The sequence below is a fragment of the Tessaracoccus lubricantis genome, assembly GCF_039544535.1.
GTDB classification, from domain to species: domain Bacteria; phylum Actinomycetota; class Actinomycetes; order Propionibacteriales; family Propionibacteriaceae; genus Arachnia; species Arachnia lubricantis.
This window is the reverse complement of record NZ_BAABLV010000002.1, coordinates 1-57671: the sequence shown is the minus strand read 5'-3', so window position 1 is coordinate 57671 and position 57671 is coordinate 1. Positions and strand designations below refer to the sequence as shown.

The 57671-nt window shown below is 70.0% G+C and carries 45 protein-coding genes and 1 riboswitch (1 of these 46 running past the window's edge); of the genes, 18 read left to right on the top strand and 27 right to left on the bottom strand.

Going from position 1 to position 57671, the window contains the following annotated elements; genetic code table 11:
- The 6 genes in view from ABEA30_RS00535 to ABEA30_RS00510 are tightly spaced (at most 49 nt apart) and all read right to left on the bottom strand, a layout consistent with a single transcriptional unit that may run on beyond the window.
- Positions 1–1054 carry the 5' portion of an ABC transporter ATP-binding protein gene (locus tag ABEA30_RS00535; RefSeq protein WP_345577402.1) on the bottom strand. It extends 743 nt beyond the left edge of the window, so only the first 1054 of its 1797 coding nucleotides appear in the window; its start codon is at positions 1052–1054; its stop codon lies beyond the left edge, outside the window.
- 49 nt (positions 1055–1103) lie between these two features.
- The gene (locus tag ABEA30_RS00530) at positions 1104–2711 is read right to left on the bottom strand and encodes a glycoside hydrolase family 13 protein (RefSeq protein WP_345577399.1); all 1608 of its coding nucleotides are present in this window, start codon (positions 2709–2711) and stop codon (positions 1104–1106) included.
- Positions 2698–4917, bottom strand: coding sequence for a glycoside hydrolase family 31 protein (locus ABEA30_RS00525; protein WP_345577396.1), 2220 nt, complete (start codon positions 4915–4917; stop codon positions 2698–2700). Before ABEA30_RS00525 ends, ABEA30_RS00530 begins: the two co-directional genes overlap by 14 nt.
- A gap of 37 nt (positions 4918–4954) precedes the next feature.
- The gene (locus ABEA30_RS00520; RefSeq protein WP_345577393.1) at positions 4955–6280 is read right to left on the bottom strand and encodes an ABC transporter substrate-binding protein; all 1326 of its coding nucleotides are present in this window, start codon (positions 6278–6280) and stop codon (positions 4955–4957) included.
- A 21-nt stretch (positions 6281–6301) separates the two neighbouring features.
- On the bottom strand, positions 6302–7108 hold the full coding sequence (locus tag ABEA30_RS00515; RefSeq protein ID WP_345577390.1) for a carbohydrate ABC transporter permease: 807 nt from the start codon (positions 7106–7108) through the stop codon (positions 6302–6304).
- Positions 7101–7991: a carbohydrate ABC transporter permease gene (locus ABEA30_RS00510; protein ID WP_345577387.1), complete on the bottom strand. Its 891-nt coding sequence runs from the start codon at positions 7989–7991 to the stop codon at positions 7101–7103. The genes ABEA30_RS00515 and ABEA30_RS00510 overlap by 8 nt, the downstream gene beginning before the upstream one ends.
- A gap of 120 nt (positions 7992–8111) precedes the next feature.
- Here ABEA30_RS00510 and ABEA30_RS00505 point away from each other — a divergent pair, with 120 nt between their 5' ends.
- Positions 8112–9290 carry an ROK family transcriptional regulator gene (locus ABEA30_RS00505; RefSeq protein WP_345577384.1) on the top strand — a complete coding sequence of 393 codons (1179 nt, stop codon included), beginning with the start codon at positions 8112–8114 and terminating at the stop codon, positions 9288–9290.
- Positions 9291–9474: 184 nt separating this feature from the next.
- On the opposite strand, the gene ABEA30_RS00500 is transcribed toward ABEA30_RS00505, so the two are convergent.
- Positions 9475–10632 carry a Gfo/Idh/MocA family protein gene (locus tag ABEA30_RS00500; RefSeq protein ID WP_345577381.1) on the bottom strand — a complete coding sequence of 386 codons (1158 nt, stop codon included), beginning with the start codon at positions 10630–10632 and terminating at the stop codon, positions 9475–9477.
- Positions 10633–10725: 93 nt separating this feature from the next.
- Between ABEA30_RS00500 and ABEA30_RS00495 the strand changes: the two genes are divergently transcribed.
- The 3 genes from ABEA30_RS00495 to murJ are packed head-to-tail and all read left to right on the top strand — an operon-like array spanning position 10726 to position 17202.
- The gene (locus tag ABEA30_RS00495) at positions 10726–11667 is read left to right on the top strand and encodes a 1-phosphofructokinase family hexose kinase (protein ID WP_345577378.1); all 942 of its coding nucleotides are present in this window, start codon (positions 10726–10728) and stop codon (positions 11665–11667) included.
- Positions 11668–11674: 7 nt separating this feature from the next.
- Positions 11675–13588: a DUF6049 family protein gene (locus ABEA30_RS00490; RefSeq protein ID WP_345577375.1), complete on the top strand. Its 1914-nt coding sequence runs from the start codon at positions 11675–11677 to the stop codon at positions 13586–13588.
- Complete coding sequence (murJ, locus tag ABEA30_RS00485; RefSeq protein WP_345577372.1) at positions 13585–17202, top strand: murein biosynthesis integral membrane protein MurJ; 3618 nt, start codon at positions 13585–13587, stop codon at positions 17200–17202. The genes ABEA30_RS00490 and murJ overlap by 4 nt, the downstream gene beginning before the upstream one ends.
- Positions 17203–17282: 80 nt before the next feature.
- Here the strand turns inward: murJ and ABEA30_RS00480 are convergent, their stop codons facing one another.
- From ABEA30_RS00480 to ABEA30_RS00440, 9 genes are all read right to left on the bottom strand, one after another.
- Positions 17283–19427: an ATP-dependent DNA ligase gene (locus ABEA30_RS00480; protein ID WP_345577369.1), complete on the bottom strand. Its 2145-nt coding sequence runs from the start codon at positions 19425–19427 to the stop codon at positions 17283–17285.
- 340 nt (positions 19428–19767) lie between these two features.
- The gene (gene glpK / locus ABEA30_RS00475; protein ID WP_345577366.1) at positions 19768–21288 is read right to left on the bottom strand and encodes a glycerol kinase GlpK; all 1521 of its coding nucleotides are present in this window, start codon (positions 21286–21288) and stop codon (positions 19768–19770) included.
- A 55-nt stretch (positions 21289–21343) separates the two neighbouring features.
- A complete protein-coding gene (locus ABEA30_RS00470) occupies positions 21344–22099 on the bottom strand; it encodes an MIP/aquaporin family protein (protein WP_345577363.1) in 756 nt (251 codons plus the stop codon).
- Positions 22100–22286: 187 nt separating this feature from the next.
- Positions 22287–23045, bottom strand: a complete 759-nt coding sequence (locus ABEA30_RS00465; RefSeq protein WP_345577360.1) for a hypothetical protein — start codon at positions 23043–23045, stop codon at positions 22287–22289.
- Between the two features lies 1 nt (position 23046).
- The gene (locus tag ABEA30_RS00460) at positions 23047–23565 is read right to left on the bottom strand and encodes a hypothetical protein (RefSeq protein WP_345577357.1); all 519 of its coding nucleotides are present in this window, start codon (positions 23563–23565) and stop codon (positions 23047–23049) included.
- Positions 23566–24510 carry a hypothetical protein gene (locus ABEA30_RS00455; RefSeq protein ID WP_345577354.1) on the bottom strand — a complete coding sequence of 315 codons (945 nt, stop codon included), beginning with the start codon at positions 24508–24510 and terminating at the stop codon, positions 23566–23568. It abuts the gene before it with no gap.
- The gene (locus ABEA30_RS00450; RefSeq protein ID WP_345577351.1) at positions 24510–25745 is read right to left on the bottom strand and encodes a WXG100 family type VII secretion target; all 1236 of its coding nucleotides are present in this window, start codon (positions 25743–25745) and stop codon (positions 24510–24512) included. The genes ABEA30_RS00455 and ABEA30_RS00450 overlap by 1 nt, the downstream gene beginning before the upstream one ends.
- 56 nt (positions 25746–25801) lie before the next feature.
- The gene (locus ABEA30_RS00445; protein WP_345577349.1) at positions 25802–28414 is read right to left on the bottom strand and encodes a hypothetical protein; all 2613 of its coding nucleotides are present in this window, start codon (positions 28412–28414) and stop codon (positions 25802–25804) included.
- Complete coding sequence (locus ABEA30_RS00440) at positions 28411–31068, bottom strand: MMPL family transporter (protein WP_345577346.1); 2658 nt, start codon at positions 31066–31068, stop codon at positions 28411–28413. Before ABEA30_RS00440 ends, ABEA30_RS00445 begins: the two co-directional genes overlap by 4 nt.
- A 94-nt stretch (positions 31069–31162) precedes the next feature.
- On the opposite strand from ABEA30_RS00440, the gene ABEA30_RS00435 reads away from it, so the two are divergent.
- Together ABEA30_RS00435 and ABEA30_RS00430 are read left to right on the top strand one after the other, a co-directional pair.
- Positions 31163–31759: a TetR/AcrR family transcriptional regulator gene (locus ABEA30_RS00435; RefSeq protein ID WP_345577343.1), complete on the top strand. Its 597-nt coding sequence runs from the start codon at positions 31163–31165 to the stop codon at positions 31757–31759.
- Positions 31756–32364 (top strand): MBL fold metallo-hydrolase, encoded by a 609-nt coding sequence (locus ABEA30_RS00430; RefSeq protein ID WP_345577341.1) that lies wholly within the window; start codon positions 31756–31758, stop codon positions 32362–32364. Before ABEA30_RS00435 ends, ABEA30_RS00430 begins: the two co-directional genes overlap by 4 nt.
- Here ABEA30_RS00430 and ABEA30_RS00425 read toward each other — a convergent pair whose 3' ends face one another.
- The 4 genes from ABEA30_RS00425 to ABEA30_RS00410 form a co-directional block, all read right to left on the bottom strand.
- Positions 32365–33012 carry a response regulator transcription factor gene (locus ABEA30_RS00425; protein ID WP_345577338.1) on the bottom strand — a complete coding sequence of 216 codons (648 nt, stop codon included), beginning with the start codon at positions 33010–33012 and terminating at the stop codon, positions 32365–32367. It abuts the gene before it with no gap.
- Positions 33013–34218, bottom strand: a complete 1206-nt coding sequence (locus tag ABEA30_RS00420) for a sensor histidine kinase (protein ID WP_345577335.1) — start codon at positions 34216–34218, stop codon at positions 33013–33015.
- Between the two features lie 218 nt (positions 34219–34436).
- Positions 34437–35771, bottom strand: a complete 1335-nt coding sequence (locus ABEA30_RS00415; RefSeq protein WP_345577332.1) for an MFS transporter — start codon at positions 35769–35771, stop codon at positions 34437–34439.
- 1 nt (position 35772) lies between these two features.
- Complete coding sequence (locus ABEA30_RS00410; RefSeq protein ID WP_345577329.1) at positions 35773–36969, bottom strand: TerC family protein; 1197 nt, start codon at positions 36967–36969, stop codon at positions 35773–35775.
- A 189-nt stretch (positions 36970–37158) separates the two neighbouring features.
- On the opposite strand from ABEA30_RS00410, the gene ABEA30_RS00405 reads away from it, so the two are divergent.
- The gene (locus ABEA30_RS00405) at positions 37159–39072 is read left to right on the top strand and encodes a penicillin-binding transpeptidase domain-containing protein (protein WP_345577326.1); all 1914 of its coding nucleotides are present in this window, start codon (positions 37159–37161) and stop codon (positions 39070–39072) included.
- 22 nt (positions 39073–39094) lie between these two features.
- Here ABEA30_RS00405 and ABEA30_RS00400 read toward each other — a convergent pair whose 3' ends face one another.
- The 3 genes from ABEA30_RS00400 to ABEA30_RS00390 are packed head-to-tail and all read right to left on the bottom strand — an operon-like array spanning position 39095 to position 41162.
- Entirely contained in the window at positions 39095–40435 is a 1341-nt protein-coding gene (locus ABEA30_RS00400; RefSeq protein ID WP_345577323.1) for an ABC transporter substrate-binding protein, read from the bottom strand.
- 50 nt (positions 40436–40485) lie between these two features.
- Positions 40486–40851, bottom strand: coding sequence for a DMT family transporter (locus ABEA30_RS00395; RefSeq protein ID WP_345577320.1), 366 nt, complete (start codon positions 40849–40851; stop codon positions 40486–40488).
- A complete protein-coding gene (locus ABEA30_RS00390; protein ID WP_345577317.1) occupies positions 40848–41162 on the bottom strand; it encodes a DMT family transporter in 315 nt (104 codons plus the stop codon). The genes ABEA30_RS00395 and ABEA30_RS00390 overlap by 4 nt, the downstream gene beginning before the upstream one ends.
- A 33-nt stretch (positions 41163–41195) precedes the next feature.
- A riboswitch (guanidine-III (ykkC-III) riboswitch) is annotated at positions 41196–41254 on the bottom strand.
- Positions 41255–41342: 88 nt separating this feature from the next.
- Here ABEA30_RS00390 and ABEA30_RS00385 point away from each other — a divergent pair.
- The 5 genes from ABEA30_RS00385 (at position 41343) to ABEA30_RS00365 (ending at position 47797) form a co-directional block, all read left to right on the top strand.
- Complete coding sequence (locus ABEA30_RS00385) at positions 41343–42383, top strand: LLM class flavin-dependent oxidoreductase (RefSeq protein WP_345577314.1); 1041 nt, start codon at positions 41343–41345, stop codon at positions 42381–42383.
- Positions 42384–42452: 69 nt separating this feature from the next.
- Positions 42453–44126 carry a DUF885 domain-containing protein gene (locus ABEA30_RS00380; RefSeq protein WP_345577311.1) on the top strand — a complete coding sequence of 558 codons (1674 nt, stop codon included), beginning with the start codon at positions 42453–42455 and terminating at the stop codon, positions 44124–44126.
- A gap of 44 nt (positions 44127–44170) precedes the next feature.
- Positions 44171–45127 carry a TIGR03885 family FMN-dependent LLM class oxidoreductase gene (locus ABEA30_RS00375; protein WP_345577308.1) on the top strand — a complete coding sequence of 319 codons (957 nt, stop codon included), beginning with the start codon at positions 44171–44173 and terminating at the stop codon, positions 45125–45127.
- Between the two features lie 13 nt (positions 45128–45140).
- Complete coding sequence (locus tag ABEA30_RS00370) at positions 45141–46799, top strand: alpha-amylase family protein (protein WP_345577305.1); 1659 nt, start codon at positions 45141–45143, stop codon at positions 46797–46799.
- A 233-nt stretch (positions 46800–47032) separates the two neighbouring features.
- Entirely contained in the window at positions 47033–47797 is a 765-nt protein-coding gene (locus ABEA30_RS00365) for an extensin family protein (RefSeq protein WP_345577303.1), read from the top strand.
- A gap of 76 nt (positions 47798–47873) precedes the next feature.
- Here the strand turns inward: ABEA30_RS00365 and ABEA30_RS00360 are convergent, their stop codons facing one another.
- The 3 genes from ABEA30_RS00360 to ABEA30_RS00350 all read right to left on the bottom strand — a co-directional run bounded on the left by ABEA30_RS00360 (position 47874) and on the right by ABEA30_RS00350 (position 50318).
- Positions 47874–48359 (bottom strand): flavodoxin domain-containing protein, encoded by a 486-nt coding sequence (locus ABEA30_RS00360; RefSeq protein WP_345577302.1) that lies wholly within the window; start codon positions 48357–48359, stop codon positions 47874–47876.
- A gap of 66 nt (positions 48360–48425) precedes the next feature.
- Positions 48426–49028, bottom strand: coding sequence for a DsbA family protein (locus tag ABEA30_RS00355; RefSeq protein WP_345577299.1), 603 nt, complete (start codon positions 49026–49028; stop codon positions 48426–48428).
- Positions 49029–49058: 30 nt separating this feature from the next.
- Positions 49059–50318, bottom strand: a complete 1260-nt coding sequence (locus ABEA30_RS00350) for a dicarboxylate/amino acid:cation symporter (RefSeq protein WP_345577297.1) — start codon at positions 50316–50318, stop codon at positions 49059–49061.
- Positions 50319–50513: 195 nt separating this feature from the next.
- Between ABEA30_RS00350 and ABEA30_RS00345 the strand changes: the two genes are divergently transcribed.
- From ABEA30_RS00345 to ABEA30_RS00325, 5 genes are all read left to right on the top strand, one after another.
- Complete coding sequence (locus ABEA30_RS00345; protein WP_345577294.1) at positions 50514–51266, top strand: DUF883 C-terminal domain-containing protein; 753 nt, start codon at positions 50514–50516, stop codon at positions 51264–51266.
- Positions 51263–51784: a phage holin family protein gene (locus ABEA30_RS00340; protein WP_345577291.1), complete on the top strand. Its 522-nt coding sequence runs from the start codon at positions 51263–51265 to the stop codon at positions 51782–51784. The genes ABEA30_RS00345 and ABEA30_RS00340 overlap by 4 nt, the downstream gene beginning before the upstream one ends.
- Entirely contained in the window at positions 51781–52422 is a 642-nt protein-coding gene (locus ABEA30_RS00335) for a DUF3618 domain-containing protein (protein WP_345577288.1), read from the top strand. The genes ABEA30_RS00340 and ABEA30_RS00335 overlap by 4 nt, the downstream gene beginning before the upstream one ends.
- Before the next feature lie 86 nt (positions 52423–52508).
- Positions 52509–53450, top strand: coding sequence for a Sir2 family NAD-dependent protein deacetylase (locus ABEA30_RS00330; RefSeq protein WP_345577285.1), 942 nt, complete (start codon positions 52509–52511; stop codon positions 53448–53450).
- 45 nt (positions 53451–53495) lie between these two features.
- Positions 53496–54524 (top strand): DUF808 domain-containing protein, encoded by a 1029-nt coding sequence (locus ABEA30_RS00325; protein ID WP_345577282.1) that lies wholly within the window; start codon positions 53496–53498, stop codon positions 54522–54524.
- A gap of 29 nt (positions 54525–54553) precedes the next feature.
- Here the strand turns inward: ABEA30_RS00325 and ABEA30_RS00320 are convergent, their stop codons facing one another.
- On the bottom strand, positions 54554–56044 hold the full coding sequence (locus ABEA30_RS00320) for an FAD-dependent oxidoreductase (RefSeq protein WP_345577279.1): 1491 nt from the start codon (positions 56042–56044) through the stop codon (positions 54554–54556).
- Positions 56045–56232: 188 nt separating this feature from the next.
- Here ABEA30_RS00320 and ABEA30_RS00315 point away from each other — a divergent pair, with 188 nt between their 5' ends.
- Positions 56233–57159, top strand: coding sequence for a C40 family peptidase (locus tag ABEA30_RS00315; RefSeq protein WP_345577276.1), 927 nt, complete (start codon positions 56233–56235; stop codon positions 57157–57159).
- Positions 57160–57671 lie beyond the last annotated feature (512 nt).

Sequence of the window (57671 nt, the reverse complement as noted above, 5' to 3'; positions counted from 1 at the left end):
AGTCGACGTCGTCGAAGGCGATCACCGGGTCCTCGTCGGTCCAGTGCACCTCGGCGGTGGGCTCGGCCTCGAGCGCGTGGTTGGGCTCGTCGATCTCGGCCATCACGTTGAAGTACTCCTGGCTTCCGACGACGGCGCGCTGCGTCTGGTCCACCCAGTAGCTCATCGAGGTGACGGGCTGTCGGGCCATGGCGGTGAGCTGGATGAGCAGCACCATGGCGCCGACCGTGTAGTCGCCGCGGGCGGCCTGCACGAAGATGATGGCGTAGACGCCGAAGAAGACCAGGTCGAGGGCCCCGCGGCGCCAGAAGTCCATGCGGTGCCAGAACGCCGACTGCTGCCTGGTCAGGCCGAGGGTGGCGTCGTAGTGCGCGTTGAAGCCGGTCAGTTCGCGCTTCTCCGCCACGAACGACTTCACCACGCGCATCTGCCCGATGACCTCGGCGAACCGGCCGCCGGCGATGTCGTAGTGGTCGTTCTTCTGCTTCTCCCACACCTGCCACCGCTTCGACGTCAGCGCGGTCAGCCACACGAACGTCGGGTAGATCACGATCAGCAGCACCGACAGCCAGGGCGAGTAGAACGCCGTGATGACCAGGACGGCCAGCAGCGTGATGACGGTGGGGAAGAAGCTGTTGGCGAAGGTCTGGAGGAAGTCGGTGATCGACGTGATCGAGCGGTTCAGGCGGCTGACGATCTTGCCGGTGAGTTCGTTGTCGTAGTAGCGCTGCGGGAGGCGGAGCAACTTGTGGAAGTAGCGCCCCGAGAGGATGGCGCGCAGCCGCACCGACATCTGGTCGCCGAAGTAGCCGGCGATGTTGGTCAGCAGCGAGTTGGCCAGCGCGATGACCAGCAGCACGACGGCGTACCAGATGAGGTCCGTCCAGTCACCGCCGCGCCCGGCGGCGATGCTGACGACGGTGTCCGTCGCCCGGCCGATGACGAACGGCGTCAGCAGCGCCGTCGCCGACACCAACAGGGCACCGAGCACGATGCTGACGTAGAGGGGCCAGAGTTCCTTGGCGGTGGCCATGATCCGGATGATGCTGCGCACGGCTGAACTCTACGCTCCCGCTCCCGCTCGCCCGGCGGGCCTGTGCCCTTCAACCGCCGAGCGTGAAGCCCGACTCCCAAGGCGCGAGCGTCCTCCGCTGCCCCGACTCGAGCCGCACCGTCGTCGGCCGGGATGAGAGATTGGCCCACACCTCGACCCGTTCGGTCCCGGCCTCGCGGACGAAGCAGTAGGGGGCGGGGTCCTCCTGCGGAACCTGGCGATGGGTCCCGTGGGAGATGGCCCGCGAGGTGTGGCGCAACGCGATCAGGCCGCGGTAGTGCTCGAACACCGACCCGGGGTCGCCGTACTGGGCCGCAGCGTTGATCTCGACATGGTTGGGGTTGGCGGGCAGCCAAGGCGCCCCCGTGGTGAATCCTGCATGCCGGCCGGAGTCCCATTGCATCGGCGTGCGGGCATTGTCCCGACCCATGGCCCGCAGCCCCTGGAGGACGCCAACAGGGTCGCGGTGCCCGTTGGCGTCCCAGTAGTTGAGGCTCTCGACGTCCCGGAAGTCGTCGGGCCGCGCCCAGACGGAGTTGGTCATGCCCAACTCGTCGCCCTGGTAGATGAAGGGTGTGCCCCGCTGCAGCAACAGCACCGTGGCCAGCGCCTTCGCCGAGGCGACCCTGTGTTCTGCCGAGTCGTCGCCGAACCGGGAGACCATCCGCGGTTGATCGTGGTTGCCGAGATAGCTGCTGTTCCAGCCGACGTCGGCCAGGCCACGCTGCCACCTCTCGAGGCAGTCCACCAGTTCGCCGGGCGCGAGCGGACCAGCCAGGAACTTGTCGCCTTGGTGGCCCAGCGAGACGTGCTCGAACTGGAACACCAGGTCGACCTCGGCGCGCGCCGGGTCCGTGAACAGTGCGGCGTGTTCGATGGTCACCCCGGGCATTTCACCGATGAAGAGGACCTCTCCCGTGTGGCCTTCGAGGACGCGGGCACGCAGTTCTGCCAGGTACTGATGGATCCGGGGGCCGGACGTGTAGAACGCCGACCCGTCACCCAGGCCGTCGCCGTCGTCCAGCGCCTTCGGAAGGGCGGGATCCTTGGAGACCAGGTTGATGACGTCCATGCGGAAGCCGTCCACGCCCCGGTCCAGCCACCACCGCATCATCTCGGCGACGGCCCGCCGCACGTCGGGGTTTTCCCAGTTGAGGTCGGGCTGTGCTGGCGCGAACAGGTGCAGGTAGTACTCGCCGGTCGCCTCGTCGCGGGTCCACGTTGGCCCCGAGAAGAAGGAGCGCCAGTTGGTGGGTTCCTCCCGCCACCAGTACCAATCGCGCTTGGGGTTGTCCTTCGCCGACCTCGACTCCTGGAACCACGGGTGCTGGTCACTGGTGTGGTTCACGACGATGTCGATGACCAGCTTCATGCCCCGGGAATGCAGCTCCGCGACGAGCCGGTCGAACGTCGCCAGGTCCCCGAAGACCGGGTCGATGCCCTGGTAGTCGGAGATGTCGTAGCCGTTGTCGACTTGGGGCGAGGGGTACACCGGCGACAGCCACACCACGTCCACGCCCAGCCGCGCGAGGTGATCGAGTCGGGAGATGAGGCCGGCGAGGTCGCCGATGCCGTCGCCGTCCGAGTCGGCGAAGGAGCGGGGATAGACCTGGTAGACGACCGAGGACTTCCACCACTCACCATCATCGGCCGACATCGAACACCTCGGCGAGCTCGCCCCATGCCTCCGCGCGGGCGAAGACCGGCACCTCGCCCCATGCGTACCGCCGGGTGACGACGGCGCCACCAGGATGTTCGGTGCCGGACCAGACGTCGACCCACCTCCCTGCAGGTAGGTACGTGGCCCATTCCTGCGCGCTCTGCGTGATCGGGTGGACGAGCAGGTGGTCGCCCAGGAGGAACTGGCCGGGGTGGGCCCAGATCGTCGGGTCCCCGGCGAAGTCGAAGAAGAGCCCCCGCATCAACGGCCGGTCAGTCTCGACGGCTGCGCGTGCCTGCCCCTCGAGATAGGGCACCAGGGCCTCTCGCAGGTGCGCGAACCGAAGCGCGAGGCCCACCAGTTCAGGGGCGTCACGCTGGTCCGCGACGTTCCAGGGCGTGCGGTCCCGCAAGGGCGGCTGATGGTGGTTGAACTCGGAGTGGTACTGCATGATGGGGCAGAAGGTGGCTGCACCTAGAGCGCGGGCGTAGAGCTCGGCCTCCGGCACCGGCCCCGAGAAGCCCGCCAGGTCCCACCCCCAGTACACGATCCCGCAGGCCGACGCGGTGATCCCCGCTCGCATGGAAGCCTGGAAGGCCTCCCAGGTGGAATCCTCGTCGCCCGCCCAGTACACCCCGTGGGGTTGCGAGCCGGCGAAGCCGGCGCGGGAGAACGTCACGGGGGCCTTCCCCTCAGACCGCAGCAGGTCGCCGAACGCCTTGGCGTAGTGCACGGGGAACGCGTTGTTGCCCTCATCCCCCCTGCGCCCGTCGCCGTGCTGCAGCTCCCGGCCCCACGCATGCTCGCCACCGTCGGTCTTGAAGCCGTCGATGTCGAGATCGCGCACCAGCCATCGGCGCTGCTCGGTCCACCAGGCCCGGCCCTGGGGCGTGCTCAGGTCGGGCATCAACGCCCGGGGGAACCACCAGCCGCGGTTGCGGTAGGGGGCGCCGTCCGCTTCGCGTACCACGTGGCCGGAGTCGACGAGTGCCTGGGCCTGGGCGGCGGCCTCGGGCCCCACCCCCTCGTCCTTCTGCAGCGGGATCTGCCAGAGCAACACCTTGATGCCACGTCGATGCAGTTCCTGCACCATCCCTGCGGGATCCGGCCAGGCACCGTCGGGCGGGTAGGTGAAGTCCGCTGCCGAGCGTGGCGATCCGTCACCCGGCTGGTACGTGGCGTCACGGAAGACGCAGAACCCCTCCTCGTCGGACCATGCCTCGATGACCACGGCCCCGACGGGGATGTCCTCGGCCCGGTGCCGGTCCATCTGCGCCATGACCAGCGCCTGTGTGTTCCATTCGTTCCCGGACGCCCAGAGGCGCAGCACCCATGGGGGCAACTCCTGCGCCCGGCCCACCTCGTCGAGGAATGCCGTCAACACCGACACCGGGGTGCCGCGCCACAGACCCACGTCGACGGTGGGTCGCTGCCCGGGCCGAACCCAGCCCAGGTCCACCTCGACGAGGAGCACGTCGGGCAGCGTCACCCCGACGTCGAACCAGGTGCGCCGGGTCGTGCGCACGTGGAATCCCCATGCGCCGCCGTCCTCGTCGATCACGTGCGCGAACGGCATCGGGAGGTAGGTGCGGCCGTGCCGACTCTGGGCCTTGTACTGCTCGAACACCACGGCATCCAGCTGCCTGCCGCGTTGGTCCACGGCGTCGAAGCGTTCCCCGAACCCGACGACGTGCTCGCGGGGGCCCAGCGGAAGGCCGAAGCGAGCGCGATGCACGCCCGCGCGGGAAACGAGCCATTCGACGCGGGTGGGGGCCACACCCGGGACGCGGAGGTCGCCGAGGTCGTCCGCCGTCCAGGTGGCGGGCGACAGGTCGAACCACGGCGTGGGCTCGCCGTCGGAGGGCACGAAGCGGTAGCGCCCATCACGCGCGGCGACCCGGTCCCACCCAGTCACCCAGCCGTTGTCGGCAGCCATGGCGGCCTCCTGGGCGGCGGCGAGGTGTCCCTCGCCGCCCGCCAGGGACGCCGCGTCGGAGTCTGCGCCGTCGACCCTGCCCATCGGTGTGCGCACGGTCTCACCGTCGGTGAACTCGACTTCCAGGTCCACCGCCCGGCAGCCGCGGGAGGCCGTGACGCCGAAGCGCAGCGGTTCTCCGACGACGGGCGTGGGTGGCATCAGTTGGTCGAGCGAGTGGGCATAGGGGTGGCCCACCCCGGCGGGGTGGTGGTGCACCGTGGTCATGGGTCGCCTTTCGGGCAGTGGTTGGGCGGGGATGTCGTCAGCCGAGGAGCGCGTTGACGCGGGATTCCGCGTCGGTGAGCGCGGCCTCGACCGTCTTGCTGCCGTCGGCAGCGGCCGAGAGTTCCTCACCCACGATGTCCTGCATCTCCTGCTGCGCCTCGATGACGGGCGGGAGCACCGTCTTGTCGAGGGAGTCGAGCACGGCCTGCCGGTTGGCGGGCTTGCCCTTCGTGAGGTAGTCACTCAGCAGCGCTTCGTCGGCCACGGGCGGCAGTTCCCAGGCGGTGTCGAGGCGCTGCTGCACCATCGCCTCGGAGGAGGTGAGGAAGGTGATCCACTTCTGGGCGGCCTCGGCGTTGGCGGAGTTCGCGTTGACGACGGCGGCGTTGGTGAACATCGCCGACGCGTTGGTGGTGTCGCCCGGTTCCACCGCGATGTCCCAGGAGAAGGGCGCATCCGCCATGCCGTCGAACATCCAGATGCCGGTGTGCCACATGGCGAGCTTCCCGGTCTTGAACAGGTTGGAGTCGTAGTCAGGCGTGCCGACGCCATCGGCCGCCGTCGGCATCGTGGTGCCCATCTTCTCGGTGAGCCACTGTGCCGCCTTGATGCCCTCAGGGGAATTGAAGGTGGCCTGCGTGCCGTCCTCGGAGAGGAAGGTGCCGCCTGCCTGGGCAAGCGCCTTGTAGAACTCGTGGAAGGACACCGGCTGGTAGTCGCCCCAGACGCCGGCCTCCTTGTCGGTGAGCTTCTCCGCCGCCGCCTTCTCATCGGCCCACGTCCATTCGCTCGTCGGGGGTTCGACCCCGGCTGCCTCGAACAGGTCGGCGTTGTAGAACAACACCACGTTCGAGAACGACTCAGGCAGCCCGTACTGCGAGCCTTCGTGCTGGAATGCCTCCAGCAGCGACGGCTTGTACAGGGAGGCGTCCACGCCGTCGAGCGGGGCCAGGGCGCCGGCCTCGCGGTAGGTGACGAAGTTCTCGTAGTTGAGCTCGAACGCGTCGCCGGCGGTGCCGGCGGCCACGGCGGTCTGCAGCTTCGTGAAGTAGTCGGCGTAGGGGACCGTCTCGAGCGTGAGCGCGATGTCCGGGTTCTCGGCCGTGAACGCATCTGCAATGGCCTGGAGATCGGCCTCATGGCCCCCGTTGGCCGAGAAGTTCATGTAGTGGACGCTCACCTGTTCGGCCGCGGGCTCGGTGGCGCCGGCCGACTCTGACGGATCAGCGGAGCCAGAGGCCGGGGACGACTCCTGGGCGGCGGGCGGGTTCGGGTTGGTGGCTGAGCCCTGCGTGCAGGCACCCAGCGCGAGGGCGGTGATCAGCAGGCCCGGGAGGGCCAGCGTTCGGGCTAGTGACGTCATTGTTCTTTCCCTTTCGTGAGGTCACTTGATACCGGTGTGGGCCACGCCGGCGATGATGTGCTTCTGGGCGAGCAGATAGACCAGCGCTATCGGCCCTATGGAGACGACCGAGCCGGCCATCATGACGTCCCAGCGGGTGGTGAACTGGCCCTGCAGGGTGGCCAGCCCCAGCGGGAGCGTCTGCAGTTCTGGGGAGCGGATGACGATGAGGGGCCACAGGAAGCTGTTCCACGTGGCCATGAACGCCAGCACCCCGACAGTGGCGAGGGCGGGCTTGATCAGCGGCAGGATCACCGAGGCGAAGATCCGCAGGTGGCCGGCGCCGTCGATCCTGGCCGCCTCGTCCAGCTCCTTCGGGACTGAGCGGATGGCCTGGCGGAACATGAAGACGCCGAACGCCGAGGCGACCGTGGGCGCGATGAGCGCGAACAGCGTGTCATGGAGCTGCCAGTCGCGGAACTGGATGAACAGCGGCACCACAAGGACCTGGAGGGGGATCATCATGGTGGCCAGGTAGAGGGCGAAGACCACTGGCTTGGCCGGGAACTCCAACCGCGCGAACGCATAGCCGGCCATGGATCCGGTGACCAGCTGGAGTGCCGTCGAGGCGAGTGTCACGATGACCGAATTCATGATGATCCGGGCCATGGGCAGCGACGTGAACAGTTGCCGGTACGCATCGAGGGTGGGGTCGGCCACGAGGAGGCTGGGTCCTTCCGCGAGGGACCCGTTCGGCGTGATCGACGTGACCACCGTCCAGAGGAACGGGAACATCATGGCGACGGCTCCGATTCCCACCGCGCCCACCAACAACGCTCGCCTAGTCATAATGCACCCACCTCCGCTGACCGATCATCTGCACCACCGTGACGGCGAGTATGAGGAGGAACAGCAGCCACGACAGCGCCGCACCCTCTCCTGCTCGCCCGTACCGGAAGGTGAGGTCGTAGACCTGCCCCACCAGCACCTGCGAAGATCCCTGCGGCCCGCCGCGCGTCATGACGTAGACCTGGTCGAAGACCTGGAAACCGTTGATGAAGGAGATGACCAACACGAAGAACGTCGACGGCGTCAGCAACGGCAGTGTGACGTGCCGTAGGCGCCGCCAGGCACCGGCACCGTCGATGGTCGCCGCCTCGTACATGTCGCGCGGGATGGCCTGCAGCCCGGCCAGCAGGATGACCATGACGAAGCCGAGGTCCTTCCATGCCGACGCCAGGATCACGGAGGCCAGCGCCCACTGGGGATCCGTCCACCAGCCCGGTTGGGGCAGCCCCAGCGCACCCAGCGCGGCATTGACCACGCCGTTGCTCGGGTTGAGCAGCCACTTCCACACCAGGGCGACCACCACCCAACTCGTCACGACCGGCAGGAAGTAGACGGCTCGGAAGAAGGTGCGCGCGGGCAACTTGGCGTTGAGCGCCAGGGCGAGCGCGAGCCCGCCGACGTACACCAGCGGCAGGTAGCCCAGCACGTAGCCGAGCGTGTTGCCCAGGATCCGGTAGGTCGAGGGGTTGGCCAACGCCCGCTGGTAGTTCTCCAACGCGACGAAGGTGGGCTCCGAGATGAGGTTCCAGTCCTGGAGGGAGATCCAGATCGACGACAACATGGGCCACAGCGTGAACAGGATCAGGGGGACCGTGGACGGGGCCAGGAAGAACACGGCCCATCCGAGGTCACGTCGACCCCGTCGCGATGCGGCATTCACCATCGAACCCTTTCCTTCACACCTTTGTTAAGTGAGAAAGTAATATGCTTCGGGGACCACGTCAAGGGCTGTGGCCGAATTGTGATACACCAGTAAATTAAGCACCGAAGGAAGGAGGGTGGCATGGCTCGGCGAAACACACCGGCGGACCTGTCGGCCGCCATCATCGGCCTGATCGGTACCCGCGGCCCCCAGTCCAGGGCGGATCTGGCGCGGGCTCTCGACGTCTCCGCCGCTGCAGTGACCAACCTCACCCGCCAACTGCTGGCGGATGGGGTGCTCACCAGCGTGGGCACCTCGTCGTCGGGGGGTGGCCGACCGGCCACCCTGCTGGACATCCGCCAGGGACGTCGCCGGGCGCTGGGCGTCAAGGTCACCCCCAACCACCTCTTCATGGCTGAGGTCGACCTCACCGGGGACCCCGCCCAAGCCGTGAGCGTGGATCTCGACACCCGCGCCCCGGATGCGCTGGACGTCATCGCGGAAACGATCGCCGACTACGCGGCGCCCAACTCCGACCTGCTCCTGGGCGTCGGGATGGCGGTCCCGGGCACGGTCGACGGCGGGGTGGTGACATCGCCGGGTATGGGCTGGCAGCGGGTGGATGTCGCTCGCCTCGTGCGACAGCGGGTGGGCCTGCCGGTCGTGATCGACAACAACGTCAACGCCCTCGCCATCGCGGGCCAGCTCTACGGCCGCCCCGGGCTGGGGCCGGATTCGCTGCTGATCACGATCGGCTTCGGCATCGGCGCGGCCATCGTGAGCCGCGGCCAGTTGTTCCGCGGCGCGTTCGGGGGTGCGGGCGAGTTCGGCCACATCTGGGTCGATCCGCACGGGGAGCCGTGCGCCTGCGGGTTGAGCGGGTGCCTGGAGACGCTGGTGTCAGATGATGCGCTTGCGCGGCGCGCGCAGGAGACGGGCGCGATCCCCGACGGGGGCTCCAAGGATGACCTCAACGAGGCAGCGCGCGCGGGCGAACAACGGGCTCTCGAGGTCTTCGCGACCGCAGGGTTCCACCTCGGCGCTGCGGTCTCCTCCCTCGTGCACGTCCTCGACCCGGGCGAGGTCCACGTCTCCGGGGAGGGTGTGGATGTCTGGGAGTTCTGGGAGCCCAGCTTCATGAAGGCGCTGCGCGCCCACCTGCCGGCGCACCGACGCGACCTGCGCGTCACCGTCGACGATTGGGCCGAGGACGCCTGGGCGCACGGCGCCGCATCACTGGTGTTCGCCTCACCGTTCAGCAGTAGCCGCAACAACACGGTGGACGAAGTCCGCGACCTGCTCCGCACTCCGCAGCAGTAGGCCTGCGGCCGCCGCGTCCGTCGGATGGCGCGCTTCAGGCGGCTTCAGCCCAGGGCACCGCACATATCCCTACCAAAAGTGGGGGTCGATGTGGATAATCCACATCTGCCCCCACCTTTGGTAGGGAAAAGTTGGCGGGCCCGGTCCGCGCCGGCCGAGACCCCGCCCTTCTGACCCCCGAGCCTCAGTTGCGGCCCCGGGTGGGGTGGAAGCTGACCACTCCCTCGTCGGCGGCCACCGACCGCGTCTTCTGGAAGTACCGAGGCGCCGACTCCAGTACCCCCGCGGTCGTGTAGTACTGGCTTTCGGCAGGGATGGGCAGCTCCACCAGGCGCTGCTCGATCGCCGACTGGTAGATGGCGGTGATCACCTCGAGCCCCAGCCGCCCGTCCTCGCCGGTGACCGCAGGTGCCCTGCCCTCGTCGATCGCGTCCAGCACGTCCAGGATCTGCGCCGCGTGGCCGGTGTGGGGCAGCGGGTCGCGACCGCGCGCGAGCGCCTCGAGCAGCTCCACCCGGCCGGGGTCGCCGTCGGGGTCCGGGAAACCGCCCGGACCGGCGGTTTCCGCCGCCACCGCCCACGGTTGGGCGACCGAGGCGTCACGGCCCTGCACCACGATCTCCTGCCGCTGGCCGTGATGCACCACCGAGCTGGTCAGCTGGGCGATGGCGCGCTCGTAGCGCAGGAGCGCCACCGACAGGTCCTCGACCTCGGAGTTGTCGTGCCATGCGTTGGTCATCATCGCCATGACCGCCGTCGGCGCGCCCATCAGCCACAGCAGCAGGTCCACGTGGTGCACCGCGTGGTTCAACGTCGGGCCACCGCCCTCGGACGCCCACGTGCCGCGCCAGTTGAGGTCGTAGTAGGGCAGGCCGCGCCACCACGCCGACTCCACCCGCACGCTGGCCACGGGCCCGATGAGGCCGGAGTCGACGGCGTGCTTGAGCAGGTCCATGTCGTCGCGGAAGCGGTTCTGCGCCACCACGGACAGCACCGCGCCGCTGCGCCGCTGGGCCTCGAGCATGGCGTCGCACTCAAGAAGCGACGGCGCCATCGGCTTCTCCAGCAACACGGCCTTGCCCGCATCGAGCAGGTCCACCGCCATCTGCGCGTGCGTCGACGGCGGGGTGCAGATGCTGACGAGGTCGACGTCATGCCCCAGCAGGTCCTCGTAGGAGGAGAAGACCTCCGCGTCCAGCCCCAACGAGTCGCGCACCGCCTCGGCCTTCGACACGTTGCGGTTGCACAGCGCCACCACGCGGCAGCGGTCCGGGAAGCGCAGGTATCCCTCCAGGTGCGCGCCCGAGATGCCTCCCGTGCCCACCACGGCGACGTTGATCATGGCCGGCCTCCTCTCCCCGCCCAACCTAACCCGGCGCGGCACCGGCCTGCCGGAGTTGCCGCGTGTTGTCGCCGCGCTGGGTAGGTTGGGCACATGCGGACGCTGCGCACCGTCACCCTCAACACCGGGTACGACGACTACTACACCGTCGGCGACCCCGTCTGGGGCGGCGTCGCCCCCATGCACGCCTTCCGGAGCGTCTGCTCGGGCAAGGGCATCAGTTGCGCCCGGGCCGCGGTCGCCCTTGGGGTGCCGACGGTGGCGTACGGCCTCGTCGGCGGCGACGACTGGTACGACTTCGGCTCCCGGCTCAAACACGAACGCATCCCCCACCGCCTCGTCGCGGTGCCCGGCGGGACCCGGCACAACCTCACGCTGGTCGACGCCACCGGCGAGAAGGTGGCCGCGCACTTCATGGCGCAGGGCTTCACGCTCACCGGGCCCGACGACGTCCGGCCGTTGGTCGACGCCGTCCTCGCCGACGTGCAACCCGGCGACCTCGTCACCCTCAACGGGTCCACCCCCACCCGCCTGCCCGCCACGACGTGGGCCGGCCTCGCGCGGGCAGTGCTCGACCGCGGCGCCGAGGTGGTCGTCGACGCGCAGAAGGACGCGCTCGTCGCGGCGCTGGACGTGCCGGGCGTGCTCGCGTTCAAGCCCAACGACGAGGAGATCCTCGCCATCCCGGAGGTGGCGGCGGCTGACGAGGCCGACAGGGTCGCCGTCGCGCTCGACGTGCTGCGCCGCGCGGGGGTGCGGTTGCCGATGGTGTCGCTGGGCGAGCACGGGGTGGCCTACGCCGACCCCGACGGCTCGCCCCGCCGTGCCTCCCTACCCGTCGAGCGCCCGGTCCAATCGGTCATGGCAGGCGACTCCTTCGTGGCCGGCCTCGCCTGGGGCCGCTTCGCCTCGGACGAGCCTGCGGACTGGCTGCGGCACGCCCTGGCGGCCGCAGCGGCACACGTCGCGGGCTTCGCCGGCCAGGACCTGCGCTCCCACGCCGAATTCAATCTCACCACCGCCCGACTACCATGAGACGGTGATGGTCGGTCGGTTGCTGCGTGCCCTGCTGGCAGCGATGCTGTTGGCGCTGGGCCTCGTCGGCACCCCGTCGACGGCGGAAGCGGTCACCGACTACCTCGATGTCGAGATCACCTCGATCTCCACCCCCACGCTCGACCTGGGCAACCCGGAGCAGGTCGTCGAGATCCAGGGCCGGCTCACCAACGTGTCCACCACGCCCATCCGCTACGTCAACGTGCACTTCTGGCGCGCCCCCGTCGCGATCCTCAGCCCGGAGGAGTTGACGGCCACCTCCGCCAACCTCCCGGTCGGCAACCGACTGTTCGAGGAGGCCGCCGGCAACCTCGACATCCTCACCCGTGAGACGCCCTTCGGGCCCGGCGAGCGCGCCACCTTCACCGTCCGCGCGACCGTCGCCGAACTCACCGCCGAGGGCCCGTCGCAGGTGCCGCTCCCCCGCGACGACGCCGTCTACCTCCTCGGCGTCCAGGTCCGGGGCATCCCCGACGACGGGCAGAACATGGTGGTCGGGCGCGCGCAGGTCGCCACTCCGGCCACGCAGCAGCCGGTGGCCTCCAGCGCGCTCACGGTGCTGGCCGCCGCCCCGTCGTGGCTGCCGGACGGCACGTTCCTCGACGACTCGCTCACCGGCGAGCTCAGCGGTCGCCTCGAGACCCTCCTCGCCTCCGCCGAGCGACCCGGGGTGACCACCGCCGTCGACCCCGCCCTCTACCTGGCGGTGCACTGGCTCAGCGACGACCACACCGTCGCGGGGGAGGCGCGCCGGGCAAACGGCGTCGCGCTGCGGTGGATCGAACGTGTCGACGCCCTGGCCGAGGAGGGCCGGCTGTGGCGGCTCCCCTTCGGCAACCCCGACCTGGTCAGGGCGGACGTCACCGGCCAACTGCAGCGCGTGCTCGCCTGGGCGCGCGAGGCCGCACCGGACGAGCTGCTCGACCTGCCGTCGGTGGCCATCCTCGACGAGGGCGCCAGCACGGATCTGGTCGGCCGGCTCGGCGAGTTCGACACCGTCGTCATCCGCAACGCCAGCGGCGCCAGCGTCGGCCCGCCCCGGGTGCTGACCGCAGCTCCGCAGGGCGCCATCACCGCGCTGCCCGCCGGCGTCCAGTTGGCGCGCAAGATCGCCGACGAACTGCTCGCCGCCCGTCCGCCGCTCTACGTCATCGACACCCCGGAGGCGGCCGCCGTCGACAACGAGCTTGCGCCCTACCGCGAGCACGTGCCCGCCACGACCACGCCGGCGGAGCCGCTGCGGTGGGCAGACGCCCAACGCCCCGCCGCCTACGACGAACTCCTCGCGGCCCTCGAGCACGAGACCTCCAACGCGGACCTGCTCGCAGACCTCACGCCCTCGGCCGGCTCCCCCTATGACCAGGCGACGCTGGGCGCGCTGGCCTTCGCCAAGGACTTCCCGACGGAGGCCGCGGCCGTCGAGTACCTCAACGCCGCCTCCCCCGCCGACGTCGACCTGAACCTGATCACCCTGCGCGCAGCCTCCAACTACGTGATGGGCGCCCGCGTCAACGAGTTCCCCGCCACCATCAGCAACGAGCTCGACGTCCCCGTCGTCGTGGGCGTCCAGTTCGACTCCGACGCGCCGCAGCGCATCCGCGTGCCGGCCATCGAGGCGATCGAGATCCCCGCGAAGGGCACCGCCACCATCACCATCACGCCCGAGGCGGCCGCCAACGGTGTCGCCCTGGTGCGGCCCCGGCTCGTCACCGCAGAGGGCCACGAGCTGTCCTCGGGGCAGCCGATCGAGATCACGGCCACCGATCTCGGGCGCGTCGGCTGGATCATCATCGTCGTTTCGGGTGCAGTGGTGCTGGGAGGCACCGCGTGGCGCATCGCCGCCGTCCGGCGGGAACGCGCGAAGGCGGAGGACGGCCTCCCGCCGAGGGAGAGCGAGTGAGTCAGGTCAGCAGCACCAGGAGGTTGGTCTCCGCGAGCGCGGTGATGGCGTCGGGGACCCTCATCTCACGCATCCTGGGCGTCGTCCGGGTGGCGCTGCTCGCCTTCATCCTCGGCACCGCCACCCGCCAGGCCGACATGTACGCGCTGGCCGACATGGTGCCCAACTCCCTCTACATCCTGTTCGCCGGCGGCGCGCTCAACACCGTGCTGGTGCCGCAGATCGTGCGGGCGCTCAAGAACGACCCCGACGGCGGCGAGGCCTACACCAACCGCATCATGACGGCGTTCATGCTGATCATCACCGGCGTGGCGGTGCTCGTGACCGTCGGTGCCCCCGTCGTCGCCCGCATCTACACCTCCGAGGCCTGGCGCGACCCGGCGCTCGAGCAGCAGTACCGCGCGCTCATCGCGCTGATGTTCCTCACGCTGCCGCAGATCTTCTTCTACGGCGCCTTCTTCCTCCTGGGCCAGATCCTCAACGCGCGCGACAAGTTCGGCCCCATGATGTGGGCCCCCATCGCCAACAACGTGGTGGCCATCGTCGTGCTGAGCACTTACCTCTTCGTGTGGGGCAACCAGCAGGACCACGGGCTGGCATTCACCACGCCCCAGGTCCTCCTGCTGGGCATCGGCTCGACGGCGGGGATCGCCGTGCAGACCCTCGTGCTGTTGCCCTACGTCAAGAAGGTGGGCTTCAAGCTCCGCCCGCGCTTCGACCTCAAGGGCACCGGACTCGGGCACACCTTCTCGCTCACGAAGTGGACCATCGGCTTCGTCGCGGTCAACCAGCTGGCGCTCGTGGTGGTGCAGCGGCTGGCCAGTTCGGCGACCGCCACCGGTGAGGGCGCGGGCGTCGTGGCCTACGCCAACGCGCACCTGCTGTGGATCCTCCCCCACTCCCTGATCACCGTGTCGCTGGCGACGGCGATGCTGCCCAGCGCCTCCCGCCTGGCCGCGTCGGGGGACACCCACGGCGTCAGCCAGGAGTTCATGAAGACGGTTCGCCTGGCGCTGATCGTCATCGTGCCGGCCGCCGTCGTGTTCGTCGCGCTGGCGCAGCCCACCGTCGGCATCCTGTTCGGGCAGGGCGCGGGCCGGGCGACGGCAGACCTGGTGGCCTGGGCGCTGATCGCGTTCGCGTTCGGCCTCATTCCGTTCACCATCCAGTTCGTCACGTTGCGCACGTTCTACGCGCTCGAGGACACCCGCACCCCGTTCCTCGTCCAGGTGCTGATCGCCGGGCTCAACATCGCCGGCGCGCTGGCGCTCGTGGGCGCCGTCAACGCGTGGTTCACGGACCCCTCCGACTGGGTCGCGGCCGCGCTGGCCCTGGCCTACTCGATCGCCTACCTCGTGGGCGTCCTGGTGTCGTGGCGGTTGCTGAAGCGCCGGGTCCCCGGTCTCGACGGGCGCGCGGTCCTGCTCCACATCGTGCGGCTGCTGCTGGCCTCGGCAGTCGGTGCGGTGCCGGCGTTCCTGCTGTCCGGCTGGTTGACAGGGCTGATCGAGTCGCAGCTGCTGGGCAACATCGCCGCGCTGGCCGTCGGGGGCCTGCTGATCCTCGGCAGCTACCTCGGCATCTGCCGGCTCCTGCGCGTGCGGGAGCTGACCAACCTGTCCGATCTGGTGCGCAGCCGCTTCGGGCGCCGCGGCGAGGTAGCCGCCGTCGACGGGGCGCCCGAGGCCGACACCACCGTCACCGAGACGTCCATCTCCGGCCGGCTCGACCTGGACTCCGGGCCGCCCACGATCATCCGCAACCGCCCCCCGATCGTGCAGCGCACGTTCGACCCCCACCCCGCCTGGCCAGCCGACAACGCCGTCGCGGCCCGCGCAGACGATGAGGACCTGGCCATGGACGAACCCGTCACCCCCACCGCAGCCGACGGCGAGGCCACCGGGCCGCTGGACCTCGAGGGGCTGTTCCGCGACGAGGCCAAGGGCCGGATCGCCACCGTGGGCACCCTGCTGAACACCCGCTACGAGCTGGTGGAGCAGCTGGCCGAGCGGCACGGCGCCGAGACGTGGCGGGCGCACGACCAGGTGCTCTCGCGCGACGTCATAGTCCACGTCCTCGCGCCGGGCGACCCGCGCCGCAGCGAACTGCTGCGCGCCGCCCGCAAGGGCGCCGCCGCCACCGATTCCCGGTTCCTTCGGGTGCTGGACGCCGACGAGACCGCGGACCGCGAACAGGGCATCGGCGCCTACGTTGTCGCCGAGTACGCCTTCGGGCGCTCGCTCACCGACCTGCTCTCGAAGGGTCCGCTGAGCGCGATCGAGGCCGCGTTCGTCACGCGTGAGCTGGCCGACGCGCTCACCGGAGTGCACGCGCAGGGCCTGTTCCACGAGCAGATCAACCCCGACAACGTGATCATCACCACCGCCGGCGCCGTCCGGCTGGTGGGCTTCGGCATCGAGGCCACCCTTGCCCGCGACGAGGGCGAGGACACCGCATGGGCGGCGCGGGAGCGCGCGGACGTCACCGGCCTGGGCAAGATCCTCTACGCCAGCCTCGTCGGGCACTGGCCAGGCGGCGTCGCCTGGGGGCTCCCCGCGGCCCCGATCATCGCCGGCGAGACGGCTCCCGCGCACATGGTGTCCGCAGGGATCTCCCCGGCGCTGGACCGCATCTGTTCGGCCACGCTCACCGAGCGCGGCGACGTCAGCGTGCCGCGCATCGTCAGCACCGCTCAGTTGGTCAACGCGCTCGACGAGGTGCTGGGCTCCGTCGACGCCTCGCTCGACCTGGAGCATCGGGTGCGCAGCTGGCACGGCCCCGACCAGGCCCCTGTGCGGCAGGCACTGTTCCGGGAGACCGAGGTGATCAGCCGCTCCCCTGAGACGATGGCCGCCCCGCCGACCGTCACGCTGCCGGCCGCCGACGAGGACTCGCTGTTCGGCTTCGGCGCCGATCCGGGGCCTGCGTCGGATGACACCTCGTGGGAGGACGAGCGGCCGGCCCGCAGCAACCGGAAGTGGTGGATCCTGCTGGCGCTCGCCGTCGTGGGCCTCATCATTGCGCTGATCTTCAGCATGACCGGCGGTCGCGACGCGCGGCAGTCGGCTGACCCCACCACCGGCTCCGAGACCAGCGGCATCCCCGTCAGCCCAGGCGAGACCACCCCGGGCAGCGGGGAGAGCACGGCCGGGAGTGGGCCCATCACCGTCGCGAGCGTCACCGACTTCGACCCGGAGGCCGACGGCGGCAACGCCGAGGAGGTGCCCGAGCGCACGGCCAACGTCATCGACGGCGACCCGGCCACCACATGGCAGACGATGCGCTACCTGCGCAACCCGAAGCTCGGCGGCCTGAAGCCGGGCGTGGGCCTGGTGCTTGACCTGGGTGAGGCCCGCACGGTGAGCAGCGTCACCTTGACGCTGGTGGGGGGCGCCACCTCCGTCGAGGTGCGGGTGCCGAAGGGCGAAGCCGCGTCGATGGACACCGAGGCCGATTGGGCCGTCGTCGGGGCGAACCCGGCGGCCACCGGCACGGCCACCGTCGCCCTGGCCGAGCCCGTCGAAACGCAGTGGGTGCTGGTGTACTTCACGCAGCTGCCCGAGGTCGACGGCGGATACCGCGCCGAGGTCGCCGAGGTCACGGTCACCGGTTGAGCCCACGCCTTCGCAGCCCCGTCGGCTGCAGGTCCCCGGCGGAGTCCGACAGGCGTAGCGCCAGAGTCTGCTCCAGTTCCTCAGTCCCCGCCGGAGAGCACCTTGTCGAGGTCGTAGCTGAGCGGCTCCTCGAGCTGGTCGTAGGTGCACGACTCCGGCTCCCGGTCGTCGCGCCACCGCACGAACTGCGCGGTGTGCCGGAACCGGTCCCCCTCCATGTGGTCGTACTTCACCTCCACCACCCGCTCCGGGCGCAGCGGCACGAACGACAGGTCCTTCTTCGCGTTCCACCGCGAATGCTGCGCCGACGTCGGCGTGCGCTGCGCCGCGGCGATCTCCGCCCACGGGTGCGCATCGGAGTCGTCGACGAGGGGCTGGAGCTCCTCGAACAGCTCACGCCGCCGCTCCATCGGGAACGACCCGATCACGCCCACCGAGTTGAGCACCCCGTCATCGGTGTACAGGCCCAGCAGCAACGAACCGATCGCCTCCGTCTCGCCCTTGTAGAGACGGTAGCCGGCCACGACACAGTCGGCCGTGCGCTCATGCTTGAGCTTGTACAAGACGCGCTTGTCCTCCTGGTAGACCTCGTCCAGCGGCTTGGCGATCACCCCGTCGAGGCCTGCGCCCTCGAACTGCTCGAACCACCCCATCGCGGTCGGCTCGTCCGTGGTGGCCTGGGTCAGGAAGATCGGCGGCTTGGCCTTCTTCAGCGCCTTCTCCAACGCCTTCCTCCGCTCCTTGAACGGGCGCTCCGTGTAGTTGTCCATGCCGAGGGCCAGCACGTCGAACGCGACGAAGCTGGCGGGCATGAGCTTCGACAACTTCTCGATCCGCGAGGCCGCGGGGTGGATGCGCTGCTGCAGGGCGTCGAAGTTGAGGCGGTCCCCCGTCTCGGGGTCGATCATGATGATCTCGCCGTCGATGACGGAGTGGTCCGGGAAGTTCTCGATGATGGCCTCGACGAGCTCCGGGAAGTAGCGCGTCATGGGCCGCTCGTTGCGGCTGCCGATCTCCACGGCGTCGCCCGAGCGCCAGATGATCGAGCGGAAGCCGTCCCACTTGGGCTCGAACAGATAGTCGCCCTTCGGTAGCTTCTTCACCGGCTTGGCGAGCATGGGCCCGAACGGCGGCACGACGGCGGTGCCCCACTCGGCGTCACGCTCGGCCTTGGGCGCGAGGTAGTCGTCGTCGTCCTTGTCGGCCCTGCGCTTCGACGGCGGCACCCGAGGCGGCTCGCCCGGCATCTTGGGGTAGTCGGGTGGGAAGTTCAGCTCGCCCAGCCCCCGCTCGAGGTCCTTCTCCCACAGCTCGAGGGCGCCGTCGACGACGCCGGCCTCGTCGTCGATGTCCGCCCATGCGCAGCCTCGGCCCTGCACGACGGCGGGCGCGGTGTGGACGGTGAACTGGCGCGGCTCAACGTCGTCGAGGTCCTCCCACCGCACCGGCATCGACACCGGGGCCCCGGGGAGCGGGCGCGGGGAGTAGGCGGCGGCGATGGTGCGGTCGCGGTTGGCTTGGTTGAAGTCGACGAAGACGCGCTGGCCGCGCTCCTCCTTCCACCAACTGGTGGTGACCAGGTCCGGCATCCGGCGCTCGAGCTCGCGGGCGATGCCGATCACGCCGTGGCGCACGTGCTGGAACTCGTGCGTGGGCTTGATGCGGGCGAAGACGTGCACGCCGCGGTTGCCGGAGGTCTTGGCGTAGGCCTTGAGGCCCACCTCGGCCATCACCTCGCGGAGCACGTGGGCGGCCTTGACGGCATCCTTGAAGTCGGTGCCGGGCTGGGGGTCGAGGTCGATGCGCAGCTCGTCGGGGTTGTCGACGTCGTCCTCACGCACCGGCCAGGGGTGAAACGTGACGGTGCCCATCTGCGCGGCCCAGGCGAGGTCGGCCGGCTCGTCGAAGACCAGCTGCTCGTGCCGTCGGCCGGAGGGATAGGTGCACATGACGGTGCGGAGGAAGTCGGGCGCACCGCGCGGCGGCCGCTTGGAGAAGAACTCCTCGCCCTCGATGCCCTCAGGGAACCGCTGCAACGTCATGGGGCGGTGCCCGTTGAGGTGCAGGAACGCGTCGGAGACGCTGAGGAGGTAATCGGCCAGGCCGCGCTTGGTCACCGGGCCCGCGCCGTCGTCGGGCCACAGCACCTTGGATGCCGAGGAGAGTTTGACCTCCCGCTGGCCGAAGGGTCCATCGATCTTCAGGATCTCGGGCTGCTCTGCCATGGGGCAAGGCTACTTGCCCGGAGGGCAGAGTGAAGTTGTGCAGCGATGCTGGTGCACAACTTCACTCTGCCCATCCACGGGTCCGACGGCGGCCCGGGCATTGTTGAGTTGTGCAGCGATGCTGGTGCACAACTTCACTCTGCCCAACCAAGGGTTCGACGGCGGCCCGGGCATTGTTGAGTTGTGCAGCGATGCTGGTGCACAACTTCACTCTGCCCGGGCCGGCGCGATGCCGCACGGACGGCGACTGCAACGGGAAACCCCCAAGCGGGTCCACTCGGCTGAGTGATCGCGCTTGGGGGTTTCGACACGCTCGCAGAGCTCGCGGCTCAACCAGCGACTACTCCTTCACGTCGTCGTCGACCCACTCGAACGTGCGGCTGACGGCCTTCTTCCACAGGCGGTACTTGCGGTCGACCTCGTCCTGGTCCATGGACGGCGTCCAGCGCTTGTCCTCGGCCCAGTTGTCGATGACGTCCTGCTCGCCCTGCCAGTAGCCGACGGCGATGCCGGCCGCGTAGGCCGCGCCCAGCGCCGTGGTCTCCGCGACGACGGGGCGCACCACGTCGACGCCGAGCATGTCGGCCTGGAACTGCATGAGGGTCTCGTTGGCGGTCATGCCGCCGTCGACCTTCAGCTCGGCGAGCTTCACGCCGGAGTCGGCTTCCATGGCGTCCAGCACCTCACGCGTCTGGTAGGCCGTGGCCTCCAGGACGGCGCGGGCGATGTGGCCCTTGTTGACGTACCGGGTGAGGCCGACGAGCGCTCCGCGGGCGTCGGACTTCCAGTACGGCGCGAACAGGCCGGAGAACGCCGGGACGAAGTAGGCGCCGCCGTTGTCCTCGACCGTCTTGGCCAGTTCCTCGATCTCGGGAGCCGACTTGAACATGCCCAGGTTGTCGCGCAGCCACTGGACCAGCGAACCGGTCACGGCGATCGAACCCTCGAGCGCGTAGACGGCTTCCTTGTCGCCGATCTTGTAGCACACGGTGGTCAGCAGCCCGTTCTTCGACGGGACGATCTCGGTGCCGGTGTTGATCAGCATGAAGTTGCCGGTGCCGTAGGTGTTCTTTGCCATGCCGACCTCGAAGCACGCCTGCCCGAAGGTGGCGGCCTGCTGGTCGCCCAGGATGCCGGCGATCGGCACTCCCGCGAGCATGCCCTGCTCGCGGCCCTCGCCGTAGACCTCGGCCGAGCTGCGGATCTCCGGCAGCATCGACATGGGGATGGTCATGTCGGCTGCGATCTCGGGGTCCCAGTCGAGGGTCTTGAGGTCCATGAGCATGGTGCGCGAAGCGTTGGTGACGTCGGTGACGTGCACGCCGCCGTTGACGCCGCCGGTCATGTTCCAGAGCACCCAGCTGTCGATGGTGCCCATGATCAGGTCACCGGCCTCCGCCTTCTCGCGGGCGCCGTCGACGTTGTCCAGGATCCACTTGACCTTCGGGCCACAGAAGTACGTGGCCAGCGGCAGACCGACGCGGTCCTTGTACTTGTCCTGGCCCTCGCTGCCGCCGAGCTCATCGACGATCTTGGCGGTGCGGGTGTCCTGCCAGACGATGGCGTTGCACGCCGGCTCGCCGGTGTTCTTGTCCCACACGACGGTGGTCTCGCGCTGGTTGGTGATGCCGACGGCGGCGATGTCGTTCTGGTTCAGTTCAGCCTGGCTGAGGGCATCGGCGACGACGGCGCGGACGTTGCGCCAGATCTCCTGCGGGTCGTGCTCGACCCAGCCGGCGCGGGGGAAGATCTGCTCGTGTTCCTTCTGGCCCACCGACACGATGGTGCCCTTGTGGTCGAAGATGATGGCGCGCGAGCTGGTCGTGCCCTGATCGATGGCAAGTACGTACTTGTCAGTCATTGTGTCTTCACTCTTTCTCGTCAGTGAGGCGTTGAGTTTCGGTTAACGGTTCGAACTACGGGAGCAGGACCAGGGCCAGGAGGCCGGCCAGGACGCCGCCGATCAGCGGGCCGACGACCGGCACCCAGGCGTAGCCCCAGTCGGAGTCGCGCTTGCCGGGGATGGGCAGGATGGCGTGCATGATGCGGGGCCCGAGGTCACGGGTCGGGTTGATGGCGTAGCCGGTGGGGCCGCCGAGGCTGATGCCGATGGCGACGACCAACAGGGCCACGCCGAGGGCGCCGAGCCAGCCGAGGTTCGCCGGACCCTCGCCACCGGCGTGCTCGGTGAACTTACCTGCCGCGATGACGACGAAGACGAGGACGAAGGTGCCGACGACCTCAGTGAGGACGTTCCAGAACGGGCTGCGGATCTCCGGCGCCGTCGAGAACGTGGCCAGCTTCAGGCTGGGATCGGTGTCGGTGTCGAAGTGCTTCTTGTACGTCAGCCACATGAGGCCGGCGCCAGCCATGGCACCGAGCAGCTGGCCCGCGAAGTACACGAGGACGAGGCCGACGGAGACCGGCTCGCCGCCCATCTCGTCGACGCCGTTGGCCAGGAGGCCGACGGTGACGGCCGGGTTGATGTGGCCGCCCGAGGCGTAGGAAGCCAGGACGCCGGCGAAGACCGCGAGACCCCACCCCCAGTTGATGAAGAGGAAGCCCTGGCCATTGCCCTTGGTCTTGGCGAGGAGGGCGTTTGCCACCACGCCGCCACCGAGGAGGAGCAGCAGCATTGAGCCGACGAACTCAGAGAGGAAGATGGTTCCCATGATTTCTCCATTCCTGACAGCAGTGTCAGTTGTGCGTCACGGTGGACGCGTTTGCAGCACTAGCCAAGGGCATGTTGAACGTCATTGCAACAGCTATGCACAACCGTGCACGGGGCTTAGACGTGGGTGCACGTAACTGCGTCACGAAATTCGTGTCGCTGTCGGATGGTGGAAGTCAAAGCCGCTGTCAGGGCCGGGAACTGGGTGGTTTGAGGAGGGTCAGCAAGGCAAGCCTCAGCAACTCCCGCTCCTCTGTCAATTCGTCCACCGCGGCCTCCCCTGGCGCCGCCGCGTCGCGCAGCGCGTGCGCCCGGTCCGCTGCGCGCATGATGTGCGTGCAGATGGCGCCCACCTGGGCTTCGTCAAGCCATTTCGGGTCGAACGTCACCCGCTCGGCGACGCCGTCCGGGTTGAGGGTCACGGTGACGCCCTTGGACCTGCCCGAGACAGGCTCCCCCCGCGTGACGTCCCCGTGCGCCTCCAGCGCAGCCGCGTCACGCGCGTCGAACTCGTCGGCCAGGGCCGCGAACTGGACGAGCGACCGGCGGCTCAACCGCGGCAGGCCCCTCAGCCGCTCCAGCACCTCGGCGGAAGCCTCCGGTTCATACGGAGCCTCGACGGCGCCCTGTGGCGCGGCGGGCAGCCTCAGCGTCGACAGCATCAGCGCCTCCCTGAACCGCGCCTCGAGCGCAGCCGCATCGGGCACCTTGTGGAACCAGACCGGGCTCAGCCGCACCTTGGCCAGGCGGCCGTCCTCCACCCAGACGCGCACCACCCGTTCGTGGTCGGAGAACCCGCCGTCTGCGTCGTCCTCCGGGCCTTCGGCCTCGGGTTCGCCGGGGTACCCGGGCGCGGCCAGCGGGTCGTCAGCGGCGCCCTCGTCGTCCTCCGGCGCGCCCGCAGCAGGGGGAGCCAGCGGGTCGAAGTCGTCGTCGAACACGCCCATGTCAGGGCAGCTCCGCCGCGAGGTCCTCAGACCACTGCGCCAACTCATCCATCGTCAGCGTGTCGAACATGTCAATGGTCACGAACAGCCTTCCGCTGGCAGTGTTCACCGCGCAGTTGTCGTGGCCGTCGACGTCCTCGTAGCACCACACGCCCGGGCTCACCTCCTGGTGCCCCTCCGCGACGCCCAGCCGATCCTGCCGCGCGGGTTCTGCGTACAGGCGGGCATCGACGGCGATGCGCTCCGGGTTCGCGTCGTCTGCCACGTCGTAGACCGGGGCTCCGAGGACCCAGGCCAACTCGAACCTGCCGACCTTGGCCGGGTACTGGTCCTCGGTCAGCTTCTCCATCTCCACCGGCTCCACGGTCTCACCCGGAGTCCCGGCAGAAGGCGAAATCGGGGCCGACGAGTCCACACCCCCCGTCGGCGCAGGAGGGTCATCAGGCGAGCATCCGGCCAGCGTCACGAGCGAGGCCGCGCCGATGCCGATCACCAGCCGCAACCACCAAGGCTTCACCATCTAGCGCTCCACTCCGTCCTGCTCCTGTCCAGCTCCCTGCGGGCCCACCGGATCATCCACGAGCGATTCTGCCTCGTCCGGGTCTGGAACCGAATCCGTGGGTGCAGGCGGAACCGAGGCCTGGGCGCCGCCGGAGGGCCACGTGCCGGGCTGCAGCAACTGCGGCGAGGAGAGGCATTGGGCGACCTGCCCGCCCAACTCTGCGCTGCTGTCGCGGACGGGCCTGCCGACCTGGGCATTCCTCAGGTTCCTGCGTAGGTCGTCGAGGAGCTGCAGTGCGTTGGCCACGCGCCGGTAGTGGTACCCCTTGGCGCCCGGCTGCAGGCGCCGGATGGCCTGGGTCGTGGCCTGGATCTCGCGATACATGACGAGGAACAGCGCCCTGTTGAACAGCGCGATGTGACTGATCGCCTTCGCCATGCTGGACGCCATGCCGCCCAGCTCCTGCGTGGCGCCGTCCTGGACGATGCTGCGGGCGGTGTAGCTGTGGCTGGCCGTGCTCACCCAACCCGAGATCTGCCGCAGCCCGGAGATCCGGTTTCGGACCGCCTCCACCCGGCCAGCCTCCTCGAGCCACTGGGCGGCGTTGGCCTCGAGCTCGTCGGGCACGTGCCCGGCGGACTCGCGCACCGCTCGCATGTTCTCGCGCACCTCGCGCACGGCCCTTCGGAGGCTCGCGACCAGCTCTGCGCAGCGGGCCTCGAACTCCCGCTTGTCGCGCAGGTAGTCGAAGCCGTGCTCCACCACCTGCAGGAACTCGTCCCACCAACTGGTGGAGTCCCGCTCGTCGGCCGCGATGGCCCATTCCGCGGCCGCTTCGAGGGAGTCGACGGCGCCTTGGAGCCGGTCTGCGGAGACGCCCTTGGCGTCGCTCAGGGCGAAGCCGGGCGCCGCGCCGCCGGGCGCGACGAACATGCCGTCGATGGAGTGGAGCGCCGCGAGCATCAGATCATCCCCTTCGCCTGCTGGGCGTTGGCCTGTTCGGTGCTGCGATAGTCACGCGCGGAGGCCCGCAGCATCGACGAGATCGTGCTGTACTCGCCGCCGGCACCGGAGGACCAGTTCGTCGTCGAGCCGGAGAGGTCGTTGATCCCCAGGTCCGGCACCAGACCGAAGTCCGTGGGCACCGGAGTGGCCGTGACCGCGTTCATCTCCTCGGACATCTGCTCCCACTCCTGTGCGGCGGCCTCGAGCTCAGCCGGATCCACGCGGTAGTCGCCGGCACCGCCTCCGCCGCCACCACTGGGGTAGGCCCCACCGCTGGGGTACGAGCCACCCCTGGGGTTCGACCCGCCACCGGCATACGACCCGCCCCCCGCGTAGGAGCCACCACCGGGGTAGGCACCGCCGGACGGGTAGGTGGGGGCCGGGTACGGTCCCTGCTCCTGTGTACCGGGTGGCGGCTCGTACGAGGGCGGCTGGTACGAGGGCGGCTGGTAGGTGGGCGGCTCGTACGAGGGCGGCTGTGCACCGGGCGAGGGCGCCTGGTAGCCCGGATCACCGGGGCGAGGCACGTAGCCGGGATCACCGGGGCGAGGCACGTAGCCGGGATCACCGGGGCGCGGCACGTAGCCGGGATCACCGGGGCGCGGCACGTAGCCGGGATCACCGGGCCGAGGCACGTAGCCGGGATCACCGGGACGCAGCACGTAGCCGGGGTCACCGGGGCCCGGCCGGTACCCGGGGGAGTTCGGATCCAGGCCCTGTCGCGACGGGTCAGCGCCCGGGCCGGCCCCGCCGTCGGGACCCAGCCCCGCAGCGACGGGGCCGAAGCCTGCACCACCGGCCCCTCCCGCGCCCGCACCGAAGCCGGGGGCACCTGCGCCGCCGGCGCCGAAGCCACCGCCGAGGGGTGTGCCCGAGCCGGGTACGCCTGCACCCGCCGCGCCGGACGCGCGGAGCATGCCGCCTCCCATGACACCGGACGCGTCGCCGGGCAGCACGCCACCGGGCGCTGCCGCCCGGCCCCCTGCGCCACCGGGGGCTCCCATCATGGGTGGCATCATCGAGGGGCCACCGGCCCCCTTCCTGCCCTTGGACCCCACTGCGTGGGGGTTGATGGCGGCCTCGCCGAGGTCGGAGTCGTCGATCTCGTCGTCGGAATCTGCGCGCAGACCCGCGATGCGGCCCTCGGCCGCCCGCTTCATCAACTGTTCCCACGCCTTGTCAGCGTCACCCATCGCCATCTCCTCAGGGCATAGACCGTGGCCCAGTTAACCAGCCCGTTGGGTCATTCTCAGCCCGCGTGCGCCTCGCGGAACTGGGCGGCGGTGAGCCTGCGCTTGGCCGAGATCGCCGTCACGCTGAACAGCAACGCGATGACCGCCAGCAGCAGCGCGACGGACGCCAGGCCCACCTCGCCGGTGCCGTCAGCCATGTGCGTGCGCACCAGTTCGAGGCCGTTCTGCAGCGGCGACACCGCTCCTATCGGGGACAGCCAGCCCAGCGTCGACGACAGGCCGAGCCCGACGGTCACCACCAGCAGCAGCGCCGAGACGGCGCGGCCCACGTTGCCCAGCCACCCCGCCAGGGCATGGTTGGCCAGGGCGAAGGACCCGCCGAGCAGCATCATGAGCAGCACCAGCAGCGCGCTGGCACCCAGGCCGAGGCCCAGCACCGCAGCACCCACCACGCCGAGCACCAGCCCGACGCCCACGACGACTGCCGCGGGCAGCCACAGCGTGCGGGCCCACAGCAGGACGCTGGCTGCGCGCGAGGTCACCACGTCGCGCGGCACCGGGCGCCACACGATGAACGCGCCCAGCGCGCCGAGCCACAGTGCCGCCACGATGAGGAGCGAGGTGGAGGCCACCTTGGCCGGGCTGGTCAGCTCGTCGGCCTGGGCGACCGGCGAGGCGACCACCGTCGAGAGCTGCTGCCGGTCCTCCTCGGAATAGGTGGGCAGCTCCTCGGCGCCCTTGCTGAGCTCGGACTCGAAGGTGGAGATGCCCTCGGAGAGGTCCCCGGCCCCGGAGGCCAACTGGCCCAGGCCGTCGCTCAGGGCGTCGGCACCCTCCGCTGCGGAGCGCACCCCTTGCGTGTACTGCCCGACGCCCGAGACATACGTCTCCGTGCCGTCCTGCAGCTGCCCCGCGCCGCTGTCGAGCTGGCTGACGCCGTCGGCGAGGCCGGAGGCGCCGTCGGCGAGGCCGCGGGCACCCGTCTGGAGCTGCGTGAGTCCGGCGGGCAGCTGGGCGAGCCCGTCCGCCAGGCCGCGCGCCCCGGTGGCCAGCTGCGACACGCCGCCCGGCAGCTGGGCCACCTGCGTCTTGAGCTGCTGGAGGCCACCATTGAGTTGCGTGGCGCCGTCGGCGATCAGGGGCGCGTTGTCGACGATGGGCTGGGCCTCGGTGACGATGGTGTCGGCACCGTCCCGCACCGCCGTGAGGGCACCGCTCAGGGTGGCCATCTGCGATGCGGTCTCCGCCGGTAGCTCCGCCACGAGGGTGTCGACGCCGTCGGCCAGCTGGCTGGCACCGGCCGCGAGCGCCTCCGCGGCGCTGAGGAGCGACTGGCCGGTCTGCGGGTCCTGCGTCGAGAGCGCGGCCGAGCCCGCGCCGGTGCCCGCCTGGAACCCGCCCTGGAGGCCGGCCCCGACGCCGGCGGCGAAGGTCTGCCGCAGCATCTCGCACGTGGCCGGGTCCTCGACCGGGCAGACGAACGACTGCGTGATCTGGTCTGCGATGGCGGCGACCTCCGCCGGCATCGGCGCCGCGCCGGACGCCAACGCCTGCAGCCCCTGGTTCGCCAGGGTCAGGCCGCCGCTGAGGCCGGCCGCACCGTCGGCGGTGGCCAGCGCGCCGTCGGCCAGCTCCTCCAGCTGGGTGGTGTCGACCTCCTGGCCCTCGATGCCGGCGATGATCTGGCTTAGCCCGTCGCTCAACTGGCCCACACCGCCGACGACGGCCGCTGAGCCGTCGGCGAACTGCGGCAGGCCGGCGAGCAGCTGCCCACCCTGGTCGGCGAGCTGCGTCACGCCGTCGACCAGGGCAGGGGTCTGGCCGGAGAACTGCTCAACGCCTGCCGCCAGCTGCTCAGCGCCGTCGACCAGGCGGGGCGCCTGCCCGGCGAACTGGTCCACGCCGTCAGCCAGCTGGTCCGCCCCGGACGCGAGCTGGCCTGCGCCACCGTCGAGCTGCTGGACGCCCACGCGCAGGTCGCCGACGCCCTCGGCCAACTGGGTCCCGCCGTCGACGAGCTGCCCGCCGCCGTCGACGAGCTGCGTCATGCCGTCGTTGAGCTGCCCGGCACCGTCGGCGGACTGCTGCGCGCCGTCGGCCAGTTGCGACGAGCCGTCCTCGAGCCGCCCGACGCCGTCCAGGATGATGCCGAACTGCTCGCCAACGGTGTTGAAGCCGACGTAGATCCCGTCGAGGTATCCCTCGGTGAGCTGCGCGTTGATGGTGTCGGTGGCGATCCGGGCGATCTGCTCGGCCACCTGCGCGTCGGTGATCGGCGCGTTCTCGCTGACCGTCACGTGGATGCCGGCCTGCTCGGCCCTCGCCGCGTCGTTGCCCGACCACGACGTGGCCATCCGGGAGAAGTCCTCGGGGATGGTCACGACGGCGGCGAAGCGGCCGGAGCGCAGCCCGTCGGCGGCGCTGGGCCCGTCCGCGAGCGTCCAGGTGACGTTGTCGCCCTCACGCTCGACGATGGCACCGGCCAGCTGGCGGCCCATCGGGATGTACTGGTCACCGACGGTGACGGCCTGATCGAGGTTCACGACCGCGGCCTCGATGCGTTCCTCCCCGCCACGGCCGATGAGTCCGATGAGGAGGCCGACCGCGAGGATCGGCACCAGGGCAAGCGCCACGATCTGCGCTGTGGTGGGTCGCGTCTGTTGTCTCATGCGCGTGTCTCCTCGTGCATGGTCGCGGGGGCGCTGAGCACGCCGTCGATGGGGAAGTCCGAGAGGTAGTCCGCGCTGGCGGCGGCCAGGATGACGGCGCCACGGGGACGGGTGCGCTCGATGAGCCCGACGAGGGCCTCGCGCTCGGGGGCGGTGCCGACGAGGTCGGCGGAGTCGACGACCACGACGGTGGCCGCGCGGGTGCGGTTGAGGGCGGCGGCGACGCCGTCGACGTGCGCCAGGTCAAGGTACGTGACGCGGCGGCGGGCCCGGGAGGCGCCCTCGGGGAGGAGCGCGCCGGCCACGCGGGCGCGCCCGCCGGTGGTCTCCAAGCGGCCACTCAGTGCCAGCGCCGCGCCGGTGCGGGCGCCGACGGGACCGACGAGGCCCACCACGTCACCGGGCATGAGCACCAGCGTCAGGGGCTCCACGATGCCCTCCACGGTCAGGCCGTCGGAATGCAACACCGAGTCGTCGCCCGGCCAGTGCTTGAGCGCCATCTCCTTGGACAGCACCTCACCCTCGACGTCGAACGTCGGCAGCAGGCGGTCCAGCCACGTGGGCAGCCACCAGGCGCGGTCGCCGAGCAGGGTGAGCACGGCGGGCACTAGCGTCATGCGCACGAGGAACGCGTCGACGGCCACGCCGACGGCGAGCGCGAACGCGATCGACTTGATCGGCCCCAGCCCCTCGGGCACGAAGAACGCGAACACGGCGATCATGATGAACGCGGCGGCGGCCACCACGGGCCCGGAGGCGACGAAGCCGCTGCGCACGGCGTCGACGGCGTTCCTGCCGTGCACGTACTCCTCGCGGATGCGGCTGACGAGGAACACCTCATAGTCCATGGCCAGGCCGAACAGGATGCCCATGAGGAGGATCGGCAGGAACGAGATCACCGGCATGCCGCGCTCGAGGTTGACCACCTCCTTGAGCCAGCCGTGGTTGAACACCAGTGTGGTGGCGCCGAACGCCGTGCCCACGCTGAGGAGGTAGCCCACCGTCGCCTTGATCGGCACCCACACCGAGCGGAACACGGCCGCGAGCAGTACCAGCGACAGGCCCACCACCAGCAGGCCGAACGGCAACAGGGCGCCCGTGAGGCGGTCGCTGACGTCGATCTGGACGGCGGTCATGCCCGTGACGTTGGTGTTGACGTCGTACTCGGCGAGCCACTCGTCGTGGCGGTCCATGAGTGCGCGCGTCAGGTCCGCCGTCTCCGGATCATCCGGGCCGGTGGTGGGGACCACCTGGATGAGGCCGGTGTCGGCGTTGGGGTTGGGGGTCGACAGCGGCACCGAGGCGACGCCGTCCATGGCCTCGATGTCGGCCTTGAGGTCTGCCATGACGCCCAGCGGGTCGGTGGAGCCGATGATGTCGGCCGTCACCACGAGGGGCCCGTTGACGCCCTCGCCGAAGTGTTCGGCCATGAGGTCGTAGGCGATGCGGGCCGGCTGCTCCGGCCGCTGCTGGCCGGCGTTCGGCAGCGACACCTGCAGGCCCACCGTCGGCGCAGCCAGCGCGCCCAGCGCGACCACGACGGTGACGATGGTGGCCAACGGGTGCCTGGTGGTCACGCCCACCCACCAGGCGAACAGCCCGGGGCCCTTGCGCGCCTTCCTCTTGCGGGGCTTGGGCCGCATGCGCTCGCCCATGAAGCCCATCAGCGCGGGGAGCAGCGTCAACGCCACCACGACGGCGAGCGCCACGCCGGCGGCGGCGAAGATGCCCATCACGGTCAGGAAGGGGATGTTCGCCACGCCCAGGCCGAGCAGCGCGATGAACACCGTGAGGCCCGCGAAGACCACTGCCGAGCCGGAGGTGCCGACGGCGCGGCCGGCCGACTCCTCGGGCTCGAGGCCGTCGCGCAGCTGGTCGCGGTGTCGCGACAGGATGAACAGGGCGTAGTCGATGCCGACGGCGAGGCCGAGCATCACGGATAGCAGCGGGGTGGTCGAGTTGATCTCGAACACCGACGTGAGGAGGAACATGACGGCGGTGGTGATGCCCACGCCGACGAGGGCCGTGATGAGCGGCAGGCCGGCCGCCACCAGCGATCCGAGCAGGATCGTCAGGACGATCAGCGCCACCACCAGGCCGATGGCCTCGATGAGGCTCAGCGCGGGAAGTTCGATGTTGTAGGCCTCGCCACCCATCGAGACCTGGCTGCCGGCGGGCAACTCCTGCTCGAGCTGGTCCGCGACGGCGGTGATGGGCGCCAGGTCCGCCTCGGAGGGTGTGACGCCCTCGAACGCGAGGCTCAACTGGATCAGGGCGGCGCGCCCGTCGTCGGAGATGAGCCCGTCGACGAACTCGTTCCACGGCGAGGTGGCGCCGTCTGCAGCCACCTCGTCGAGGGCCTGGAAGTCGGCCACCGCGGCCTCGATGACCGCACGATGGTCCTCGACTGTGTCGCCCTCGGGTACCACGACGACCGCCATCGCGGACAGCGCGGCACCCTGCGGGAACGTCATGCGCAGCTTCTCCAGGGCCGCCTGCGAACGTGAGGAGGGGATGTCGAAGGTGTTCTCGAACGACTGGGACCATGCCATCGCGGCACCGCCCAGCGCGAGCAGCACCGCGAGCCATACGGCAACGACTGAGCGACGGTGCCGGAAGCACCACTTACCGACGGCGTACAGCCAAGCTGACATGTGGGTTGTCCTATCCTCGGGTGGGGACCGGCTCTAGAATACATTCCTGTACCCAATTCAACACATTTCTGTATCGGGCAGGGAAGGGGTGGGCATGACAGTCATCGACGCGGCACGTCGGCGCGCGACGCGTGGCCGGTTGGTGGAGGCCGCCGTCAGGGAGTTCGGACGCAACGGCATCGACGCCACCAGCGTGGAGCAGCTGTGCGAGGCCGCGGGATTCACGCGCGGCGCCTTCTACTCCAACTTCAGCAGCAAGGACGAGCTCTGCATCGAGATCGCGCGCCACGTCTTCGAGGAGATGGCCGCCCGGCTGCAGGAGGTCCTGGCCTCGATGCCGGAGTCGTTCAGGCCGGACGAGATCATCCCGGCCCTCCTCGACGTGACGCAGCTGTCCACGGACCTGCATGCCACGCAGGTTGAGCTGGAACTGCGCGCCGCGCGGCACCCGGAGTTCGGGGAGCAGCTCGAGGTGGCCCGCCGCGACCTGTGGCCGCTGTACGTCGAGTTCGCGGAGAAGGCGGCGGCCCGGGGCCGGGTGCGCTTCACGATCCCGGTCCATGACGCACTGCAGGTGCTGGCCGCGCTGCACCACTCCCCCGCCTACATCGGCCGGACGGGCGAATCGCGGCGCCTCATCATGCTGATGACCGAGCATTTCATCGCCCCGACGACGGAGGCGGAAGCGTGAACGCCAAGGTCGAACTCCTCGTCACGGCCTCGGGGCACGGCTTCGAGAACAACGTGTGGGTGGTGGGCGACGACTCTGAGGTGATCGTGATCGACCCCGCGCACGACGAGCACGCGGTGGCAGACCTCGTGGCGGGCCGCACCGTCGTCGAGATCCTCCTGACGCACGGCCACTGGGACCACACCGGCGCGGCACTGCGGTTCGCAGCGCTCGTGGGCAACCCGCCGGTTCGGCTGCACGAGGCAGACCGCTTCCTCTGGGACGACGAGCATCCCGGCGCCCCCTTCAACCCGCTGCACGACGGCGAACGGTTCACCGTCGCGGGCGTCGAGCTGGGGGTCAGGCACACGCCCGGCCACACCCCTGGCTCGGTGTCGCTCGTGGCGCCGGCGCTCGGCTGCGTCTTCACCGGCGACACCCTCTTCGAGGGCGGCCCGGGGGCCACGCGGTGGGACTACTCCGACTTCGCGTTGGTGATCGAGTCCATCACCGGGCGCCTGTTCTCGCTGCCCGACGACATGGTGGTGCACACCGGGCACGGCCGGTCGACGCTGATCGGCACCGAGCGGCCCCAGCGCGAGGAGTGGATCGCCCGCGGCTGGTGATCAGCGCACGCCGCAATCGTGGGCGATCAGCACCAGGTGCACCCTGTCACGCGCCCCGAGCTTGCTGAGCAGCCGTCCGATGTGGGTCTTCACGGTGCCCTCAGCCATGTAGAGCCGCTGCGAGATCTCGCCGTTGTTGGCCCCCCTCGCCACCTCCTGCAGCACCTCGAGCTCGCGCTCCGTGAGCACGTCGAGACGAGTGTCCTCCTCGGGCGCGACACCGGGCAGCCTCTCGGCGAACCGGTCCAGGAGTCGTCGCGTGGCCGAGGGGGCGACCACGGCCTCCCCGGCCGCGACGCAGCGGATGGCGCCGAGCAGCTCGTCGGGGTGGGCGTCCTTGAGCAGGAAGCCGCTCGCGCCGTTGCGCAGTGCGGCGTAGACGTACTCGTCGACGTCGAACGTGGTCAGCACGAGCACCCTCGTCGCGCCGCCCAACGCGGTGATCCGGCGCGTGGCCTCGGTGCCGTCCATCACCGGCATCCGGACGTCCATCAGCACGACGTCGACCGGGCGTGAGCGCACCACCTCGACCGCCTGCTGACCGTTGTCGACCTCGCCCACGGCCTCCATGTCGTCCGCCGAGTCGATCAACATCCGGAACCCGCTGCGCACCAGCGACTGGTCGTCCGCCAACAGCACCTTGATCATCTAGGCCTCCCTCAGCCAACTCACGCCGATGCGCCGCGGCAGCGGCAGCCTGGCGAACACCTCGTAGCCACCGCCCGGCCGCGGGCCGGCGCGGAACACCCCGCCCATCGCCGTGACCCGGTCGCGCATCCCGCGCACGCCCGAGCCCTTGTCGTCGGAGGGTGCCATCGACCCGATGCCGTCGTCGCGGACCAGCACCTCAACCCCGTCGGGCTCGTAACAGAGGCGCACGTCCGCGCGCGCCGTGGGCCCGGCGTGCTTGAGGAAGTTCGTGACGGCCTCCTGCACCACGCGGTAGGCCGTCAGCCCCGTCGTCTCGGGCACGACGGGCGGCTCACCGCGCACCTCGAGGGTGACGCGGGCACCCGCACCGTCCACCAGCGCCGGGATCTGGGCCAGCGTCGGCGCAGGGCCGAACGACGGCGACCCCTCGTCGCCGCGCATCAGCGCCACGATGCGGCGGACCTCGGCGATCGAGGACCGGCCGGTCTGCGCGATGACGCCCAGGGCGTCGACGGCGGCCTCGGGCCGCTTGATGGTGAGCGCCTTGGCACCCTCGGCCTGCACCACGATGATCGACAGCGAATGGGCCAGCACGTCGTGGAGTTCCTGCGCCACCTGCGTGCGGGCGCGGCCCTCTGCGAGCTCGATCTCCTGCGCCGACTGCCGCTGGGCCGCGACGAACCGCTCGGTGACGATCTCCCGGTCCAGGGACTCGGCCAAGCGCCGTTCGCGCACGAGTCGGCCCCACAGGTAGGCCAGCGAGACGATGGCGAAACACAGCAACACCAGCAGCGCCGCACCCAGGAAGCGGTACTCCGCCGCCAGTTCCCGGGTCCAGGTGACGGGCCCGGCGATGCCCCCGGCGACGCCGAAGAGGATGACGAAGAACGACGCGAAGAGGCGCTGGTAGCGGCCCACGCTGTAGACCACCGGCGGGACGGCCAGCAGGGCGGGCAGCGGCACGTGCAGTGTGGCGACCATCCCCGTGCCGGCGGCGGTCAGCACACCGAGTGCCAGCAGCGGCGACAGGCGACGGAAGGCGAGGGAGCTGCACATGAGCACCGACCAGCCGAACGCAGGCCAGAGGAAGCCGGGCCCGGGGGCGGCGAGCAGCGGAATGGTGGTGCCGACGGCGAACGCCCCGGCCAGCGCACCGTCCACCGCGAACGTGCGCCTGTCACGCGACTGCTCGAACATCCCCATCGGCACCACTCTAGGCTCCGCGGTGTTCGCGTCACGTCAGACCCCGGGCACCCCTTGCCGGGACCGGGGTCTGACGGGCGGGGTAGATTGGCGCCATGATGCGCAAGCTGTTGTGGTTCGTCGGCCTGATCGCCCTGACGTGTGTCGTGGTGGGGGCGGTGGACCGGCGTCAGGCCGAGCGTCGCCGCGAGCTGTGGGCAGAGGCCACCGACTGAGCCTCAGGACGCCCGGGTGAGGTCTTCGGTGCCGCGTTCGAACGTCGCGTGCCCCAGCCGGGCCCCGGCGGCGATGATCCACACGGCGCACAACGCGTAGGCCACCGCGACGCACACGAAGGCGACGGCGGACAGGCCGGTGGTGGGCAGCGCGAACGCCGCCAGCACCCCGGCCGCCACGAACGCCGCGTTGAAACCCATGTCGTAGAACGTGAACACGCGGCCCTTGAACTGCTCGTCGACGTGCGACTGCACGATGGTGTCGACGCAGATCTTGAACCCCTGCACCGACAGCCCGATGAAGAAGCTCATCGCCACGATGACCGGCTTCGACGAGGTGAACGCCATGCCGAGGGTGGCCACGCTCCCGAGGACGAGCAGCGCGACGCAGGTGCGGCGCAGCCCCATCCGGCGCACCATGAACGGCACGACAGGGGCCGACAGGATGAAGCCGGCTCCGGTGGCCAATCCCCACACGGTGAGGTCTGCCAGCGCCAGTTCCGGCTGGTCCGACGGGTGCCACAGGTGGCGCGCGGCAAGGATCACGGCCACGCTCAGGAGGCCGAACAGGAGACGGGTCAGCGCCATCAGCAGGAGCGCCAGCAACGCGACGGACCGGGTGCGCAGGTGTCGGGCGGCCTCACCGAGGCCCGCCGCCACCGCCCGGGCGGAGGCCACGACGTCAGTCGAACCGGTGGGGCCGAGGGCGTGGGGCGCGAAGCCGCGGCACATCAGCACGGAGCCGACGAACATCGCCGCGGACAGCCCGAAGACGACGGCGTCTGCGCGGTTGGCGCCGATCAGGTCTCCCAGGCCGAAGCGCGCCGCGAACCCGGCCGCGCCGCCGATGACCACGCCGATGGGCCCCACCGTCGGGAGGATCGACGACGCCGTGAGGTATTCCTCCTCGTCGACGGTGTGCTGCAGCCCCGCCGAGAGCCCGGCCAGCATGAAGCGGTTGATGCTCATCGCGACCAGCAGGGCGCCGAACAGGACCACTGCCCACGCCCCCGTCGTGGCACCCGAGAAGATGATCACGCCGATGGTGGCGGCGAGGAACGCCCGGGTGACGTCGGAGTAGAGGGCGACGTTGCGTCGTGACCACCGGTCCAGCAGCGGCGACACGAAAGGGCCGATGACGGTGAACGGCAGCAGGGTCAGCGCGAGCACGCCCGCGATGGCCCACGCGTTGGGCTGCGACTGGGGGGAGAACAGGATGTAGCTGGCCATCCCCACCTGGAGCGTGCCGTCAGCGGCCTGGCTCAGCGTCCGCAGGATGAGGAGCCTGCGGAACGCTGCGTGTCGCCAGAGCCGCTTGAGGGCACCGAGCAACTCCACGTCAGTTGCCGGTGGCCTCTGCGTGGGCCCGCTCGGCCTTCTCGATGGCCCAGTTGGCGCCGACCTCCTCCATCATGGCGTCGACCTTCACGCGGTCGAAGCGCAGCAGCGAGTTCTGCGCGGCGAGCATGGCCTCGTACTTCGCCGCACGCTCCACGGGGTCACCCTCGTAGTCGTGCGTGAGGTAGCCGTTGGCCAGGCGTTCGACTCGGCGGACGGCGGCCATGAGCTTGCCCTTGGGCGAGACGAGCGAGGCGACCACGGTGATGGTCAGCACGCCCACGATCACGGGCAGGGAGGTGTAGGCGTCGAACGTGAAGACGTTGACGTGTTCGCCGTCGTTGATGAACGGCAACTGGTTGGTGTGCAGCGCCTCGAGCACCAGCTTGACGCCGATGAACCCGAGGATGATCGACAGGCCGTACTTGAGGTAGACGAGGCGGTCCAGCAGGCCGTCGATGAGGAAGTACAGCTGGCGCAGGCCCATCAGCGAGAACGCGGTGGCCGTGAACACGATGTAGACGTTGGTGGTCACCGCGTAGATGGCCGGGATGGAGTCGAGCGCGAAGAGGATGTCGGTGCCACCGATGGCGACCATCACGAGCAGCATCGGGGTGAGGACGCGGCGGCCGTTCTCGTAGGTGAAGAGCTTGTCGCCGTCGTAGTGGTCCGTGGTGTGGAGGAAGCGCTTCGCGAGGCGGATGATGAAGTTGTCCGCGTCCCCGGAGTCGCCCTCCTTCTCGGGGGCGAGCAGCTTGCCGGCCGTCACGATGAGGATCAGGCCGAAGAGGTAGAACGTCCAAGTGAAGTTGTCGATCATCGCCTTGCCGGCGAAGATGAAGCCGGAGCGGGCGATCAGCGCGAAGACGATGCCGAACAGCAGCACCTTCTGCTGGTCGACGCGGGGCACCGCGAAACTCGAGATGATCACGAGGAACACGAAGAGGTTGTCCACCGACAGCGCCTTCTCCAACAGGTAGCCGGAGAAGTACTCCACGCCCATGGTGGTGCCACCGAAGATGAGCAGGATGATGCCGAAGGCGATGGCCACGCCCACGTAGAAGGCCGACCAGATGGTGGCCTCGCGGAGGGTGGGCTCGTGCGCCTGGCGCACGTGGAAGAAGAAGTCGAAGGCGAGCAGGCCGAGGATGGCGACGAGGGTGATCGCCCAGACCCACAGGGGCACATTTGTTGACACGCAAAAGCTCCTGACTGGCGAGAAAGCGGGGTTTCCTGCCATCGGTACCCTTCAGGGCCAACGTCGATGACCACCACAGTGTACCCGCTGACCTGGGCACCCCAGAATCCGAAGGCGTGCCGCAGCCGTGCTGCCGGGGGCCACGGGTAGCCTTGTCAACGCGTGACGAGCGCGACACGAGGAGGTCTCATGCGACGACTGTTGGCCGCGGCACTGACCGTCATCCTGCTCGCCTCGGGCTGTGCCCCGGGCGGTTCCGACGGTGAGTCGCCGGCGCCCCAAGGGTCGACGACGGGGGGCGCCACGCCGTCGGGTGAGCTGCCCGCTGCGGACTCGGTGCTGGCAGATGTCGCGGCCGCGTTGACGGCCAAGGACGTGTCGAAGCTCAAGATGGCCGCCAGCAACGCCGCCGCGCAGCAGGAGCTCGAGACGATCTTCGCGGGCATGGACGGGATCTACCCCACGTTCGAACCCGGCGAACTGGCGTACGAGGGTGAGGGCGCCGTCGGCACCCTGAAGGTGACGTTCGCGCTGGGTGAGGACGGGTGGACGTACTCGACGCCGGCCGCGTTCACGCTGCGGGCCGACGAGTGGGTGCTGGAGTGGTCGCCCACGTTGGTGCATCCGGAGCTGACGAACTCGACGCGGCTGCGGTTCACGCAGGAGGAGGCCCGCCGCGGCCCCATCAACGACAACACCGGGCTGGCGCTGGTGGAGGAACGCGCACTGTTCGAGGTGGGGCTGGACAAGGCCCGCATCACGGAGGCCGAGTGGCCCGGCGCGGCCACGCAGCTGGCCACGTTGCTGGGCATCGACGCCGAGGCGTACAAGGCCAAGGTGCTGGCCGGCGGGCCGCGGGCGTTCGTGATCGCCAAGACGCTGCCGCAGGTGGAGATCCCCGCCGCAGTCGCCGACGTGCCCGGCCGCCACGTCCGCGAGATCCGCGCGGTGCTCGGCCCCAGCTCGTCGTTCGCCGCGCCCATCCTCGGCACCGTCGGCGAACCCACCGCCGAGATGATCGAGGCGTCGGACGGCAAGCTCACCACCAACGACCGCGTCGGCCGCTCCGGCCTGCAGCTGCGCTACGACGACAAACTGCGCGGCGTGCCGATGATCCGCATCGACCTGGTGCAGCGCAACGCCGCAGAGGGCGAGTCGCCCGCACCCAGCCCGATGGAGCCGCGCACGCTGTTCCTGCAGGACGAGTCCGTCAGCGAGGGCATCGACCTCAGCATGGACCGCGACCTCCAGGCCAAGGCGGAGGAGGTGCTCAAGGCCCAGCCCGGGCTGGCGTCGCTCGTGGTGGTCAACCTCGCCGACGGTGGCCTGCTCGCGGCGGCACAGTCGCCGTCGGGCGGCACCTACCCCCACGCCACCTTCGGCAAGTTCGCTCCCGGGTCGACGTTCAAGGTGGTGTCGTCGCTTGCGATGATGCGGCACGGGCTGACGCCGTCGTCGACGGTGCATTGCCCTGCCACGCTCGCCATCGACACCTACACGTTCGGCAACTACACCGGCTACAGCCAGACCGGCGCCATCACCCTGACCGATGCGTTCAAGTACTCCTGCAACACGGCGTTCGTCGCCGGGGCCGACACCGTGACGTCGGAACAACTCCACGCAGCCGCCGGCTCGCTGGGCGTGGGCACCGACTACGACGCCGGGTTCACGTCGAACTTCGGCACCGTGCAGCCCGGCAACCGGATCGACCGCGCCGCGTCGATGATCGGGCAGGGCCAGGTGACGATGTCGCCGCTGGGCATGGCGGCGGTGGCGGCGTCCGTCGGCGCCGGCCGCACCGTCGTGCCCTGGCTGGTGAAGGGGCACGAGGCGTCGCCGACGGCCGCGCCGCTGACCGCCGCCGAGGCGCAGAACCTGCAGGCCATGATGAAGGCGACGGTGGACTCCGGCACGGCACAGTCGCTGAAGGGCGTGATGATCGGCGCCAAGACCGGCACCGCGCAGTGGGGCCCCACGGGCAACCAGCAGACGCACGCCTGGATGATCGCGTACAACGACAAGGTGGCGGTGTCGGCGTTCGTCGAGGTCGGCGACAGCGGCGGCACGACGGCGGCGCCGCTGATCAGCGCCCTGTTCGGCTGAGGGGCAGCTGTCGACGGCGGGCTCAGCCGGCAGTGAAGTCCGCGTAGTCGGCCTGCAGCGTCGCCGCCACGGCCTCGGGGTCCTTCTGGCCGCCGATGAGCTCCTGGAACGCGGCGCCCGCAGTGTCGCCGAAGGTGGGCGTCGCGTAGTCCAGGTACGGCAGCAGCGTGCCCTGCCGCGACACGGTCGCGAAAGCCTGGAACACGTCGTTCAGCACGCCAGTCTCGGGCGCCAGCTCGGCGGTCCGGAGCACGGGCATCCCGCCGTGGGCGGCGATGGTCTCCATCGCCGCCTCGTCGGTGATGAAGTCGAGGTACGCCGCGGCGACCTGCGGGTGCTCGGCCCTGGCCGGGATGGACCACGGCACCCCGGTGCCCCCGGTGGTGGCCAACCCGCCGTCGACGCCCATGGGCGGGGCCATGAATCGCAGCCCGTCCCCGACGGCGGCCTGCAGGTCTGCGGCCAGCCAACTACCGGCCGGGAGGAACGCGGCCTTGCCTTCGGCGAACTGGAGCCACGCCGACTCGTAGTCGGTGCCGTTGGGTGAGTCACCGAGATAGTCCTCCGCGCCCCAGGCGGCGAACTTCGCGAGCGCCTCGCGGTTGCCCTCGCTGCTCCAACTCGCGCCGGCGTTGCCCATCGCCAGCGTGACGATCTCCGCGGCGGGCACGAACGCCGCCTGCAACGGGCCGAACACGTGGAGCGCGGGCCACTTCTCGAGGTTGCCGAGCACCATGGGCTGCAGCCCGGCACCGCGGGACAGGTCGAGGAGCTCGAAGTAGTGCTCCCACGTGCCGGGCACCTGCCCGCCCAGGCCGTCCAGGGTCGACTGCCGGTAGTACATCCCGACGATCTCACCGGTCTGCGGCACGCCGTAGAGGCTCCCGTCGCCGAACGTCACGCCGTCGGTGGAGTAGCGCATCTTGGACAACGCCGACGCCGGGAACCGCTGGTGCCAGCCGTAGCTCGACGCGAAACGCGACAGGTCCATGAGTTGCCCGGCACGCACGAACGACCCCATGTCGGCGCGGGCGTTGTTCACCTGCACGACGTCGGGCACCACGCCCCCGGACAACGCCAGGGTGATCTGCTTCCTCAGGTCGTCGAACGACTGCGACAGGCGTCGGACCGTGACGTTGGGGAACGCATCCTGGAACCTCGCGTTGAGCTCCTCGACCTGCGCGTTCTGACCGCCGCGCACCTCCTGGTCCCACACCGTGAGCGTGACGTCCCCCAGCGCGGCGATGTCCGGGTTGGCCACGGCGGCCGGCTCGGGGCTGGGCGTCGGCTCCTGGTGTGACCCGGGCGCGCACGCGACGACTGCGCTGCCTGCGGCAGCGGCGAGGAGCGTGCGTCGCTTCATGGGGCCTTCCCGACGTCGGGTACAGCCAAGAATGCCACCGCGCGAGGCGCTCAGGCGGGGTTCTGCCCCGCCTCGCCGTGGGTGTCCATCCGCTTGAGGCCCACCACGCAGGCGATGATCCCGGCGAGGAACAGGGCCTTGGGCCACGACATCTGCTCGTGGCCGGCCAGCGTCGAATACGTCACGGTCAGCACCGCGCCGAGGCTGGTCCACACCGCGTAGGCCGTGCCGGTGCGGACGTGCCTCATGGCGAGCCCCAGCCCCACCGTCGACGCCACGACGGTGAGGAGGAAGACGACGGTGGCCGGGAGGTGGGTGAACCCATTGCTGGCCGACAGCGCGTTGGCCCACACGGCCTCCAGGCCGGCGCTGACCAGCAGCACCGGCCACGCCCACGAACGCGGGAGCCGCATCATGCCACCACCTTCAGGCCGACGACGCATGTGACGATGCCGACGAGCAGCAGCACCTTCTTCGTGCTGGCGGGTTCGGCGCCGGTGAACATGGCCCACAGCACGGTGAGCGACGCGCCCGTGGCGGTCCAGACCGCATAGGCCGTGCCGGTGGGCAGCGTGTCCAGCGCGATGCCGAGACCCACGAGGCTCAGGACCGACGCGATGACGAAGACGACGGTGGGCACCGGCCGTCGCAGCCCCTCCGACCTGCCAAGCGCGGTGGCCCACACGGCCTCCATCACGCCCGACGCCAACAGGATGACCCAGTCCATGAGGACGACTCCTTCTTGCTCGCCCTCCGGGGAGGGGGCCAGTCTTGTCTTCACCGGGTACTGATCCGTCGTCCGGGGCGGGTCGCCGGGGCCGAGCCTAGCTACGCGTGCGCCCCGCCCCAAGCCCTGCCATCGACTACACTCCGGAATAGTTGAACCCTAAACATTGTTGGAGTGGGCATGGACATCGACGCTCTCGAATTCGGCATCGACACGTTCGGCGACATCACCGCCGACGCGGACGGCACCTTGGTCTCGCACGACCAGGTGGTGCGCAACGTCGTCGAGGAGGGCGTCCTGGCGGACCGGGTCGGCCTCCATGCCATCGGCATCGGCGAGCACCACCGCGACGACTTCGCCGTCTCCTCACCGGAGATGGTGCTCGCCGCCATCGCGGCCCGCACCGAACACATCAAGCTGGCCTCCGCCGTCACCGTGCTCAGCTCCGACGACCCTGTGCGCGTGTTCGAACGCTTCGCCACGCTCGACGCCATCAGCTCCGGCCGCGCCGAGATCGTCGTCGGCCGCGGCTCCTTCACGGAGTCCTTCCCGCTGTTCGGCTACAACCTGCGCGACTACGAGGAGCTCTTCGAGGAGAAGCTCGCCCTCTTCGCGCAGCTCATCCAGGGCGGCCGGCACACGTGGGAGGGCAAGCACACGCAGGACCTGAAGGACGTGGAGCTCTTCCCGAAGCTCGCCGAGGGGCCGCTGAAGACCTGGGTCGCCGTCGGCGGCAGCCCGCAGTCGGTGGTGCGGGCCGCGTCGTACGGGTTGCCGCTCATGCTGGCCATCATCGGCGGGCCCACCGCGCGGTTCGCGCCGTTCGCCGAGCTGCACCGTCGGGCCCTCCAGGAGCTCGGCAAGGAGCCGCAGCCCATCGGCTACCACAGCTACGGCCACGTCGCGCCCACCGACGAGGAGGCCCTCGAGCAGCTGTACCCGGCGTGGCTCGAGCAGAGCCGCCGCATCGGCGGCGAGCGCGGCTGGGGCCACATGGGGCGCGACCACTTCGACAACGAGGCCGCGCACGGCTCCATGGCCGCCGGCTCGCCGGAGACGGTGGCCCGCAAGATCGCTGACGGCATGAAGGCGCTGGGTGCCACCCGCTACCAGCTGAAGGTCTCGGCCGGCCGCCTGTCGCACGAGGCGATCATGCGCTCCATCGAGCTGTACGGCACCGAGGTGGTGCCACTGGTGAAGGACATGCTCGCCGACAGCTGACCGTGAGCGCGCGCCGGTTTCCCGTGGGGATGCCCGGGCCCCACGGGGCGCGGTGCTAGCGTCGAGGCCATGACAGACACGCCCGCGCGACCCAGCACCCCCCTGGACCAGATCGCCGACGACCTCGTCGCCACGCTGGCCAAGCTCTCGCCCATCTCGGCGACCCACTGGGGCATCCCCGGCCACGACCATCTGCTCGACGACTTCTCCCCGGCCGGCCTCGACGCGCGCGCCGACGCCGCCCGCGCCGCCCTCGCCCAGGTGCGTCGCACCGCCCCGCAGGATGCCGTCGACGAGGTGACCGCCGCCGCCATGGAGGAGCGGCTCTCGCTCGAACTCGCCCTCCACGACGCCGGCGAGGGCTACGCGAACCTCAACAACCTCGCGTCCCCGCTGCAGGTCATCCGCGACGTCTTCGACCTGATGCCGACCGACACCCTCGAACAGTGGGAGGTCATCGCCCAGCGCATGGGCAACGTCCCCGCCGCCGTCGACGGCTACGTCGTGTCGCTGCGCCACGCCGCCGCCGACGCCGACGGCCCGTTCCCGGCGATCCGCCAGATCGAGATCGGCATCAAACAAGCCCGGGACCTGGCCGGCGAGGATTCGTTCTGGTCGCGCTTCGCGGCCTCCGCACAGGTGCCCGACGCGACCTTGGCCTCGCTGCAGCGCAGCGCCGACGCCGCCCGCGAGGCGTACGGCCGCCTGGCCCAGGCCCTCGAGGAGCTCGCTCCCCGCGCCCCCGAGGACGACGCGGTGGGCCGTGAACGCTACGAGCGCTTCTCGCAGTACTTCCTCGGTGCCCGCATCGACCTCGACGAGACCTACGAATGGGGCCTGGAAGAGCTGCACCGCATCGTCGCCGAGCAGGAGAACATCGCGCTCCAGCTCTACGGCGAGGGCACCTCGCCCGAGGAGGCCATGCGCCGCCTCGACGACGACGTCACCCGTCAGCTCGACGGCGTGGACGCCCTGCAGCGATGGATGCAGGAGACCTCGGACCAGGCCGTCGCCGAGTTGGCCGGCGTCCACTTCGACATCCCCGAGCCGGTGCGCACGCTCGAGTGCATGATCGCCCCCAGCCACACGGGAGCCATCTACTACACGGGGCCCTCGGCCGACTTCTCCCGGCCTGGCCGCATGTGGTGGTCCGTGCCCGAGGGCGTCGAGCGCTTCGGCACGTGGCGTGAGAGGACCACCGTCTACCACGAGGGCGTCCCCGGCCATCACCTCCAGATCGGCCAGACGATCTACCGCTCCGCGCTGCTCAACTCGTGGCGGCGCCTCGCGTGCTGGGTGTCCGGTCACGGCGAGGGCTGGGCGCTGTACGCCGAGCGGCTGATGGAGGACCTCGGCTACCTCGCCGACCACGGCGACCGCATGGGCATGCTCGACGCACAGCGCATGCGCGCGGCCCGCGTCGTGCTCGACATCGGCGTGCACCTCGGCAAGGAGGCCCCCGAGAAGTGGGGCGGCGGCACCTGGGACGAGCCGAAGGCGTGGGAGTTCTTCAAGGCCAACGCGAACATGGCCGAGGAGTTCCTCCGCTTCGAGCTGGACCGCTACCTCGGCTGGCCCGGGCAGGCGCCGTCGTACAAGGTGGGCCAGCGGCTGTGGGAGCGCGCCCGTGACGAGGCCGCTGCCCGTGAGGGCGACTCGTTCGACCTGAAGCGGTTCCACCGACGAGCCCTCGACCTTGGCTCCGTGGGCCTCGACACCCTCCGCGAGGCGCTGCTGAAGTAGCCGAATTGCTGCGGCTTGGCCCCGGCATGGGTTGGACTGGGGGCATGACGCGACTCGGTTTCCACGCATCACACGAGCAGATCGCCCCGGGCCAGCTGCTGCAGGACGTCCAGGCCGCCGAGCGGGCCGGCTTCCAGATGGCCATGTGCTCGGACCACTTCGTGCCGTGGTCCAGCGCGCAGGGACACTCCGGCCACACGTGGAGCTGGCTCGGGGCGGCGCTCGCCACGACGAACCTGGCCTTCGGCTGCGTCACCGCGCCCGGGCAGCGGTACCACCCTGCGGTGCTGGCGCAGGCGATCGCCACGCTGGGCGCGATGTTCCCCGGGCGGTTCTGGGCCGCGCTGGCCAGTGGCGAGGCGATGAACGAGAACATCACCGGCGACGCCTGGCCCCGCAAGGAGGTCCGCGAGCAGCGCCTCGACGAGTGCGTCGGCATCATCAGCCGGCTCCTCGACGGCGAGGAGGTCTCGCACGACGGCCTGGTCACCGTGAACCAGGCGCGCCTGTGGGACCTGCCCGAGGAGAAACCCCTCCTCATCGGGCCCGCCGTGTCGGCCGAGTCGGCCGCGCGGATCGCCGCGTGGGCCGACGGCTTGGTCACCGTGAACCAGAGCCACGAGACGCTGCGCAGGGTCATCGACGCCTACCGCGGCGCCGGCGGCCGCGGGCGACTCGCGCTGCAGCTGCACCTCAGCTGGGCACCGTCGCTCGACGAGGCGGAACGCATCGCGCATGACCAGTGGGCGGGCAACGCCGTCGGCGCGCCCCTCACGTGGGACATCGCCACCGTCGAGGGCTTCGACGTCGCCGCGTCGCACGTCACGCTCGACGACGTGCGCAAGGCCGTGCGGATCTCCGAGGACCCGGCGCGCCACGTCGCCTGGATCCAGGAGTACGCGGCCCTCGGCTTCGACGACATCTACCTGCACTTCGTGGGTCAGGACCAGCAGCCCTACCTCGACGAGTTCGGCAGCAAGGTGCTGCCCGAGTTCGCCTGACAAGGAAAGACACATGCGAATCACCGACACCAGCGACCTGTGGTGGAAGAGCGCCATCATCTACTGCCTCGACATCGAGACCTACCTGGACAGCGACGGCGACGGCGTGGGCGACCTCGCCGGCTTGGCCGAGCGCATCGACTACCTGGCCCAACTCGGCGTCAACACGCTGTGGCTGATGCCGTTCTACCCGAGCCCTGACCGCGACGACGGCTACGACGTCAAGGACTTCTACGGCGTCGACCCCCGGCTCGGCAACCACGGAGAACTCCTGGAGGTCATCCGCACCGCGCACAGCCGTGGCATCCGGGTGGTGGCAGACCTCATCATCAACCACACCTCCGACCAGCACCCCTGGTTCGTGGCGTCGCGCCGCAGCACCAGCAACAAGTTCCGCGACTACTACGTCTGGCGCGAGGACGACCCGGGCGACACGTCTGCCGAGGTGGTGTTCCCCGGCGAGGAGGACGGCATCTGGACCAAGGACGACCGCACCGGCGAGTGGTACCTCCACCACTTCTACCAGCACCAGCCCGACCTCAACGTGGCCAACCCCGAGGTGATGGACGAGATCCTGCGCGCCATCGGCTTCTGGGTGGAGCTGGGCATCGACGGCTTCCGCGTCGACGCGGTGCCGTTCCTGCTGCAGAACTCCGAGACCGCCACCACGCCCACCATGTACGTCGACCCGCACGACGTGCTGCGCCAGATCCGCGACTTCCTCGGCCGCCGCAAGGGCGACGCCATGCTGCTGGGCGAGGTGAACGTGCCGCACGAGGAGCAGTTCAAGTACTTCGGCGAGGAACGCGGCGACGAACTCCACATGATGTTCGACTTCATCGCCATGCAGGCCACCTACCTGTCATTCGCGCGCCAGGACCCGGCGCCGCTCATCAAGGCGCTCGAGACCCGGCCGGAGATCCACCCCACGTGCCAGTGGGCCACGTTCCTGCGCAACCACGACGAGCTCACGCTCGACAAGCTCACCGACGACGAACGCGAGGAGGTCTTCGCCGCCTTCGGCCCCGAGGAGGAGATGCGGGTCTACAACCGGGGGCTCAAGCGTCGCCTCCCACCGATGTTCGCCGGCGACCCTCGGCGCATCCGCATGGCGTACTCGTTGATGTTCTCGCTGCCCGGCTCGCCCACCCTCTACTACGGCGAGGAGATCGGCATGGGTGAGGACCTGGCTGCGCACGGCCGCATGTCGGTGCGCACCCCGATGCAGTGGGACACCAGCCGCAACGGTGGCTTCTCCAGCGCCCCGCCGAGCAGGCTGATCCAGCCGCCCGTCGGCGACGGCTTCGGCCCGGAGCACGTCAACGTGGCGGACCAGGAGCATGATCCTGGCTCGCTGTGGTCGTTCATGCGCACCCTGATCGGGCTGCGCCGACGGCGGCCCGAGGTTGGTTGGGGCGAGTTCAGCGTCGTCGAGCACGACGCGCCGTCGGTGCTGGCGCACCGCATGCAACTGGAGGAGTCCTACGTCCTGGCGGTGCACAACTTCTCCGCCGACGGCGCCACGGTCTCCCTCTCGGGGTTGTTGGGTGAGCAGGATGTCGTCGAGGACCTCCTCGACGGCGAGTCCGTCGTCGCCCACGACGGTGGCCTCGAGCTGGCCCTGGACGGCTACGGCTACCGGTGGTTCCGCGTCGTGCAGCCTCCCGCCTGATCCGGACTGCTTCGGGGTGACGGGGGTCGTTCGCTGCACGTCGAGGTGCCGGATGGTTGCTCTGAGCAGGGCAGCAACCACGCCAGCGCCGGGCCTGATGCGGCGAGGCGCCGTCGACCCAGCCCGCCCAGTCTCAATGGCTGCCCTACCCCCCAACCGCGGCGCGGAAGGCCGGGGTTCACCGGTACCCAAGGTGGATGGACCGGTGCGGAGCTCGCATTACGCTGACCCGCATGACTACCCGGCGCGCGCTCCTCCTCGGCGCCGCGGCCCTCCCGCTGGCCGCGTGCGGCCGCTTCGGTTCCCAGTCGGGCGACTTCGACGCGCCCAGGGAGGAGCGCGTCGCGTGCCGCACGCCTGAGGCGCTCACGTCGTTCGCCACGCTGGGTGGGGCGCCGCTGCGCTACGAGATCACGGGCACCGAGCAGAGCTTCAACGCCGACCCCCGCTTCGTCGACCAACTGGAGGCCTGGGCGGCCGACTGGGTCGCGGTCAGCGGGCTCGGCCCCCTGACGGCGGTGTCCACGTACGGCGCGCACGTCGACAAGTGCGGTTCCTGGCACGCGGCCGGGCGCGCCTTCGACTTCGGCGTCCTCACGCACGCCGACGGCACCCAGGTCTCCTGCCGCTACGACACCTGGGGAGAGGACGCCCCGCGCCTGGCGCTGTACTGGCGGCTCGCCGCCTCGTTGGCGAAGCACTTCAACTACACGCTCACGTACCGCTACAACGAGCAGCACCACAACCACATCCACATCGACAACGGCGTCAGTGGCTACGACACCTTCGGCTTCAACGAGGGCTCGCGGACGCACGTGCTGCTGGTGCAGGGCGTGCTGCGCTGGGTGTTCGGGCGTGACGTGCCGGCCGACGGTGGCTTCGGGCAGTCGACCCGCGACGCGGCGCGGGCCGTGCAGCAGGAGTACGGCATCACGCAGCGACTGGCCTCGACGGAGGGCTGGGGCGCATTCCTCGACGCCGCCGCCGGCGCCACCTAGGACCACCGGACCGGCCGGGGGTCTGACCACGGCCGCCGGCACTGGATCGAGACGTGGGGCCCTGTCCCCCGCCAGCTCAGGAAGCAGCCAACCCCTGCGCCCAGCGGCGCACGGCGGCGGGGTCCAGGTGGTCCTGCTCACCATGGTTCATCGAGCGCATCAGCAGCCGCCGGAAGAAACCCACCTTCGCCGGGACGTACCGGCCGGCGAACGACTCACTGGCCTCTGCGCCCGTCAGCTCCACCATCTGCGCGTTGTACCCCAAGGCCTGGTCGCGGGCAGCGGGGTCCTTCGCGCTCAGGCAGGTGTTGAACACCGCAACGCGCGTGGCGCGCAGGTCGTCGGCGCGCGACGCGGCCCACGTCGTCGCCTCGGAGTACCAGTTGTTCGCATTGATCCCGCTGCCGAAGACGACGAGATCCGCGCCGTCGACGGCGGGCTGGCCCTTCAGGTCGGAGACGCGCACGTCGTGGCCGCCCTCGCGGAACACGTCCGCCACGAGCTCAGCCACGTCGCGAGCGGAGGCGGTGCGGGTGGCGTAGGCCACTAAAACCAAATTCATGGTGCATATCTTAGTGACCGGCATCTCCGCGCCGCCTCCGGGGTACCCCTCAACGGGGCCCTGGGATCAGTCGAAGATCGGCCCCACCGTGCGGGTGCGCTTCAACTCGAAGAACCCGGGGTACGAGGTGACCTTCACGAAACCGTCGAACAGTTCGCCGGCCTCCTCGCCCTTCGGGGCGGGCGAGATGACCGGGCCGAACAGGCTCATGCCGTTGACGCGCAGCACCGGGGTGCCCACCTCGTCGCCCACCGGGTCCATGCCCTCGTGGTGCGAGCGGCGCAGGTCGTCGTCGATGTCGCCCGTCAGCGCGATGTCGAGGATGTCGGCATCCGCGCCGACGGCGGCGAGCGCCGCCTTGACCGTCTCCGGCGACACCTCCTCGCCGTTCGGGTGGAAGCGCGTGCCGATCTCGTTGTAGAACTCCAGCAGCTTGTCCGAACCGTGACGCTGTTCGACGAGCAGCGCGGCGCGGGCGGGCACCCACGCCTTGTCGATGTGCGCGCGATAGCCCGGCGAGAGCTCGCGGCCGTCGTTCAGCACGGCGAGGCTCATCACGTGGAAGGTGGTCTTGACGTCGCGGACCTTCTCCACCTCGAGCATCCAGCGCGAGGTCATCCAGGCCCACGGGCAGGTGGGATCGAACCAGAAATCAACGTTCGTCGTCATGTACCCATCTTACCACACCGCCCAACCGGGTCAGCTGGCCAGCGCGTCAGATGCCTCCACGTCGGCGCGCGCGGTGGCCTCGTCGGCGAGCTGTTCCTGGCCCTTCGACGAGCGCACCAGCTTGTCGACGATCGCGGCGATGGCGCCGTCGCCCGTCACGTTGGTGGCGGTGCCGAAGGAGTCGATGGCGATGTAGGTGGCGATCATCAGGCCCACCTGGGCCTCGGTGAAGCCGAGCATCGACGTCAGCAGGCCCACCGCCGTCATGATCGCGCCGCCGGGCACGCCGGGCGCGGCGACCATCATGATGCCGAGCATGAAGATGAACGCGATCATGAGGCCCGGTTCGATGGCTGCCCCCGACAGCATCATCACGGCGATCGAGAAGCAGGTGATCTTGATCATCGAGCCGGCCAGGTGGATGGTGGCGCACAGCGGCACCGCGAACGCGGCCACCGGCTGCGAGACGCCGTTCTTCAGGGTCGAGCGCAGCGTCACCGGGATGGTCGCGGCCGACGACGAGGTGCCCAGCGCCGTCGCGTAGGCCGGGAGCATGTTGCCCAGCATCCTGAACGGGTTCTTGCCGACGAATGCCCCGGCCACCACGAACTGCAGCACGAGCATGATCCACGTCAGGATGAAGACGAACACGACCACGCCCAGGAACGTGACGATGACCGTCGCCACCTGGCCGCCCTGCGTCATGTTGAGGAAGATGCCGAAGATGTAGATCGGCAGCAGCGGGATGATGACCTTGGCGATCACCCAGTTGACGAGGTCGCGCAGCTCGCGGAAGCCGCGCAGCAGTGCGCCACCCTCCACGACGGTGAGCGCGATGCCCACGACGAACGCCAGCACGACGGCGGTGGTCACCCCGAACAGCGGCGGGATGGGCAGTTCGAAGTAGGGGGTCAGCAGCGCCTCGTCGGGGTTCGTCAGCGACTGCGCGCCGTCGGCGGGGAGCACCCGCGGCAGCACCAGCATCGAGGCCCCGTAGCCCATGAAGCCTGCGATGAGGGTCGAGAGGTAGGCGATGCCGCCGGTGATGGCCAACCACTTCCCTGCGCCGCGGCCCAGGTCGGCGATGGCCGGGGCGATGAGGCCGAGGATGATCAGCGGGATCGCGAAGCCCAGAAACTGTCCGAACAGTCCGTTGAACGTCACGAAGATGCGCGTGGCCCAGTCAGGCAACACGGTGCCCAGCAGCACGCCGAGCACGATGGCGACGACGATCTGGGGCAGCAGCCCGAAGGTGAACTTCTTCCGGGCCCGGATGGTCTCAGCACTCATGGGAGAAAAATACGCGACGCCCCCCGGTTCCCGAGCATCGGGCCGTCCCATGCGAGATGCGGCGGGCGCGATTTTACTCCTGGGTGCCCGGGTGATTCACACCTTTAAGGGCCTGTCCCCCTCGTCCCCATCGAACTAGCGTCGAGTAATACGGCTTCTCAGCCGCGTGAGACCACTACGAGAGGAGTCCCACTTATGTCCTCCCACGATTTCGAGCCTCGACCCAACGAGCCTCAGGTCCCCGTCGATTCCGGCTACCGCGGGTTCGACGCCGACGCCACCACCCCCGGACGCACCGAGCAGGCCGCCGAGTCGTTGAAGGGCCCGGCCCGCGACGTCAAGGACACGGCCGTCAGCGCTGGCCGTGACGTCGTCGACTCCGCCAAGTTCGAGGCCGGGCAGGTCGCCCGCGAAGCGAAGTACCAGGGCAGACGACTGCTCGACGAGGGGGTCGGCGAACTGCGTTCGCAGGCCAACACGCTGCAGGCCAAGCTCGCCGACACCGTCGATGCACTGACCGAGGAGCTCGGCGTCATGTCCGCCAACACGCAGACCGACGGCCCCCTCACCCAGTTCGCCGGCGACGCGCACGACTGGGGCCGCCGCGCCTCCAGCTGGCTGCGCGACAACGACCCCGACCAGGTCATGGGCAGCGTGCGCCGCTACGCGGCCCGCAACCCGTGGACGTTCCTGGCCATCGCCGCCGGCGCCGGCCTCGTCGTCGGACGCCTCGCGCGCGGGCTGAAGGATTCCGATCCCGACGACGTGCCGCAGCTGGCCAGTGACACCAGCGGCTACCACCCCCCGAGCAGCGCGGCGCAGGGCTACGCCCTGACCACGCCCGGCGAGGAACGCCTCGGTGAGGCCGGCGACTACGGCCGCGAAGTTCCCTCCGACCTCTCAGCCGGCCCGGGGGCGCAGCCGAACCCGTGGCAGGGGAACCTATGAGTCACACCCCTGAACAGGCGCAGCGCGTGCACCACGCGGGGGAGACGGCTCCCCAGCCGGGTGACCACGCGCCCGCAACTGCGTTCGACGAAGCCGGCCAGTATCGCCGCGAGGCAGACCCGCGGTCGCTCGGCGAGATCGCCAGCGACATGCTGGACAACGCCTCGACCCTGATCCGTCAGGAAGTGGACCTGGCCAAGGCCGAGATCAAGCAGTCGGCGACGCGCGCCGGGAAGGGCGCAGGCCTCTTCTCCGGTGCCGCCGTGACCGGCTACCTGGGTCTCCTGTTCCTCTCGCTGGCCGCATGGTGGGGCCTCGCCATCGCCATCGGCAGCTACGACGAGCCCGCGCTGGGCTGGTCCGGCCTCATCATCGGCGTGATCTACCTGGTCATCGCCCTGGTGCTCGCCATGACCGGCAAGTCCGAGTTCAGCAAGATGCAGGGCCTCCCGAGGACCACAGAGACCGTGAGCAAGATTCCCAACGCCGCCAAGGGCCATGAGGAGATGAACCGATGACTGACAATCCCGAGCAGATCCGCCGCGACATCGAGCGGACCCGCACCGATCTCAGCAACAATGTCAACGCCCTCGCCGACTCGGCCAACCCTGCGCGCGTCGCGCAGCGTCAGGTCGACAAGCTCAAGGGCAAGGGGCGCGGCTTCAAGGAGCGCGTCTTCGGCTCACCGTACGATCCGTACGACGAGGGCGTGATGGGCGACGCCAAGGACCGCGTCGGCGACGCCCGCGACTCGGTGCAGCACGCCGTCGACGACGCCGCCCACGCCGTCCAGGAGGCGCCGCACGAGCTGCGTCGCCGGACGCAGGGCAGCAACCCGCTGTCGGCGGGCCTGATCGCCTTCGGCCTGGGCGCGTTGGTGGGCGGGTTGATCCCGTCGAGCCGCCGTGAGCAGGAACTCGCCAGCCAGGCGAAGGACAAGGCGCAGCCGTTGGTGGAGGAGGCGAAGAAGATGGGCCAGGAGGCGGTCGAGCACCTCAAGCCGTCGGCCCAGCTCGCCGCCGACTCCGTCAAGTACGCCGCCCAGGAGGGCACCGAGCACGTGAAGGGCGACGCCCAGCACGCCGTCGACGAGGTGAAGGGTCAGACGCAGCAGTCGGTCGACGAGGTGCGCGCCGACGACCGCAACCCGCTCTGACGCCCGAAGAACTGAGCGCCCGGCTCCTGGTTCCCGAGCCGGGCGCTCCTTCGTGCCCGCACCCCGGATTCCCTATCGTTGACACCATGACCCCGCGAGACGTGGGCGGATGGTTCCGCACGGCCGTCGACGGCCCCGTCGTGCTTCCGAACACCGCGGCGTGGGGGCCGGGCACCGGCGACTTCGGCCGCGTGTCGCACGACGACGACCTGCTGGCCGCCGCCGACATCTTCCGCGGCCGTCCGACGATGGTGCTGACCGGGGCGGGCATGTCGACGGGCTCCGGGCTGCCGGACTACCGTGGCCGCGACGCCGTGCCCCGCTCGCCGATGATGTTCCAGGAGTTCGTGGGTTCAGACCTCAGCAGGCGTCGCTACTGGGCGCGCTCCACCGTCGGATGGCGCTCGTTCTCCAGCGCCGAGCCCAACGAGGCACACCGCCTGCTCGCCGAGCTGGGCCGGCTCACCCCGCTCACCGGCGTCGTGACGCAGAACGTCGACGGCCTGCACCAGAAGGCCGGTTCCCACCCCGTGCTCGACCTGCACGGCAACCTCGCGCAGGTGCTGTGCCTGGAATGTGGCCACCTCTTCGACCGGCACGCCCTGCAGCAGCGCTTCCTCGAGCTCAACCCCCGGTTCGCCGCGCAGCTCGACCAGCTGGCCGCCGACGCCATGACCGCCCCCGACGGCGACGCCGAGGTGGACCGGACGCAGGACTTCACCTGCCCCGACTGCGCCATCTGCGGCGGCATGCTCAAGCCGGACGTGGTGTTCTTCGGCGAGAACGCCCACCGCGACACCGTCACGGCCGCCAATGCGCTGCTCGACGCCTCCGACGTGCTGCTGGTACTCGGGTCGAGCCTCACCGTGATGAGCGGGCTGCGGTTCGCCCGGCGCGCAGCGCGTGAGGGCAAGGAGGTCATCATCGCCAACGACGGCAGCACACGGGGCGACGACGTGGCCACCCTGCGCATCCACGGCCGGCTGGAGCCCACCCTCCGGCGGTGGATCTCCCTGCTGACTGGGTGACCCGCCTAGAATCTCGACCACCGAACCCCACGAAAGAGGTGCCCCATGGCCGGCGGACTCGCAGCCCTCCTGGACGACATCGCCGCGATCGCGCGCGCAGCTGCCGCCTCCGTCGACGACGTGGCCGCCGCCGCGGCACGGGCGTCGGGCAAGGCGGTGGGTGTCGTGGTCGACGATGCCGCCGTGACGCCGCGCTACGTCCAGGGGTTCTCGCCAGACCGCGAGCTGCCCGTGATCTGGAAGATCGCCAAGGGCTCCATCATCAACAAGCTGGCGTTCATCCTGCCTGCCATCCTCCTGCTCAGCCAGTTCGCGGAGTGGGCGTTGACGCCCCTGCTGATGCTGGGCGGCCTCTACCTCTCGTACGAGGGGGTGGAGAAGTTGTGGGAGGCCGTCAGCGGGCATTCGAAGGCGAAGAAGGCCCCGGCGATCGTCAAGGGCGCCGACTACGAGAAGAACATGGTCACCGGCGCCATCCGCACCGACTTCATCCTGTCGGCCGAGATCATGGTGATCTCGCTCAACGAGGTGACCGACCTCAGCTTCTGGACCCGGGCCGCGGCCCTCGTCGGCGTGGCGTTGGGCATCACCGCGCTGGTCTACGGCGTGGTGGCGTTCATCGTGAAGATGGACGACGTCGGGCTCAACCTCGCGGCCAAGCCCAGCACCAAGCGCCTCGGCGAGGGCCTGGTCAAGGCGATGCCCGTCGTCTTGCGGGTGCTGTCGACCGTCGGCATCGCCGCGATGCTGTGGGTGGGCGGCCACATCCTGCTGGTCGGCATGCACGAGTTGGGCTTCCACCCGGTCTACGACTTCGTGCACCACCTCGAGGAGGCCGTTGGCGGCGGCCTCCTGGGATGGCTGGTCAACACGTTCTTCTCCGCGATCATCGGCATCGTGTTCGGCACCATCCTCGTGGTGATCATGCACTTCCTGCCGTTCGGCAAGCACCACGACGAGGAGGAGGAACAGCCCGACGCCGTCGAGGTGCCGGTCGTCCCTTCGTCGGAGAAGTCGCGGGCCTCCGCCGCCACCAGGACGGACCCGGAGCCCGGCGCCGGCGAAACGCGCTAGGCACCGGGCCGGGGTCCTGGGCCTGGCGGCTAGTCGATGCGGCCGAGGTCGCGCGACGCCGGGCCCTCGAGCACCGTGCCGTCGGCCGCGAACCGCGAGCCGTGCAGGGGGCAGTCCCACGTCTTCTCGGCGTCGTTCCAGTTCACGATGCCGCCCAGGTGGGTACACACGCCCGAGACGCGGCAGGTGACCCCGCCAACGGTGCTCACCGCCACCGGCTTGCCCTCGTGCCTCCCGACGACACCCGTGCCCTCGCCGGGCGGGCCGTCGGGCAGCGAACCCACTTCCGCCTTCGTCCAGTCCTTCGCCAGGTGGCCGGCCACCTTGAGGTTCGCGCTCAGCGCCTCCCCCACCGCGGTGACCGACGTGCCGCGGTCCGTGAGCGTCTCGGCCCACGGCATGGAACCGCCGAGCATCTGTGCGCTGAGGTTCAGCGCGGCCGCTATCGCGTTGGTCATGCCCCACTTGTTGTAGCCCGTGGCCACGAAGATGTCGCCGTGCCCGCCCGGCATGCGGCCGACGTAGGGGACGCGGTCGACGGTGCGGTAGTCCTGGGCGGACCACGCGTGGGTCAGTTCGGCGCCGGGGAACGAGGTCTCCGCCCACGCCACGAGGCTCTGGAGGGCGGCCGCCTCGGAGTCGGTGCGGCCCACGACGTGCCCGTGGCCGCCGACCATCAGCAGCTGCTCCCCGCCGTCGTCGAGCGTGCGCAGCGAATGGGTGGGGCTGTCGGCGCTGAGGTACATGCCCTGCGGGATGTCCCCCGGCACCCGGTGCGCGGTGGCGTACGAGCGGGCCGGCACCAGCTTCGCGAAGTAGCCGCCCCTGTCGAGCGGCGGGATGCCGGTGGCCAGCACGACGCGGTCTGCGGTGAGGTCGCCGGCGGAGGTGGTGACGCGCACCGGCTCGTCGCCCTCGGCGTTGAGCAGGCGCGTGCCTTCGAACACGACGCCGTTGTGTGCGAGGAACTCGCCGAGCAGGGCGTCGAGCACCTTGAGCGGGTGGATCTGGGCCTGGTCCGGGAGCGTCAGGGCGCCCGTCACCGCGAACGGCAGCTCGGTCTCCTCCGTCCAGGTGACCTCCTCGAGCCCGCCGGTGCGGGAGGCGTCGAGTTCCTTGCGGAGGGCGTCCGCGCCGTCGGGGGTGGTGGCGTAGGTGTAGGCGGTGCGGCGTTCGTAGTCGACGCCCACGGTGTCGAGGAAGCGCGTCAGCCACGCCTGGCCCTCGCGCTGGCCCTCGACGTAGGCGCGGAGCACCTTGTCGCTCTGGTGTGACCTGATGCCGCTGAGCGAGGTGCCCTGCAGCAGCGACAGCTTCGCCGTCGTGTTCCCGGTGGTGACGGCGCCCACCGTGCGGGCCTCGACGACGGCGACCGTCAGGCCGGTGCGGGCGAGGAGGAGTGCGGTGGTGAGGCCGGTGAGCCCGGCCCCCGCGACGACGACGTCGAAATGGGCCCCTTCGTTGAAGGAGGCGGAGAGGGCTGTCTTCGGAGGATGAGTGGCAAACCAGTAGGACTCCATGTGCCATCGTACGCCGCGGACGGGGCCACTGAACAGGATCTGAGAGGTTCTCAGCGGACCCCCAGAGTCGTCGCCCTGACGAGCCCCGATGCCCGGATGAAACAGATGTTCCTGAGAATATGATTTGGATTTCTCAGGATGAGGTGCCTAGTATCCCCGGGTCACACACCCGGAAGGCACCCCACCACATGTTGAAGCGAGCTACCCACCTCCTGATCGCGGCCGTCATGGCCGTGACGCTGGGCGTGGCCTACAGCGGTGACGCCAAGGCGGCCGACGGCAACGTCTACACCCAGCCGGGCCACCACCTGGTCAACGGGCGCTACTGGCGCACCTCGTGCGAGATGTACTCCCCCGACGTCGTGCGGTGCAGCACCGACATCTGGGCCACGAGCGTCGTTTACCACCAAGGGCGCTACGTCACGCACGACGGCTGGGTGTTCAACACCCTGACCTACCTGCCGTCGGAGCGCAGCACCTGGGGCAGCAACCCGCTGGCGAAGGCCGGCGACTGGGTCGGCAAGGACGGCCGCCGCTGGAGGACCGAGTGCGACACTGCCGCCACCGGCCGCGGCGCCTGCCGCTCGTACGCCGTGACCACCACCATCGAGACCGCCACCGGCACCTACACCTCCGCGAAGGCCTGGGTCATCAACAACATCGTGCAGTTCGCCACCGCGAGCGTCCCGCCGGTGACGAAGATCCCCGCCGCTGCCCCCGCGCTCAGCTGGGTGCCCGTCGAGAAGCCCATCCCGGACATCACCGTGGGTCAGCAGGTCGTCGAGCACGCGCTGTCCAAGGTGGGCTCGTCGTACCGCCACGCCAGCGCCGGCCCGTCGTCGTTCGACTGCTCCGGCCTCACCTCTTGGGCGTACAAGCAGGTGGGCGTGACGCTGCCGCGCACCTCGAGCTCGCAGATCTCCGTGGGCACGCGGGTGTCGAAGAGCCAGCTGCAGCCCGGCGACCTCGTCTTCTACTACAGCCCCATCAGCCACGTGGGCATCTACATCGGCAACGGCCAGATCGTCGACGCCGCCAACCCCGGCACCGGAGTCCGAGTCGCCTCCGTGAACTCCATGCCGTTCGCCGGCGCCACGCGCGTCGTCAACGCCTGAGTTCACCCCCTGATCGAGCCCATCGCCCTGGCCCCCCACAGGGCGGTGGGCTCCCCGTTCCCTGAGCGTGACGCGTGCCGGTCCCTGAGCGTGACGCGTGCGAGGAACGAGCACCGTGTCACGACGAAGGGCCCCGCGGCTGCGAGCGGCCCAGGAGGCAAGGCTTGGGCCCTGCCACCTGCGGGCCGTCGGTGCCTGCGCTGGGCGAGGGCAGCCACCGCGACAGGCCGGCTCGGGCCACCGTCGACAGGCGACTCTGACTCCACTTCGGGATTTGTCGGCATCCATGCCGAAGAATCCCGCACCTTGCATCCGGGCTGGATTACGGAGCGGGATTTGTCGGCGTGGACGCCGAGGAATCCCGCAGCTTGTTCGAAGCGTCACGCTGCGGCGGCCCTTCGTCGTGACACGGTGCTCGTTCCTCGCACCTGTCACGCTCAGCTCAGCCTTGATCCACCGGTGGTGGTGGGGTGTTTGTGTGCGGCGTTACAGGCGAAATGCCTTCTGGCTTG

What these genes read in the sequence shown, in the direction of transcription:
- ABEA30_RS00530 (WP_345577399.1), bottom strand. Translation starts at nt 2,711, where the DNA reads ATGTCGGCCGATGATGGTGAGTGGTGGAAGTCCTCGGTCGTCTACCAG.
- ABEA30_RS00525 (WP_345577396.1), bottom strand. Translation starts at nt 4,917, where the DNA reads ATGACCACGGTGCACCACCACCCCGCCGGGGTGGGCCACCCCTATGCC.
- ABEA30_RS00520 (WP_345577393.1), bottom strand. Translation starts at nt 6,280, where the DNA reads ATGACGTCACTAGCCCGAACGCTGGCCCTCCCGGGCCTGCTGATCACC.
- ABEA30_RS00515 (WP_345577390.1), bottom strand. Translation starts at nt 7,108, where the DNA reads ATGACTAGGCGAGCGTTGTTGGTGGGCGCGGTGGGAATCGGAGCCGTC.
- ABEA30_RS00510 (WP_345577387.1), bottom strand. Translation starts at nt 7,991, where the DNA reads ATGGTGAATGCCGCATCGCGACGGGGTCGACGTGACCTCGGATGGGCC.
- ABEA30_RS00505 (WP_345577384.1), top strand. Translation starts at nt 8,112, where the DNA reads ATGGCTCGGCGAAACACACCGGCGGACCTGTCGGCCGCCATCATCGGC.
- ABEA30_RS00500 (WP_345577381.1), bottom strand. Translation starts at nt 10,632, where the DNA reads ATGATCAACGTCGCCGTGGTGGGCACGGGAGGCATCTCGGGCGCGCAC.
- ABEA30_RS00495 (WP_345577378.1), top strand. Translation starts at nt 10,726, where the DNA reads ATGCGGACGCTGCGCACCGTCACCCTCAACACCGGGTACGACGACTAC.
- ABEA30_RS00490 (WP_345577375.1), top strand. Translation starts at nt 11,675, where the DNA reads ATGGTCGGTCGGTTGCTGCGTGCCCTGCTGGCAGCGATGCTGTTGGCG.
- ABEA30_RS00480 (WP_345577369.1), bottom strand. Translation starts at nt 19,427, where the DNA reads ATGGCAGAGCAGCCCGAGATCCTGAAGATCGATGGACCCTTCGGCCAG.
- glpK (WP_345577366.1), bottom strand. Translation starts at nt 21,288, where the DNA reads ATGACTGACAAGTACGTACTTGCCATCGATCAGGGCACGACCAGCTCG.
- ABEA30_RS00470 (WP_345577363.1), bottom strand. Translation starts at nt 22,099, where the DNA reads ATGGGAACCATCTTCCTCTCTGAGTTCGTCGGCTCAATGCTGCTGCTC.
- ABEA30_RS00465 (WP_345577360.1), bottom strand. Translation starts at nt 23,045, where the DNA reads ATGGGCGTGTTCGACGACGACTTCGACCCGCTGGCTCCCCCTGCTGCG.
- ABEA30_RS00460 (WP_345577357.1), bottom strand. Translation starts at nt 23,565, where the DNA reads ATGGTGAAGCCTTGGTGGTTGCGGCTGGTGATCGGCATCGGCGCGGCC.
- ABEA30_RS00455 (WP_345577354.1), bottom strand. Translation starts at nt 24,510, where the DNA reads ATGCTCGCGGCGCTCCACTCCATCGACGGCATGTTCGTCGCGCCCGGC.
- ABEA30_RS00450 (WP_345577351.1), bottom strand. Translation starts at nt 25,745, where the DNA reads ATGGGTGACGCTGACAAGGCGTGGGAACAGTTGATGAAGCGGGCGGCC.
- ABEA30_RS00445 (WP_345577349.1), bottom strand. Translation starts at nt 28,414, where the DNA reads ATGAGACAACAGACGCGACCCACCACAGCGCAGATCGTGGCGCTTGCC.
- ABEA30_RS00440 (WP_345577346.1), bottom strand. Translation starts at nt 31,068, where the DNA reads ATGTCAGCTTGGCTGTACGCCGTCGGTAAGTGGTGCTTCCGGCACCGT.
- ABEA30_RS00435 (WP_345577343.1), top strand. Translation starts at nt 31,163, where the DNA reads ATGACAGTCATCGACGCGGCACGTCGGCGCGCGACGCGTGGCCGGTTG.
- ABEA30_RS00425 (WP_345577338.1), bottom strand. Translation starts at nt 33,012, where the DNA reads ATGATCAAGGTGCTGTTGGCGGACGACCAGTCGCTGGTGCGCAGCGGG.
- ABEA30_RS00420 (WP_345577335.1), bottom strand. Translation starts at nt 34,218, where the DNA reads ATGGGGATGTTCGAGCAGTCGCGTGACAGGCGCACGTTCGCGGTGGAC.
- ABEA30_RS00405 (WP_345577326.1), top strand. Translation starts at nt 37,159, where the DNA reads ATGCGACGACTGTTGGCCGCGGCACTGACCGTCATCCTGCTCGCCTCG.
- ABEA30_RS00400 (WP_345577323.1), bottom strand. Translation starts at nt 40,435, where the DNA reads ATGAAGCGACGCACGCTCCTCGCCGCTGCCGCAGGCAGCGCAGTCGTC.
- ABEA30_RS00395 (WP_345577320.1), bottom strand. Translation starts at nt 40,851, where the DNA reads ATGATGCGGCTCCCGCGTTCGTGGGCGTGGCCGGTGCTGCTGGTCAGC.
- ABEA30_RS00390 (WP_345577317.1), bottom strand. Translation starts at nt 41,162, where the DNA reads ATGGACTGGGTCATCCTGTTGGCGTCGGGCGTGATGGAGGCCGTGTGG.
- ABEA30_RS00385 (WP_345577314.1), top strand. Translation starts at nt 41,343, where the DNA reads ATGGACATCGACGCTCTCGAATTCGGCATCGACACGTTCGGCGACATC.
- ABEA30_RS00380 (WP_345577311.1), top strand. Translation starts at nt 42,453, where the DNA reads ATGACAGACACGCCCGCGCGACCCAGCACCCCCCTGGACCAGATCGCC.
- ABEA30_RS00375 (WP_345577308.1), top strand. Translation starts at nt 44,171, where the DNA reads ATGACGCGACTCGGTTTCCACGCATCACACGAGCAGATCGCCCCGGGC.
- ABEA30_RS00370 (WP_345577305.1), top strand. Translation starts at nt 45,141, where the DNA reads ATGCGAATCACCGACACCAGCGACCTGTGGTGGAAGAGCGCCATCATC.
- ABEA30_RS00365 (WP_345577303.1), top strand. Translation starts at nt 47,033, where the DNA reads ATGACTACCCGGCGCGCGCTCCTCCTCGGCGCCGCGGCCCTCCCGCTG.
- ABEA30_RS00360 (WP_345577302.1), bottom strand. Translation starts at nt 48,359, where the DNA reads ATGAATTTGGTTTTAGTGGCCTACGCCACCCGCACCGCCTCCGCTCGC.
- ABEA30_RS00355 (WP_345577299.1), bottom strand. Translation starts at nt 49,028, where the DNA reads ATGACGACGAACGTTGATTTCTGGTTCGATCCCACCTGCCCGTGGGCC.
- ABEA30_RS00350 (WP_345577297.1), bottom strand. Translation starts at nt 50,318, where the DNA reads ATGAGTGCTGAGACCATCCGGGCCCGGAAGAAGTTCACCTTCGGGCTG.
- ABEA30_RS00345 (WP_345577294.1), top strand. Translation starts at nt 50,514, where the DNA reads ATGTCCTCCCACGATTTCGAGCCTCGACCCAACGAGCCTCAGGTCCCC.
- ABEA30_RS00340 (WP_345577291.1), top strand. Translation starts at nt 51,263, where the DNA reads ATGAGTCACACCCCTGAACAGGCGCAGCGCGTGCACCACGCGGGGGAG.
- ABEA30_RS00335 (WP_345577288.1), top strand. Translation starts at nt 51,781, where the DNA reads ATGACTGACAATCCCGAGCAGATCCGCCGCGACATCGAGCGGACCCGC.
- ABEA30_RS00330 (WP_345577285.1), top strand. Translation starts at nt 52,509, where the DNA reads ATGACCCCGCGAGACGTGGGCGGATGGTTCCGCACGGCCGTCGACGGC.
- ABEA30_RS00325 (WP_345577282.1), top strand. Translation starts at nt 53,496, where the DNA reads ATGGCCGGCGGACTCGCAGCCCTCCTGGACGACATCGCCGCGATCGCG.
- ABEA30_RS00320 (WP_345577279.1), bottom strand. Translation starts at nt 56,044, where the DNA reads ATGGAGTCCTACTGGTTTGCCACTCATCCTCCGAAGACAGCCCTCTCC.
- ABEA30_RS00315 (WP_345577276.1), top strand. Translation starts at nt 56,233, where the DNA reads ATGTTGAAGCGAGCTACCCACCTCCTGATCGCGGCCGTCATGGCCGTG.